The following is a 57,671-nucleotide window of genomic DNA, read 5'->3' on the forward strand; positions in this document are numbered from 1 at the left end:
ATAGATAAAATCGATGCCAGCGCCAAGGGCGGTAATATCACCTTCGCTCAAGACGCGCCCATCGATCCCATGTTCTTGGTCGGCCTCTTGCAAAGCCAACCGCGCATCTACAAAATGGAAGGGCCAACCAAGCTCAGCTTCGCTATCCCCAGCCACGACGCGCAAGCGCGTTTAGCGCTGATCAATGACTTGTTAACCGAGCTCGGCAAACACCAAGTCTCGTGAAGAGTGAAGGGGAAAGAGTAAAGAAAACGACGACATAAAAAATATTTGCCACGGAATACACGGACGAATAACAATAAAAATAAAGTGATCAGAGCATTTATCTTGTTAAGATTTTTCTAATAAAATGTGTTTGCCTGGGTCTTACTTTCCGTGTTCTTCCGTGTATTCCGTGGCAAGAGAGTCTTTAGGATCTTGTTCTGGATTAGATTTACCCCCTCACCCATTACACTTCACCCTTCACACCGTTTAGAGAATAAATGAATACACACCCTTGTCATGCCGCCATACAACGCCCCCTTACCGTCGGTATTTTAGGGGGCGGCGTGGCCGGTGCTACGGTCGCGCTGCGCTTGGCCGATCTCGGCATTAACACGCGGCTGTTTGAAGCCAGCAATGGCCTACTCAATGGCCCACCGATTTGTCACCTGCATGCGGGCGGCAACCTGTATCGCGAGATCAGCGATAGCCAGTGCCTCACCCTGCTGCGCCAATCCATTGATTCGGTGCGTGCCTATCCGCACAGCATTAATCGCCGCCCCACCGTGATTGCCATTCCGACTTCAGATAATGGCGACGCCAATGCATTGCTGCCCAGACTCAAGCAAGTGGCCAAAGAATATCAGCGCTTAGTGGCCTTGGACTCGGCCAACAAGGTATTGGGTGAGCCAGATGATTATTACCGCTGCTACACCCGCGAGCAGTTTGTGGCGCTGGCAGCCCTGCCATTACCGAAAAAAGCAAAAAGCCACGACGACTGGTTGATCCCATTGGCCCACAGTCTTGATCCTGACGCCTTAAAGTTCCCGCTGATCTTGGTGCAAGAATACGGCTGGAGCCTGTTTCGCATGGCGGCCACCGCCACCTTGGCGCTGCAAAACTCGCCCCATTGCCAGTTATTGCTTAATACCCGCGCCACCCATCTTGAGCAATTGCCCGATGGCTGGCTAATTGAAACCAGCACCGCCGGCTTGGTAGAAAGCCACAAGGTAGATTTCTTAGTCAACGCCTGCGGTTTTCGCACCGGTTTGGTAGATGACATGGCGGGCTATCGTCGCCAACGCTTGGTGGAATACAAGGCCGCCTATGTTGCCCATTGGCAAACCGAGGGCATTTGGCCAGAGGTGATCTTTCATGGGCCACGCGGCACGCCCAAAGGCATGGCGCAATTAACACCCTACCCCAATGGCGTGTTTCAGCTGCACGGCATGACTGATAGCATCACGCTGTTTAAAAACGGCTTAGTAGCCAGCAGCGCTTTGAGTGCCCAGCCGCAATTGCCGCTGTCGTATCAAAACCAAATTGATCAAGGTTGGCAGAGCAAGGATGTGACCGCGCGCACCCAAGGTGCTATCGACCATATGGCACGCATCTTACCGACATTTGCTAGCGCCACCGTCGGCGGCAAGCCGTTATTCGGTGCCCAGCAAATTCCCGGCTCAGATCCCTCTTTACGCGCCGCCGATGTGTCTTTTGAAGGTAGCCATTATGCGCGCGTCGAGATAGTCAAAGCCTCATCGGCGCTGACTGCCGCCGATCGCATAGTGGCGCAATTAGCCGGCTTAGGTTGGTTAGAGCAGAGCTGGTTAAAGTGGGACTGCCTAGAGCAAAGTGTTGAAGGTTTAGTGATGAATGATAAGTTACAAAATCCACGCCTATCGCCGCAGTTAGCGATTACCGCTCAACACAGCGCCGAACAAGTAGAAGCACTGGCCATCAAGCTGGCCTGTGAACGCGGCTATCCAGAAGCCTTGGCGTTAAACATGGATTAGTTGGAGAGTAAGCGACAACTGGGCAACCTACGCCGACACGCTCGGGGACTTGCCACTCACAGCTTTAGCCTGCTGCGAACATTCACTGGATGTTCGGTCAGGCTAAAACGGTTCGTCACGGCGAGGTAAACTCGCCCCCTCTACGCTCAGCATATTACGTCCTACCGCCGATGTATGGCGGAGGTGTCAGCATTGCAGGAGCCTTTGCTGAGCCTGTAATATGATGGTCGGCTACGGTTATCCCAGTTGCCTCTTTCATGGCTCCGTGTGGCGGCCAAGAATAAGAAAAGGCCTGCATCGCAGGCCTTTTTACTTTCGTTCATTTCTGCATGGCTAAGCCGTGCTTACGAATAAATTTTATTTGCCCAGCGCGTTAAACCCGCGGTTACACTGCCGAAGTGGTCACCGATCACGATGGGCGTATTTTGAAATTGCTGTTGTAAAAACGCATTCAATACCGGCGATTTAGCGGTGCCGCCGGTGACAAACACTACGTCTGGCTCGCAGCCTGCTTGGGCAATGGCATCTGTCATCAATGCGGTAATGGCGCTGAGTTCGCGGTTACAAGCCTTGGCAAAGCCGTCTCTATCTAAGGTCACGCTTAAGCCCGAATCGATATCGGATAAGTTAACAAGCTGCTCGGTAAAATCTGTTAAGCCGATTTTGCTTTGCTCGGCGGCATTCACCACCCGATAGCTAAGTTTGTTCTTCTGTACTTTTAATAAACGACTGAGTAACTCAGGCTGTTCGGCATCGCGGATCAGCTGCTCTAAAAAGCGCGCGTTGGCGGCGGTGTAAAATTCGGTTTGGTTATGAATGTTGTTAATCGACACCGCCTGCCAAAAGCTGTTGGCAGGCACCGGCTTGCCGATTTTCAGCATGCTGTCTAGGCCGAAGCTCGGCATTATGCCTTTTAGGGCAAAGGCGATATCAAAGTCATTACCGCCCACTCGCTCACCGCTGTGGCTTAACAAGTCCGCCGTTCTATCGCTGGCAGCCGCCTGTTTGGGGCCCATTAACAACATGGAGCAGTCGGTGGTGCCGCCGCCAATATCGACCACTAACACTTTGGTCTCTTGAGTCAGGCTGGCTTCATACTCAAAGCCGGCAGCGACTGGCTCAAATTGAAACTCTACGTCTTTAAAGCCCACGCGCTTGGCAGCCTTGGTTAATATTTCGATAGCTTGGCGATTACTTTCTTCGCCGCGCAAACCTTGAAAGTTAATTGGCCGACCAATCACGGTTTGGCTAACACTTCTACCCAAACGCGCCTCGGTGAGCGTTTTAATATTGATCATCATGGCCGCTACTATGTCTTCAAACAGTTCTGCTTGTTGTGGCAGCAAACCGGTGGCACCCAAAAACGATTTAGGGGATTTGATGTAATAGCCTTCGTCTGGCTCTTGCAGGTAATCCTTTAGCGCTTGTTGGCCAAACGACAATTCTGTGGGGTAGCCATCTAATACCAGCTCGCGCAATGCGCCTTGCCCTTTTTGCAGCTGGCGCGCACGTTGGCTTTGAAACACCGGCTGTTCTGCCGCACTGAGGTTTTTGTGCAGCCAGTTAACAATCACGTCTCGACTCGGTGCATACAAGGTGGACGAGATGTAACGGCCATGCTCGCCCAACGCCAACAGCTGCGGTGCGCCGTTTTCCATCACGCCCACCGCGCAGTTTGAAGTACCGTAGTCAAATCCGATCATGTTGAAATCTCACTTAAAATCTAATGCTGAAGCTCAAAAAATACTGAGCAAGCCAATAGCTCAGGCCGCTGTTTGGTCGAAAACGACGAAGCTGCTTTTGGCTAGGCTAAAAAAATGAAGCGGCATTATAGCGGAAAACGAAGTTCATTGATGGATGAAAATGGGAAAGAAAATCATACATGTAGCTGTGGAGAATAGAGGTCGCTGGGTAACCTGCACCAACTCACTGCAAACTTTTGACAGTTATCAAATAAGAGTTACTGAATGGCTGGCAAAAAGGTAAGACAAAGGGCCTACTCCTCCGACTCGCCGTGAATACTTCCATGTAGGCTCAACCGCGCCATCCTTGGCGCAGATGGTCGGCTGAGCAGCTCCCTTTGCCCCCTAGTCAATTTCGGCGTCGTCTGTAGAAATAACTCTCAATCCGAGAAATTGCCTATAAAACAAACACCAAAGCGTTTGGCACCTTACCTTTACGTTTTTGCAATTGCCTTCACCCATTTTAGCCGTCAGAATAGACGCGTTTGGAAACTTTAGTTCAAATTGAGCGACTCGAGCTGCTCGGCGGTAGCCTAGATGACTCCCACCAAGGGATTATAAAAAGCCCTCCAGACGTCCTTTTTTATACAGTCTATTAAGAGCCAGCTGTAAGCGTGCGCAATATCAACACTAGCGATGCGTATTACCACTGCTCTACTGAAAAATCAGCTTGTCATTAATGTTGTTATAATTTTCACGATGTATACCACGGAATATATATAAGCAGACGCATTTTGCTACTGCAGGACTATCTTACAAGATACTTAGCTAATTTATAAAAATCGAAATTATCTACTTTCAAACAAATTTGTGTATGAATGTAGATACGCATGAGAAGTATTATAATGTTAAAAAATCCAAACAAGGAGTATCAGTGAAAAGAAGAGACTTTATTGCAAATCATTTTATGCGTAAGGATTTTATCGAGGATGTAATGAAGTCCGTAGCTTGGACAACTCTATGTAGCGCAGTCTTTACCATGTCAATGGCGGCTTTAAAGTCCGGTGAATATTTTCAAGGTGTCGTAGTTTTTATCGTCTTTCTTTGGCTGTCGACAATTTCATTTATGTACGTGGCTGTACATGTGGTTATTCCTCTGGATTCAGCAATGTATCCGGCAGATCCTTATTGGGACGAAAAAGCAAATAGTCTAACTGGCTTAGACCGTTTTTTTGAAATTTGTAAGGTTTTTCTGGTTAGAAAGCGTATTTTCTACCTGTCCTCGATCATGGGATATGTTTTGTACGCAAATGAAGTCACGGAATACTTAGCAGAGAAGTTGTAACAGGCTAACAAAATGTCGTTGTCGGACTGGTTTTCCGCTACGCTCCAAACCTGCCGCAAAGTACGGCGTTATGTTCCACATGCTATCTAATAAATTTATAAATAAAATTTAATTAAGGTTATTAAATTATGGATTGGAAGATTGCACTAAAAATAGCTGGACCATCAGCGATTGCCTCCTGGGTTTTTTTGGAACTGATTGGATATTATTTATCTAACTCTGAAATTTTTAAAACCAGCTTTTATTTAAACCTCACACTCCTTATTTTCATATTCTCTTTTTGTTTAATTATGGGGTGGTTATGGACTCGTAGTAGCAATGAAAATAACAAGACAGAACCAACTGATAATAAAGTTGAAAAGAATGATATTTTTGAAAATGAAGTAGGTGTTGACTTATCAGTTGGTAGTATGGATACGAGTATTGTCGATAATAAAATTTCAAAAAACAAAGTAAAAGGCTCTTTAAATATTGGTAGTAAATAATGAATACTCAAGAACAAGATAGATCATTAATTCCAAATTCTTCTAAATATATCTCTGGAAATGAAATAAAAGACAATGATATTGGTGGAGACTTAAACATTGGAAGTACGGTGATCAAATTGCCATCATATAATATTTCAGTAGGGGCTGAATCTCTTAAAGCATTAATACATGAACATGAAAAATTAAAAGAAGAAAACCCCATTTATCTTTATGTTATTGAAGAGCTTCAAAGTAAAATTACAGATAGCAAGTCTAGGAAGGTGATTGGGTTAGAAAAAAAATTAATAAAAGCAAATAAAGAAATTTTTCTTGATGAAGCCCTTATATCTAGTCAGAAAGCCTCAAAAATGATATTAAGATTTCAGAACATAAAGTCATATCAAATTATTTTCAATCATGTTTTAAGTCTTATTGTAACAAGGTTTCGAGCACATGTAGTTCCTTTAATTAAAAAGGGTGTAGACGACTTAGCTATTAAAACAGTTATTAATACAGTTATTGTTGAGCCCTTAAATCAGGAAGTAAGCTTAGCTGGGGGCTATATCACTAGTGATTTGATTGAAGGGATGTTGTATTTTCTTACAGAAAAATGCCATGTGGAGTGGGTATAATGATTATTTACCATCCAGCTAATGATGTAAATCATTGTTCTTATCGCATATTAAATATATTACACTCAGTCAATAACAACAAAATAAATTGTGACATGATAAAAATTATTAGTTTTTATTATGTATACCCTCACTTATTAAAGAGAATGAAAAGCTTTCCAAGACCGTTAAACTATCAAGCAAAAAAAATTAAGAACATAAGTGATTCATTTGAATTAACACCAAACCCAAGAAGCCTGTTTTTTGAAATGAACCACACACACGAAGCCGCTATTTTGTCTTTGCATCAGAGATCACTAATAAACATTAATCAAAATATTGTCAGTCTAGAAAAACAAAACCTCCCAAATAAACTAATTCAAGAATTTAAAGCAGATAAACTGACAAAAAGTGCACTTTTTAAAATCCTTGTTGAGTGTTTGCCGAACGTTAAATTAGATGGAGATAATGGCCTCAAAGCTAAAAGTGGATTAATGGAGTACAAATATGATTAGCTCAAGATTTTTTGTAGAGCGCCTAGTAATTATAAAATCAGGACGTAGCGTTTATGATGAAAAATTTCACAAAGGAATAAATGTAATTAGGGGCGATCATTCCGTTGGAAAAACAACAATATTAGAGATTTTATTTTATGTTTTAGGCGGAGAAATCAAAGATAATCAATGGCTATATCCTGCAGATCATTGTGATGAAATATATTGTCAGGTTAATATTAATGGAGCTTCATTTACAATAAAAAGAGATATTGAAAAGGGTAAGATTCCCCCAATACGAATACAAGGTGGTTCTTATGATGATACAAGCTTAGATAATCTAGGCTGGAAAAAATTTGGTCCTAGAAGAAGTGAATCTGGTGAAAGAGTTTCGTTTTCGCAACAATTTTTTGATTTATTAGGCTGGGATAATCATAAGTCTGATGATTATGCGAATTTGACAATGCACCAAGTGCTTAGATTTTTATATGTAGATCAAGAAACTGGGTCAACAAAAATTTTTCGCGCAGAAGATAATCCTCGTGGTGATAGTGAAGTTATACGAACAGCAATTGCCGATTTTTTATTGGGCTTAGATAATCTTGATACGCACAGATTGAGACAACAACTTATTTTGGCAGAAAGAGAATTTGATAAAGTGGCTGCTGATTTAAATGCCATGTATAAAGTGTTGGGAAGTGATTCTGGTTTAACTCTTGACGTTTTAAATACTCAAGTGATAAATATTTCTGATGAGATTGTATCTTTACAGAATAAAGACGTTGAGTTAAAAACAACTACTGAGTTTGAAGTCGAGTCTGCATATATTTACAAGGAATTAGAAAAGAAAGTAGAAGTATTTAGTCGGCAACTTCAGTCTTTAAATATTGAAATACAAGAAACGAATGGTGAAATAGTTGATTGTGAACTATTTGGTTCCTCACTTGATTTTAGAAAAAAATCATTACTAGAATCCAAGTCGGCTTTTGATTGTATTGGTGCGATTAAATATACACATTGCCCTTGTTGCTTGGAAGAGATTAATCATTATAACGAAGACACTTGCCACTTATGTAATACTAAAAATAAAGAGTTTCATCATTCAAATAATTATATGCAAATTTTGACAGAGCTTGACTTTCAGATTAAAAGCAATGCAAAAGTTTTAGATGATTATAAAGGCCATTTAGAAGGTCTTAAGTTTGCGCAAGTAATTTCAGAGGCACAGCTAAAAACTTCTCAAAGCGAGCTACAGTCGATTTCAAAAACTGTAGATGTAGAAACTCAGGATTTGATTAAAAGATCGAAGAAGATAGGGTATTTAGAGTCGGAAATTAAAAATATTGAAAAGCAGGTTAAAATAATAACCGACTTAGATAATTATAAATCTAGAAAATCCGTTCTAAATAATACAATTACAGAGCTCCGTGAAAAGATTACTGCCGCTGCCGTATCTAGCAAAAAAAGAAGAGAGAAAGTTAACCTTGGAATCTGTGAAAATATGTTACCTATTCTACACTCCGATTTACGTGATAATGGAAAACCTTATGAAGAAGTTTTTGCGGCTGCGAAGAGTAGCGATATTGAAATTGATTTTTCAAAAGATAGAACACTAATAGATGGAAGAGTTAAATTTTCAGGAAGCTCTAATTATATAAAAAAGAACGCTTTTTATCTTGCTGCTTTGCTCGAGTCATTGTCAGACCCGCTTTATAGATTACCAAGATTTTTAATGCTGGATGCCATAGAGAATGGTGGCATGAAACCTTTTAGAAGCCATAACTTTCAACGTTCCATAATTGAAATGTTTAAAGATAAAAAAGACTTTCAAATAATATTCTGCACTTCAATGGCATTAGATGATTTAAATAATGAGGAATATGGTGTTGGCCCCTATTATGTTGGGAATGTAATCAACATTAAAACCGGAAAATAACAAGGCTCTTAAAATTAAAATAAACAGTGAGTTACGCTTCGCTGCACATTATAACCCTCTATTCTAGTATTCTTAGTGCGACGTTAAATGTATTGAGCATGTATCTATTCTTAATCAGGCTCTAATTAGACGCCCATGTTAATTACTTCTGCTGTGATGATAGATAAATCATCCGGCTAATTTCCGAATCTTGCCCTGCTTTTTGGTCACTAAATTGCAGGTTAGTCACCTACAGGTAACTCCGTAGCATGAGGCGGATGAAGGGATCTGCTCCGCCGACCATCACATAACAGGGATGTTATGTGTTTGAGCGTTACATGGAGGTACTTGAAGCGTGTCGGCGGAGTAGACCTTCATTCGCCATTGATAGGAAGCTAACAAACCACTCCTGCTAGAAACAAACAAAAAAGAAACGCTAACAATACACCCATGTTAATTACTTCTGCTGTGATAATAGATAAATCATCCGGCTCATTTCCGAATATTGCCCTGATTTTTGGTCACTAAATTGCAAGTTAATCACCTATAGGCAGCTCCGCAGCATAGGGGGGATGAAGAGAGCTGCTCCGCCGACCGGCACATAACATGGATGTTATGTGCTGAGCGTTACATGGAGGTACTTGAAGCGTGTCGGCGGAGTAGACCTTCATCCGCCATTGAGATAAAGCTATCGCGCACCTAAGCGTTGAAAGAATGAAGCGCTCTAGGCTCTTCATAACCGAGACAATTTAGTACTAAAACTGTACAGTGCGGAAGTTTCTATTGGATCTGTTAACAAAAAAGGAAATTTTATGAGATTACTGCTAGCGATATTTTTACCTTGGCTGCAATTTTTCACCATAGGTCGCCCGATTGCGGGCATTATTTGTCTTATCTTGCAGATCACGCTCATTGGCTGGATCCCTGCTGCTCTGTGGTCTGTATACGCGTTAAGCCAATATAAAACCGACCAAAAAATTGCTCGCACTAGATCTTAATACGCACAGAAAATAGCCGGAACAAACAAAAGGGTGCCCAATCGAGGCACCCTTTTTCGTGAGCTCTGCAGTGAAAATACTTAACAAGCCACCCATGTTAATTATTTTTGTATGAATACCAACCAGTTAAACCTTGCAAAAGGTGTGAGATCTCGCCCTGTTAAAAGTAGCGGCAGATCGAGGTGGCAAATTAGTATCCCTTGAGTATCAAGTTAGACCCACTGGACTTTCACTTGGAAAGTATTTGGAATGTTTTGTAGTAAATTCACTAGACAAATAAGCCTAACAAGGCCAATCACAAACGCCAGCAAGCTGGCTGAACTCGCTGACGATCGCCTGTATTGGCGGCGTTAAATGGCAAAAGGAGTTATGTCGAAAGTGACGATGCTGTGATAAAATTCAGACCTCATTTCACCCTGAAATGTCATTAATTAAAAATAACCAAACACTTAAAAAGGATAAAGAACCATGCGCCTTAACTATAAAAATTTTTTATCAAACTGCGCTATTCTATCATTTACTGCAGCGACCAGTTCTGTAGCTTTAGCGGCGGACTTAGATGCAAGCTGGGGCGGATTATATGGTGGCATAACCATTGGTGCACTTAATGGTGAAGCGGATCCAGATACCACCACAACAGACGGATCCTACTTCAGAACACAAAACATCAATAAACTAAATAACACCTTTCAAAAAGATGTATCTGGCTCTACTGCTACAGCGTCGGCCCTGGTAGGTTATTTAAAGCAAAATAATAACTTCCTCTATGGTATTGAAGCCGATTTAACGGTTATGGGTTTTAATGAAAAAACAAGCACGACAACTGGCTATGCAAATGGTGCCGGAGAAAATAACACTGAGACTTCGATAAAAAGTAATTTCTCTTTGGCAATTAGACCGACTATAGGCTATAGCTTTGGTGACACAATGGTGCAATTTGGGGCTGGACCTGTCATTAGTCAATTTGATTACAAGTTCAATTTTTCTGACTTCAGTGATATAAGCACAAGCACAGATATGGATAAAACAACTATCGGAGTATCTGCCGACATAGGTATTAAACATAGGTTTGACAATGATTTAATCATACAGCTCGATTATATTTACTCTCACTATTCAAATATTGTCGACAGTAATAGCTTGCTTACGAACGCATCTGGCAGCAGCACCAATACTGATGTATTTTCTCATGGATCTGAGTTTGAATCTAATAACATTCGCATTGGCCTTATAAAATACTTCTAAGGTGTTGCCAGGGTAGATCGCCACATTAACCCTCAATTCAGAAATGAGTCGGGGGTTTTTAGAGAAGTGTTACTTATTTATATTAATCAGGCTTAATACCTGTGTGATGTGAGATATTTTTATTGGTGAAGGCACAACTATAATAACCCCTATTAGCGATCACAATAGATTATTTATAAGGCTATGGAAACTTACACTAAGTAAAGATTTAGCCTTTAAAATATCCTCATCTGATGCTGGTAGAGAGTGGAAGACTGGACATTTATTAACGAGTTAGTTTTCAAGTTTTAGAGTGCTACAGTTAAATAAAAGAGAGCTTACTGACTAAATTTTATTGCATCATGCTAACACCAAAATTCATGCATTTTTAATAAAAACTACGAAGGGAAGGATGATAAAAAGTCAGAAATCTAAAAAGCCACTCATGCTAAAAAACAAAAAAGAACCCATTCGGAGCTCTTATTGCGTTAAATTTTTAGCTTGCGTCCAGCGCGTTATCGGTAGCACTAGCAGCCCCCACATATTAGCAGTTGCTTAAAGCGCTAAATATAAAGTGGCAAACAAGGCCTGCATGGGTAATGTGAGACCTGCCCTGTCATCCTTTCTACTAAGAACTCAAGAGCTGGCCATTTCTTCTGCTAAGGACTAAATAACCGGCCCTTCCTTTTAATGAGAGCTCATGACCCAGTCTGGCCTGCCGATAACCACATACTCTAGTTGATTGGAATTTCATGATGTTTAATCGCCGCCTCAAAAAAGAACTTGCAGATCAGCTTGAAGAATTAACGATGCTCCGCCAGCTGGCGGCCCAGCTGGATTTGGGCATGCTGTCCATTAGGCTAAATGCCGATTTCTGTATTTCTGCCGTCAACCAAGGCTTTGCCGATACCCTCAATTTTCGGCGAGAGCAACTGCTGGGGCGGCCATTGTCGGAAATGGTACCGTCTTACGTGTCGAAACTGCCCTGTTTTCGAAACTTCAATAAAGCCATGGCCGAGTTCGCCCCGGTCAGCGACAACTACCGCTACTTGCGGGCCGATGGCTCCCTAGCTTGGCTGAATGTGCAATGGCTTCCGGTACGAGGTGCTGACGGCAAACTCTTGTATGTACAGGGTTATGGCCGCGACATAACCAAAAAAGTAGAGGACGCAAAAGAAAGTGAGTCTTTCATTGATGCGTTGATCCGCTCCACCGCCGTTATTCAGTTCAATCTTGATGGCACTGTTATCACCGCCAACAAGCAATTTCAGCAGGCGATGGGCTACCGATTAGAACAACTCGTCGGTAAGCACCACAGTACCTTCTGTACTCAAGAGGAGGCGGCCTCGCCTGAATACACAGCCTTATGGAAAAAGCTAAACAGCGGCGAGTACGTGGCGGACCGCTTCAAACGGATCGATAGCAATGGCTCAGCTGTGTGGCTGGAAGCCACGTATAACCCGGTCTACGACGCCGAGAATAACCTCCATAGGATCGTTAAGTTCGCCAACGTGGTCACTGACCAAGTGGCACGCGAAGCACAAGTGCGTGAAGGCGCAGGCATTGCCTACGACGTTTCACAACAAACGGACGTCAGCGCCAAAAAGGGAGCTATTGTGGTCCAACAGACGGTCGAAACCATGCAGCAGATAGCCGAGCAAATGCAGGCGGCGACCGAAAGTATTGAAGCGCTAGGCAAACAGTCTTTGCAAATCAACACCATAGTACAAACCATAGGCGGCATCGCAGCGCAAACCAACCTACTGGCGCTCAACGCCGCTATTGAGGCCGCTAGGGCCGGTGAACAGGGCCGCGGATTTGCTGTGGTAGCCGACGAGGTGCGAAAGTTGGCGGCCCGCACCAGTTCAGCCACCGAGGAGATTGTGAACGTAGTCGGAAAAAACCAGGTACTCTCGGATGACGTCATGCGTCAGATGCTCAGCTCCCGAGAAAAAGCCGAGCAAGGCTTAGAACTGGCAAGCCAGTCGGGCATAGTGATTGTAGAGATTCAGGATGGGGCCAAACAGGTGGTCGACGCTGTAGGGCGCTTTGCCAACGAATTGCAGTAGCACAAGAAAGTGAACAAGCCACTCATATTAAAACAAAAAAGGGTGCCCCTCTCGGGCACCCTTTCCGCTTTAGTCTTGCAGCTTGGCGTCTAGCGTGATCTTGGCATTAAGTAATTTGGATATCGGGCAGCCGAGTTTGGCTTTGCCGGCTATTTCGTCGAACTTGGCTTGGCTGATATTGGGAATGCGCGCCGTCATTGCTAGATGCACGGCGGTAACCGCAAAACCGTCGCTTTGTTCTTCTAGCGTTACCCTGGCTTGGGTGTCTATGCTGTCTGGGGTGAATTTTTCTTGGCCCAACAGCATAGAAAATGCCATTGAAAAGCAACCGGCGTGGGCGGCTCCAATCAATTCTTCTGGATTGGTACCGGGCTTGTCTTCAAAGCGGGTATTGAAACCGTAAGGATTTTCTTTGAGCGCGCCGCTCTGGGTTGAGATGGTGCCCTTGCCTGTTTTTAAGTCGCCTTGCCAGTGGGCTGATGCCGTTTTTTTTATGCTCATGATCTGTTCCTTCTTATGTTTAATAAACAGGAGTCTTCTCAATAACAGCCAACCTGATGGCCAGCTTCGCAGACTTGTTGGACAACACAACAACGCAGTAGGTTCAGCGGAATACGCTAACCTGATGTTTATGCTGCGATAAACGCGGAACACTCGGAGAGAGCAAAGGCCAAAATGACAAAACCATTCTATTTATAAGGTGTTAACCGCTAGGCCCTTTTCGCTGTTATCACTATTTTTCCGTGTTCTTCCGTGGATTCCGTGGCCAAGAAGCCTTGCGTCTCTAAGTGGCAGACTGGCCACAAAATCTACATTAGTGATGAAATGTTACTTGGTTTCGTAATCGACGCTGTATTCGATAACGCCGTTATCTTCTAACTCGATATCGACTTCAACACTCTCTGTCCCCTTAACGAACAGCAGCTCGATGTCGTCGTCATCGGCTTGCTCTTGACTCAGTGCAAAGCCTTGGTCAGTGTAAAAGGCTTTCGCCTGTTCGCTGATACCAAGCAGCGTGCTGCCAGATAGGTTGGCGTCAAGTTCAAAGCCGCCAAACCATTTGTTTTCGGCTTCCACCACTTGGGCGTTATCGGGTACAAAAATAATCTCAGGTACGGGATCTTGAGCGGCATAAGCCGTGAGTGTAAAAGCGGCAGTGGTCAGCGCTAACATAATTTGAGTTTTCATCATTACTCCGGTTTGTGGTTTGTGGTTTGTGGTTTGTGGTTTGTGGTTTGTGGTTTGAGCATTGGATCATGAAGCAGGAAAAGCCCACCTGTTTATATTAGGTCACTCTACTACCTTGTAGTGAGAGAAGAATGAGAGGCTTATCGCGCTCACGTTCACGTTCACGAGCAAAAAAACCTTAACTAAAGGATAAACACCATGAACAATGAAAAAATTATACTGATCACCGGTGCCTCTAGCGGCATAGGGGCGGCTACCGTAGATAAGGTGATAGCAGCTGGGCACAAGGCCGTTATTACGGCGAGAAGTACCGATAAGCTCAAGGCAATCGTTAAGCGTTGGGGTGAAGATAAGGTGTTGGCGGTAACGGCAGACATATCAAAATTGGATCAAATTCAGCATGTGGTTGAAAAGGCGAAAGAAAAATTTGGCAGAATCGATGTGGTGTTCGCTAATGCGGGCACGGGTGTTAACACGCCGGGCATAGAACTGGGTGAGCCAGATGAATGGAAAACCATGCTGGATGTAAATATCAATGCGTTATTGTTTACTGCTAAAGCCAGTTTGCCCTCGTTAAAAGCCACACAAGGCCACTTTATTATTACCAGCTCTATTGCCGGCAAGAAAACCCTGAAAGGCTCCGTATATGGGGCCTCAAAATGGTTTGCTTATGGATTTGGCCAAAATCTAGCGGCGGAAATGGCACAGTGGAATGGCCGTTGCACGACTATCTGCCCGGGCATGGTCAACACCCCGTTTTTTGATGAAGCCAAACCGGATAAGTTAGACCCAAACGATGTCGCTGATGCGGTTATGTATGCCATTTCTGCCAATCCAAGGTGCGATATACGCGAAATTACGCTTATGCCCACTCAGTAGCGAATCAATAGAGCAGAGGTTTCAAGCTGTACACGCCTTGGGTAAGGCTGATAAATCGCCACGCAACGCCACTCCCAATATAAATAAAAGTACAAGTTGCCACTGGCTGGGCTGTGAGTAAAACCAACACTCACAAGACAGCCAGCTTATCTTGCTGCCAGTTATCGCGCTTTAGCATGGCGGGCTAAATATGCGTCACTAAATACCTTTCCTCAAACTGCCCCTCACCAAACATTTCGTATGTTCCAGATGGCTTACCTTATTCTATAAAGTTATTAGAAAAATCATTGCTATAGCTATTTTATAAAAGAATAATCGTTGGCTTACACCGCCTTTTTCTTGGTTCGGCTACTGCCCTCACCCTTATCTGGAGTCTAAATGTCCGCCACTCGTCAGATCCTACTTGCCCTTGTGCTAGGCATAGTTATCGGTCTCGCCCTAAATACTGGCACGGGCTCGCTGCCTGCAGGCTCTATTGCTTGGCTGGATGCCAATGTACTTACCCCGCTGGGTAGCATTTTTCTGCGACTGCTGCAGTTTGTGGTGGTGCCTATGGTGTTCAGTGCCTTGATTTTGAGCCTGACCAGCCGTGAAGGCGGGCCCGAGGTAGGCCGCCGTGCCGGTCGCTTGCTGGTTGGTTATGTATTGACCAGTGCTATCGCACTGGCGCTGGGCATGCTGGTGGCTCATTGGTTAAGTCCGGGTAGCGGTGCCGCAGGTTTGGTTAGCCAAACTACGACCGGCCGTAATGCAGATAGCCTAAGCCAATGGCTGGTAGGGCTGGTGCCCGACAACCCCTTTAGCGCACTGGGCGGTGGCAGCCTGTTGCAGGTTATTCTTGCTGCAGCCTTGATTGGCACTGCCATGCGCGCCTTGCCAGATGAGAGTGATCCGCTGCGCCGCATTATTGAAAGTGGCTATAAGGTCACACTCAAGGTGCTGGAGTTAGTGCTCAAATTAGCACCGCTTGGCGTGTTTGCCTTAATCACTTCAGTGATTGCGACTCAAGGGCTAGATTTACTGCTGCGTCTTGGCATGTATGTTATCGGCCTCACACTGGCGCTCGGCTTAATGGCGTTATTTTATCTCGCGTTGCTGGCGGTTACCGGTGCTCGCCCGTTAAGTTTTGTTAAAAACTTTGGCCAGAGCTTAGGCTTTGCCTTAGGCACCGCCAGCTCAGGCGCCACTCTGCCACTGGCGCTGGGCAATGCGCGCAGCTACGGCATGAATGAATCGCTAGCCAATTTTGCCCTGCCGTTTGGTACTGCCCTCAAGCGTGATGGTGCCGCCGTACTGCAAGGCTTTAATGCGCTGTTTGTCGCTCAATTGTTCAACGTCGACATTAGCACCTCGCTGGTGATCACCGTATTTACCACAGGTTTATTAGTCAGCTTTTCTACCGCAGGCGTGCCGGGAGCCGGACTGGTGGCCATGACCACAGTACTGGGTGCCGCCGGCTTGCCGCTTGAAGGCGTGGCCGTGGTTGCGGGTGTGGATCGCTTCACCGATGGTTTGCGTACCGCACTCAATGTAATGGGCAATTGTGCCAATGCAGCCCTGTTGGATCGTCTCGATAATCATAGCTCACCGTCATTTTCACCCGCAGAAGTAGCTGCCAATGGGGCTATGCCAGAGCAGAAAACGGACAAGGCTGCGCCTTGCATTTTATAAGATGGTGAGTAGCGAGCACCCAAGCACTTAGAGCAGTCGCAACTCAAAGCTGTAGATTATGGGCCCGGCATTAAGATAGCGCTAACACGAAAAACCCCTCCTGCGCCTGCGCGAAAGGGGTTTTTTAATCGCTATTTTATTAACTTGTGCCGCGACTTTATCCAGCGTCTTCCGTTAACGGTATTACTACCTCTACACCGGGCAGCAGCGCTTGCAGCTTGGCTTGCAAGGCCAGCTTGGCGTCGGTTTCGCCGTGCACTAGGCGGATCTCTTTAAGTCGTGAGTCGAGCGCCATGGCAAAGTTGATCAAGTCAGTTTGGTCGCCATGGGCTGAGTAGCCGGTTAACTTGTGGATTTGGGCGTTAATTTCATAACGCTCGCCGTCTAATTCGACCCAAGCGTACTCATCCTGTTCATCTTGCTCGTCTTCACCAAAACGTGGCCCACTTTCCACGATCACCCGCCCGGGCGTATCTTCGGCCTGAAAACCGACGAAGATAATGTGGGAATGGGGATCGGGTAATAATTCTTTTAAGTAATTGACTACGCGCCCACCGGCGCACATGCCGGAGCCGGCGATAACGACCGCGGGCTTGCCTGAGGTAAGCAGGCTGTCGAGGCAGATCAAGTGATCTTCGTGGCTGTCGATCATGGTTAACTGATCAAAGGATAAGGGATGTCGACCTTGTTTGAGCAAGTCGCGGGCTTCTTGATTCCAGTAGGGTTTTAAATTGCGGTACAGCTCGGTAATTTTCTCCGCCAACGGCGAGTCGACGATCACTTCCAACTTATTCCACGGCACGTTAGGCGCCGCCAAGTCTTGGCCAAAGTCATGAATAATACTTTCTAGCTCATACAGTAAGTCTTGAGTACGGCCCAAACTAAAGGCGGGTATTAAGACCAGACCACCGTCGACAAAAGACTGCTCAACGGCGGACTTTAACCGCAAACGCCGATCGATACGACTTTCATGATTCCTGTCGCCATAGGTGCTTTCTAGCACCAACAGATCGCACTGTGTGGGCGGCGTGACTTCAACTATTAATGGCGAGTTTGGCGCGCCTAGGTCACCGCTAAAAATAATCTTCTGCCCTGCCGCCTCACATTCCACATAGGCGGCCCCTAAAATATGCCCCGCCAACTGAAATCTAAATTTAATGTCGGTGCCAAGCAGCGATTGCCACTTATCAACAGGCAGCGGCCGAAGTTGGCGCTCAATTTGCTTTAATACTTGCTTGCTCGCCTGCTTGGTGTGCTGTGAGCCAAACTTGAGTGCGTCTTCTAACATGGCGGGCAGCAGCACGGCCGAGGGTTCGGTACAAAAAATCGGGCCTTTAAAACCGGCCATCAGTAAATAAGGAATACGCCCTATGTGATCCGCGTGCACGTGAGTGACCACCAGTGCGCGAATGTGCTCAATTTCAAAGTCTATGTCTAAGTCTTCGCGAAAATCCGTGCCTTGAAACAAGCCGCAATCGATCAGTATGCCCGAGTCCCCTACTCGTACTTCATGGCAAGAGCCGGTGACACCGAGCACGGCACCATGGTGTTTAATATCAACATGAGTGGTCATAATTGCATCCTCGCACTAGGGAAACATTTAGCTGCAACAAGCTTAGCAAGCTTAAAGCCAGATTAAGTGCGCCGAGATCACTAATCCTGAGGCAGCGGTACGCTTTAAGCCGCACGCGGTACGTAAAAAGACCACGTTGGACTTTCACTTACCGCGTAAGGCGTATAGCAGCCCGCAGGGCCCGTTTTAAAGCACAGGCCCTATGGTGGCGATCACATTGTTCCAAATGCGGGTGTGATAGGGCCAAGCTAACACGCTCGCCAGTTCAACGATTTCGGAGCTGGCAAGGTAGCTAAGCTGACGCTCGCGGATCGCCTGAGTGGTGGCCACGTCTTGCAGCAAAATGTTGTTTTCATAGTTCAAGTCAAAGCTTCGTAAGTCCAAATTTGACGAGCCAATTAAGCTTACGCGGCCATCCATGGTCAGGGTTTTGGCGTGCAACAGGCCACCTTTAAATTCATGGATAACGCAGCCGGCATCCAGCAATTGATGGTAATAGCTGCGACTGGCCGCAGACACAATCCAGCTGTCGTTCACCTTAGGGTAAATAAGGGTGACCGCCACGCCACGATGGGCGGCGGCACACAAGGCTTCTAACAAGGCGGTGTTGGGCACAAAATAAGGCGTAGAAATAATCAGCTCGGTTTCGGCACTGGCAATAAGATTGGCGAATAATTGCGGCGTGGCGCCGCGCCGCTCGGTGGGACCAACGCCCATCACCTGCGCCGGAAACCCTTTGTCGATAAGCTCGGTTTGCGGCTCAAGTGTGAGCTTAAATCTGTCCAACGACTGGCCGGTGGCTTGCATCCAGTCGCTGGCAAACAGCAGTTGGTTTTGTGCCACCACAGGCCCTGCAAAGCGCAGCATAATATCCACCCAAGGTGCGTATTTCGCTTTCGGTAAAAACTCGGCATCCGCCGAGTTTTGGCTACCACAATAGGTGATGCGAGCATCGATAACGGTGATTTTACGGTGGTTACGCAGGTCAAAACGGCTGAGCAAAATAGTCTTCAGTAGATTTTTAAACGACAGCGCCACCGCCAGTTCAACACCGGCCGCTTGCATCTCTTGCCAGAGTGCAGATTTAATTAAAGACCGTGAACCCAGCCCGTCGGCCATGGCACGGCAGGTAACGCCTCGTTGAGCGGCACGGATCAAGGCGCGGGCTAGGTCTTCGCCTGTGTCGTCTTCCAGCCAGATGTAATACAGCACATGCACGTGGCAGGTGGCTGCGTCTATGTCTGCCACTAATCGCGCACGCGTGGCATCGCCATCGGCCAGCAATTCGGCGCTATTGCCGTCTACGGTATGAAAGCCGTTGATGGAGGCCGCATAACGAAATGCCGGGCGATAAATCGCATCAATCAAGTGGTCAACATTGGCCTTGTCGCCCATAAAGTCTGCGGCGTTATTGCGTATTTCATCAAAAATTTGATCGTGGCGTTTAACGGCGCGTTTACCAATATCAATCTCACCGAACAAAAAATAAACGGCAATACCAAAATAAGGCAACACGTTGAGCACGATAAACCAGGCCAAACGGCCAGGAGGCGATAGATCATCACGCAGTAAGATGCGCCCGGTAAAGGTCAGCACCAACAAAAAGTGCAGCGTTACAACAAAGCTCATTTATGTGTTATCCATCTTCATTAAAGGTCTACCTGCAAAACATGCCATACGGCTCAAGTTGCACGGTTTGCTGCGCCTCATTTGGGCACCCAGCACGTTCCACTATACAGCGCTAATAAGGCAGCAAGGGTAGTTGATTGTGGTGTGAGGATAAAAAAGAAAACTCATTTTGCTATTAGTGGGGGCTTGCCTGTTGTTAATGATGACCACGGCGCTTAACCATGCCTGCAAAAACCACAAAAGACAGTAAGGTCACCCTGCCCATTTTTTGTGGTTTATTGGCTTAAAGCCGCCGCCTAGTGGAAATGCAGATGTAGAATATTACTTAAGCTGCTTGTCTTTGGTGATGGCTAAGACGCTAATGCACACCGCAGCCACGGCGATAAAGCCGCCTAAGATAATGACAGGTATGGTGGCGTAACCCAAGATATGCCAGATCACATATTCTAATGTGCTCATTTGTTTCTCCTCTTAATCCCGTTCAGGTGCCTATTGCCAACCAACTACGTCTCTCATGTCTGGCAGTTTGTGGGCTATGCCTTTGTGGCAATCGACACAGGTTTTATCGCCTGCGGCCAGTGCGGTGGAATGCTGGCGTACCGCGCGCGGGCCTTGCTCGGAAAAGTCCATGTAGTCGAACTGGTGACAGTTACGGCATTCTTGTGAATTGTTTTCTTTCATCCGTTGCCACTCACGATGGGCCAAGTGACCGCGGCGAGCCTTAAACTTTTCATCCGTGTCTATGGTGCCCAAAAAGTGAAAGGCTAACTCTTTGGAGGCCTGTACCTTGCGCACAATTTTATCGGTCCAGTCATGGGGCACGTGGCAGTCCGAGCAAATAGCTCGCACGCCGGAGCGGTTAGCGTAGTGAATAGTTTCCCGTATCTCTTTAACGATGGGCTCGTGGCAGCTAGAGCAAAAGGCTTCGGTATTGGTGGCTTCCATGCCGGTGTTAAAGGCACCCCAAAACAGTAAGCCGCCAATAAAACCCATCAGCAATACAGTGCCGGCGGCGGCCTTGCTGGGCGTGGATAAACGCCGCCAAAAGTTTCTTAATAGTTTCATTATGCTCACCCTGTCGTGCATTTATTTTTGTAATGAATCCACACTCAAAAAGGTGTTTTCAACTAAAGGTTTGGCGTCCGCTTGCGGCACGTGGCACTGCAAACAAAAGTAACGGCGCGGCGATACGTCCGACAACACCTGCTCTTGGCGATTCACGTAATGGGTGACGCTGATTTTGGTGGCGCCCATGTCTTTGGCGTTTTTCCAGCTGTGGCACGACAAACACTTGTTAACGTTTAACGACACTTCATAGTTGCGAATGGTGTGTGGCACCAAGGGCGGTTGATACACATAGCTCGCCTCTACGTAGTGATCTTTGGGATAGCGCTTAAAGGCGTCGGACGCACGCGTGGTTTCTATCTCGGTTACCCCCCGTAATGAGGCCACCCCACCCACGCCACCTGGATTACTGTAGCTTGGCATATTAGGGGTTTCTTCTGCTTGCACTGTTGGGATTACACCCAGTGGTAGCGTGCCAAACAGCAGTAAACTGGCGACTGCCCATGCCATGAATCTTTTTTTCATCATCTGCTCCCGTTCTGTGTCGGCCAGCCTGTCACTTATTAAGGCTGGCTGACCGTTACGCTCACTATCCATTAAATCCACTGAGCCGAGTAAGTTCACTGGGCCCTTATATACTGGCCACTTTGGTGATCTTGACCGGGCATTTTTTGTAGTCGGTCTGCTTAGAAAGCGGATCTGTGGCATCCAAAATCAGCTTATTGACTAAGATGCGCGCATCAAAGAAAGGCACAAACACCAAACCTTTTGGCGGTCGGTTACGGCCGCGGGTTTCTACCCGAGCGCGCACTTCACCACGCGGCGACTGAATTAACACTTCATCACCACGGCGCAAATCACGGGATTCGGCATCATCTGGGTGAATAAAGCAGTGCGCATCGGGCACCGCTTTATACAGCTCAGGCACACGGCGGGTCATGGTGCCGGTGTGCCAGTGCTCGAGTACGCGCCCGGTGCACAGCCAAAGATCGTATTCCTCACCCGGCACTTCGGGTGGTGCTTCATAGGGGGCCGAAATAATCAGCGCCTTGCCATCCGCATGGCCATAAAAATCTCTGCCTTCACGCTTGGCGTAAGGGTCATATTCGGGATTAAAGCGCCATAAGGTTTCTTTGCCATCCACCACAGGCCAACGTAAACCGCGCACTTGGTGATACACATCATAAGGCGCTAAATCGTGACCATGACCGCGGCCAAATTCGGCGTATTCTTCAAACAAGCCTTTTTGTACATAGTTGCCAAACGCTTGGGCATCATCATTGAGCTCCTGTGCTTCAGACAACGGGAATTTATCCACTTTGCCGTTGGCAAATAACACCTCATACATGGTTTTGCCACGCAGCTCGGGTACTTGAGCAAGCAACTCTTCATCCCACACTTCTTCAATGTTAAAGCGCTTGGCAAATTCCATGATCTGCCACAAATCAGACTTAGCCCCTTCTACCGGCGACACCTGCTGATACCAAACTTGGGTGCGGCGCTCGGCATTGCCGTACGCGCCCTCTTTTTCGACCCACATGGCGGTGGGTAAAATCAGATCTGATGCTTGTGCGGTCACGGTGGGATACGGGTCGGAGCAAACGATAAAGTTGTCTGGATTACGATAACCGGGCAGGCGCTCGTTATTAATATTGGGGCCCGCTTGCATGTTGTTATTACACATCACCCAGTAGGCATTCAGCTTGCCGTCGTTAAGCATGCGGTCTTGCTCAACCGCATGAAAGCCCGGCTTGGCGGGAATGGTACCGGCCGGCAGTTGCCAAATACGCTCGGCAATCTTGCGGTGCTCAGGATTGGCCACCAGCAAATCGGCGGGCAAACGGTGGGAAAAAGTACCCACTTCTCGGGCCGTGCCGCAGGCAGAAGGCTGGCCGGTCAGTGAAAACGGGCTGTTACCGGGCTCAGAGATTTTGCCGGTTAGTAGATGCAGGTTATACACCAAGCTTTGCATCCACACGCCTCGGGTATGTTGGTTCATGCCCATGGTCCACAGCGACATCACCTTAGTGTTGGGATCCGCATATTGCTTGGCCAAGGCGATCAAATCTTCAGGCAGTACGCCGGACATCTCAGCCGCTTTTTCTAGCGTGTAAGGCGCGACTGAGGCTTTATATTCTTCAAAGGTGATGTCTGACATATCGCCAGAGTTAGGATTTTTAGCGCTCACTTGCAGCGGATCGTCATCACGCAGGCCGTAGCCAATGTCAGTGGTAGCTTGCTTAAAATGCGTGTGCTTAGTGACGAAGTCCCAATTCACTGCCTCGTTTTCGATGATGTAATTGGCAATAAAGTTGGCAATCGCTAAATCTGACTGCGGGTGAAAAATCATACCCCGATCGGCCAGCTCAAAGCTGCGATGGTAATAGGTAGAAAGCACGTTCACTTTTACATGATCGAAACTCAAGCGGCGGTCGGTAATGCGCGTCCAGAGAACTGGGTGCATTTCGGCCATATTCGAGCCCCACAGCACGAAGGCGTCGGCGTGTTCAAAATCGTCATAGCAACCCATGGGCTCATCTATGCCGAAGGTGCGCATAAAGCCCACCACGGCGGAGGCCATGCAGTGGCGTGCGTTGGGATCAATATTATTGGAGCGAAAGCCCGCCTTCATTAATTTAGAGGCGGCGTAGCCTTCCATCACAGTCCACTGGCCAGAGCCAAACATACCCACACTGGTGGGGCCTTTTTCTTTGAGGGCTTTTTTAAATTTCTCGGCCATCACATCAAAGGCCTGATCCCAAGACACGGGGGCAAAGTCGCCGTCTTTATGGTACTGGCCATTTTTCATGCGCAGCAAAGGCGTGGTTAAGCGGTCTTTGCCATACATTATTTTCGAAAGAAAATAGCCTTTAATGCAGTTTAAGCCTTTGTTTACCGGCGCCTCTGGATCGCCTTGCGTGGCGACCACGCGGCCTTTTTGAGTACCCACTAATACCGAGCAGCCGGTGCCACAAAAGCGACAAGGAGCCTTGTCCCACTTAATGGCGGTTTCATCTGAACTAACGATTAAATTAGTCGCTGATATTGGCAAACTGATCCCGGCCACAGCCGCAGCAGAAGCGGCGGCGTTTGCTTTTACAAACTCGCGTCTTGTCATTTTCATATGCATCACCCTTCAAGCTTCAAATTCAGAGTTATTCTTGGGTTACTTAGCCGGCTTACTTACTCGCTGCGGCTGTATCGTGCAGCGTAATTTCAGTATCCAGTTCATCGAGATCTGTCTCAATTTGATGAAACACTAACGCGGTATTTAATACGTATTCGAGCTGATTAATGGCATCGATAGTGTCTGTGATATAGCCCTGATTTTGGGTTTCTATTACCACGATTAACTTGCCGGCGGCACTTTCACCGTAAATTTCTGCCCCCGGAAAAGACTCAATCTGGCGTTTAATAACCGCCAAATGTTCGGGCTCGGCGTGCACAATTAAACTTGAGATATGAACTTCATGCAGTGACATGCTCGCTCCCTAAATGACGCTTGTTAATGGTGATGGCAGAGGTGGGGCAAATAGACACGCAAGCGCCGCAGCCAGTGCAACTACTAATGTCTATTTGCGGCTCGGCCACTCGGCCTACCGCCAACTTAAAACGAATGGCGAACGGCTCACAACTGTCTCCGCAACTGCGACAATCCACGTTTTGCTCGGCCAAGCACGTCGCATCAATCACAGCCTTCGCTTGCCAAGCGGGTTCGGTTTTAGGCAGGAATAGCGGCTCAGGGCAAACCTCGGCACACTGGTAACAAAAGGTGCATTCGCCCTGTTGAAAATCCACCCTAGGAAAGCCGCCATCTGCTGGGCGAATAATCTGGGTCGGGCAATGCTTGACGCATTCACCGCACTGGGTACATAAATCGGTAAATTGCGCTTCTTTTAGCCAAGGCAGCGCCGGCCAGTCTGGGATTTCTCGACGTGTAAAGAGTTGTCGCCTTGAAAGATTAACGGAAGTTTGTGACATACCGGCTTACCTTGTAGAAAAGTACCGAGTGAAGCGAACGCCTACCATTATTAAAAATCTTTAATAATTTATTAACGTAATTACCATTGTATATTTAATAGCCAAAGCAAAATACTCACAAAACAATGTTTAAGAGGCAACCTTGATCTAGATCAAACTATCTACTCCTTAACGCACAGGGACAGAATATTCAGCCAAGCGAAACGCCCGATTGAGCAAACAAGGTTGAGCGAAAAACTGGATGTAACTGCCCTTTCACATTGAGGCCGGCTTTGCCTGCAGATCAATTATGCTAACCTAGAGCTTGCCCTAGCGCCTACCATAGAAAGCTGTCGCATAAACAAGGAATAAATTGAAAATGGAACATAAAGAATACGCCGGATTTTGGATACGCTTTGGCGCTACCCTCATTGATACGCTGATACTGCTTATTATTAGTGTGGTGCCATTGAGCTTTATCTATGGCGAGGCATTATTTATCGAAGATAAATACATTCATGGATTTTGGGATCTGCTGTTAGGCTATATCTTGCCTATCGGCGGTACTATTTGGCTTTGGATAAAATACCGTGGCACGCCCGGAAAAATGGCCACCAAACTCGAAATTGTCGACGCCCTAACCGGTAATAATATGAGTAAAGGACAAGCCATAGGCCGATATTTTGCGTACATCCTCTCCGCCATCCCATTAGGCCTTGGCTTTATTTGGGTGGGCATAGATAAGCGCAAACAAGGTTGGCACGATAAACTGGCAGGCACGGTAGTAGTACGCAATTTGCATAAAGAAGCGGTGCGGTTTGAACCCTAGACTCGATAAATAAAAGGCAGGCAAGATGAAAGTCTATTTTTCGCACGGCAAAGAGAGTGGCCCTTGGGGCAGCAAAATAACCCGGCTAGCCGCACTTGCCAAGGCACAAGGCTGTGCTGTGGAAAGTATTGATTATCGCGGCATAGACGATCCCGATCAACGGGCGGCACTATTAATAGACATCTTAAAAAATGAGCACGGCAAGGTGCTATTAGTCGGCTCCAGCATGGGCGGCTATGCGGCACTTGTTGCAGGCCAGCTGCTTGCGGAACAAAAGATTGCGCAAGCAAAAGCAACGAGTGAACCTCTGGAGATAGCGGGAATATTTATACTCGCGCCCGCCTTATACATGCCTGGCTACCAAGTGCAGGAATATACCATTCACAATACCCCCATAGCCGTGGTGCATGGCTGGGCAGATGAGATTATTCCTGCCGCACAGGCTATCCGTTTTGCCCAAGACCAGAATTGCAGCCTGCATTTAATTCCCGGCGACCACAGGCTGAATTCCTCCATGCATATTGTGGAACCTCTTTTTAGCCAGTTTATGCGCTCACTCATACACACAGGGCGTTAGCAGCCCAAGTGCTGCCGCCTTCGGCACTAATGCACAATGCACAACGTACACCGTTAATGTGGTGACTGCAGAAGACGAAAATCAGACGCCTTCTTAGCCTAGACTTCACCTCCTCTCGCTTAGGATTTGGGCAACAGAAAAACGAATGGCAGACCTGGTTGAAGAATGCTCAACCGCGTATTATCAAGCGTCGACGATTAGGTTGTTCGCGCGCATTTATTGTTTTTTGCCCACGGTTTTTGTTCTAAATTTCCTATGCTATGGTTAAATCTCCACCATCCGTTGGAGAGTTTTTGATGTATTACTTAGACTTGCCCAGTGTCGAAGAAGTCGGCAACCTTAATCTCGTTCGCTCAGATGCGAGTATTTCTATCTACTTAGCCACTACCCCCATTAGCCGTGAAACCGATCAAACACGGGTCACGCTTGCTAACTTGATCAAGAAAGCCATCAAGAAACTGGAGGCTCAAGGCGTTGAGAAGTCACGCATCCTGCTGTTGCAGCAACGATTTGACGACTTATTAGCCGATAAAGAATTTTGGGATTACCAAGCAAACAGTCTGGCTATTCTCGCCACGCCCGAATCACTGCGCACCTATCGATTGGCAAATCGATTGCAAAATACGGTCGAGGTTTCTGACCGCTTTCATCTTAAACCGCTACTGCGTGCGGTCACTTTTTCCCATTCGGCTTACATTTTAGCCTTGTCAGAAAATGCGGTGCGCCTGATCCAAGTTTCTCCTGACTTACCTGCCAAAGAAATCACTGTGCCTAACCTGCCTGACGATGCGGCTGATGCTACCAATAAGGTGATCTTAAAAGACTCCAGTGGCAAAGACCAAAGGCCGGCCGCTCACGCCTATAATGCCTACTTGGCCAACTATGTACGCAAGATCAATGCCGCCTTAAGACCGCTGCACTTGCATGCTCAGAGCCCTATTATATTGGCGGCTACCCAACCCTTAGATGGCATATTTCGCTCACTTACCCGCTTAAACTTACTGCCCACCAGCATTGTAGGTAACCCAGATCGTTTAAGTGCCGCCGACTTAGCCATAGCGGCACGGCCGGTGCTAGATGCGCACTACCAGAGCATAATTGACGACTTTCATCAGTTATTTATTCAGCGAACCGGTCAAAAGCGTACCACCACAGATATTTCTGATGCGGCTCGGCTTGCAACCTTCGGTGGCATAGAGCGTTTACTGGTGGATATAGAGGGTGTTGTGACGGGGGTCGTGGATGAAGAAACAGGTGCGGTCAGTTTTGTCGGAGAAAGCGATGCCATCTGTTATGGCATAGTGGATGAGATTAGCTGTCGGGCACTGCGCACCGGCGCTAAGGTAATGGCCGTTCGCAAGGCTGATATTCCAGGTGGCCATGACTTAGCCGCGCTTACCCGCTATCCCATCTAAGTCGTCAATTTAATATTGTGTTAGTAAGTAAACTCGTGAGCCCTAGGCCACGAGTTTTTTATCGCTTTAATTTATTTTTTATTATTTTGATTAACACAGTGAGACAAGTGGCAAAAAACGCTCAGCCAACACCTATCTCTAATCATTTTCATTATAATGAATTTAACTCGCCTCATTAACACTCACCACAGCCATTAAATTGAAAACTTAGACATTCAGGAGCACTCATGAGAAAAATAATAGTTACCACATTATTAACTTACGTCATATCAGTCAGTGTTTATGCCGCCGATACTGTTTCAAATGAAAAAATAAAACTCATCGACACCTTGCTAGAGCAAACGGGTCAAACCGCGGTTAAGATGGGCGACAAGTTTTCAAACTCTTTTGCACTGCAAATGAACCACATGCTGCAACAACATCAGCCAGATATTAACCCCAAAGCCTTTGTCATTATAGAAGAAGAAAGCAAAGCACTCATTACGGAAGAGTTGGTTGTAAAAGGCGGCTACAACAAGATGATGTATCCCATCTACCACAAGAACTTTACCGAGGGTGAGCTGCAGCAAATGATTAATCTTAATAATACCGAGCTCGGCAGAAAAATGCTTAAAGTGCTGCCGGTTATCTCAGAAGAATCCCTACAAGCGGGACAGCAGTTTGGCGTAGGAATAGCGCCCAAAATCCAAGAGCGGATCATGGCTCGCTTTCGAGAAGAGGGCATTTTTAAGGCTTAATCTATGACGACAAACACCTCAACGCCCATTATGTACACCATGGTTATTCGGCAAATAACTTGGCCAGAAACCATACCGGTGCGCCATTCGGTGCTTTGGCCCGAAAGACCGCCAGCTTTTTCTCAAGTAGATAATGACCCACAAGGCCGACATTTTGGTGCTTTTATTGAGGATAAGCTGGTGTGCGTAGCCTCAGTATTTTTTGATGGCGAGCAAGCACGATTAAGAAAGTACGCGACCTTAGCCGAATATCAGGGTCAAGGCGTGGGTACGGCGGTATTGCAGGCCATTTTTACTGATCTAAAGCAGGAAGAAGTTGGGTATTTTTGGTGTGATGCCCGAGAGTCGGCCATCGGTTTTTATCGGCGCTTTGGCATGCAGGCAGAAGGCGATCGTTTTTATAAAAGCGATGTCGCTTACGTGAGAATGGCCATAGCGCTTGGCGTTGAGTCGTAAACAACGCATCGTCTTTATTGCAGTGTCAGGCATGCTTATCTTAGGGGGCTGCCAATCGTAAGTTTAATTAATGCATTTAACATGCATATCTTTATAGCTTCAAGATATTAGGCACCTTATGCTGATTAAACTGTTATGGCACTGGCTTATTGAGGAGCAAAAATGACCGATAAAAAAGTGATCAGACTGCTAAAAATACTGATGGTCATAGGTTTTTCGCTGATTTTAATAGGCGCTTACTTACACCAGAGTGATTATACCAAGGCCATGGGCGTGAAAGGCATCTTGTTGAGCGCCGGCTTCATTGCCGTTGGCATGGTCATGTCATTGCCGACTAAGATGTACCTGACGTTTGTGTTTATGAATCGCGAGAATGACAAGCACAGCGCCGAGCTAAAAGAAAAGACGAAAACGAAAACGAGATCCTGACGTTCGTCAGGAAGACGGCCTAAGGACAAGATCCTGCCTAGCGCTAAGAGTGCTGCTCAAAGCTACAAAGAACACAAAAAATAAACCCCGAACCATCAGGTTCGGGGTTTTTATTTAGCTTGGCGCCGGGCGCTAGGCACTTAGCACTATCTGTTAGTGCAACTTCAGCTTAGGACGCAGTAAGCGGTTTATCCGCCCTACTAGCATCATCAGACCGGTACGAATATAGCCGTGTAATGCCACTTGATGCATACGGTACAAAGATACATACACGGTGCGCGCGATAAGGCCTTCCACCATCATGCTGCCCCGCATTAAGTTACCCATTAAGGAGCCCACTGTGGTGTAGCGGCTAAGATTAACCAAGGATCCATAGTCTTTATAAACGTAAGATTTTAGCGGTTTATTATTCAACTGGGCGCGTATATTGCGGTACACCATGCTTGCCATCTGGTGGGCTGACTGGGCGCGCGGCGGTACAGGTTTGCCGTTTTCCTGCATGCAGTTAGCACAATCACCAATCACGAAAATGCTGTCGTCTCGGGTCGTTTGCAGCGTGGGGTTCACGGTTAGCTGATTAATGCGATTAGTTTCTAGGCCAGCAATGTCTTTCAAGAAATTGGGGGCCTTAATGCCGGCCGCCCACACCATAAGCGTGGCGGGGAGCAGCTCGCCGTCTTTCGTTACTAGCCCCTCTTCGGTAGCTTCCACCACCATGGTATTAATGCGCACATCTACGCCCAGCTCGCGCAGCTCTTTGTGAGCCATGGCGGCAATGCGGTCTGGCAAGGCAGGCAAAATACGCGAGCCTGCTTCAACTAAGGTTAAGCGCAGGCAATCTGGGCTTAAATTTTCAAAGCCGTAGGCGCTTAAATGCTCCACCGCATTATACAATTCTGCCGACAGCTCAACACCGGTAGCACCACCGCCAACGATGGCGATATTAACCTTATCGCTGCCCAGCTCGCCTTCTGAGTGCTGCATAAAGCGATTCATTAATTCATCGTGGAAATGCTCGGCCTGCTGGGGGCGGTCAAGAAAGATACAGTGCTCGCTCACGCCTTTGGTGCCAAAGTCGTTAGACACAGAGCCAATGGCCAACACTAAGATATCGTATTCTAAGGTACGCTCGGTGAGCATGGGTTTGTCGTGCTCATCACGCATGGCGGCTAAGGTGATGGTTTTATTATCGCGGTCTATGTTGCTCAAGGAGCCAAGGTGAAAACTAAAACCGTGGTTGTGAGCGTGGGAGCGATAACTAAGCCCATCTATGCCTGCGTCCATGGCGCCGGCGGCAACTTCGTGCAGTAGAGGTTTCCATAAGTGGGTACGGTTTCTATCTACTAATACCACCTCGGCTTTACCTTTGCGCCCTAGCTTCTGACCTAATTTGGTCACTAGCTCTAGTCCACCGGCACCGCCGCCCACTACGATAATCTTTGTCATTTATCTGTTCCTTAAAACAAGATAGTAAAACCTAGGGCTATCTGCATGCTAAGGCGCCACTCGTTGCGATAATGGTCGATAAGGTTGCGGATATGATGATAGCTCTAGATTCTGGGGTTAAGCTTACGCTAATAAAGAAGGAGAAAAGTTGTGATCCAGATCACAACTTTATCTTTGCATAAAATGAGGTTCGGATCATTAATTTTTCGTGTTTAACGGCGGATTTTTGCACTGACAATCCGCGTTTAACCTGTACTTAACGTCTGGTTAACTTTCAATAAAATCTTGCATGCGCGCGCAGGTTTCGCGCCAAACGGTGCTCTGCTTTAACTGGCTACCTAGGGTAACGCGCTTCGTCTGATCTTGAGCCAAATGGCCGCCTACCCCATGGGCACGTAGCGCAGAAAAATCACAGTTCAGGTTATGAGGCAGAGCCTCAATAATTTCAATGGCGCCAGGTCTGTGGTTACAGGCCAGCAATAAGTCACAGCCCGCTTGTAGCGCACTGCGGGCGCGCTCGGCATAACCGCCCACCACGGCCGCGCCTTCCATGGTCAAGTCGTCACTGAAGATCAATCCCTTAAAGCCCAGCTGCTGGCGTAACACTTGCTTAAGCCAGAATTCGGAAAAGCCCGCCGGATTGGCATCTACCGCTTCATAAATCACATGCGCCGGCATCATGCCCTGCACCAAACCTTCGCTGATTAAGTGCTTAAACGGCGCCATATCAAGCCTTGCTATGGTATCAAAGTCGCGCTTATCTACTGGGCTTTCTTTGTGCGAGTCGGCGCGTACGCTGCCGTGCCCGGGAAAGTGCTTGGCCACGGCGGCCATGCCGGCACTGTGCAAACCCTGAATATAAGCTCGGGTATGGGCAATCACCTGTTCGGGATCCTGACCAAAACTGCGATCACCAATGACCTCTGAGCCACGCTCTAAATCCAATACAGGCGCAAAACTTAAGTCAATATCCAGCGCCAATAATTCTGCCGCCATTAACCAGCCTGCATCTTGGAGCAAGGAGAGTTTATTTTTGCCTGCGTACTCAGCGAGCCGGCCAGATGCGGGCAAAGGAAAAAATTCATTGCGAAAACGCTGCACGCGGCCGCCTTCATGATCGACCGTCAGCAATAACTCTGGCTTCACCGCGCGAATCGATTTCACCAAGGCGCGCAGTTGCGCCTTGTCGTGGTAGTTGCGACTAAAAAAGATGACGCCACCAACCGCCGGATGAGCCAAGAGCTCGCGCTCTTCACCATCAAGCTCAAAGGTGTGTAAATCAAGAATAAAGGGGCCCATCGTGACTCCGCTAAAAATAGGTTTGCTAAACGTACGTAAATAAAAGGCGATTAAATAGCCCACAGGCGCTCAAAGTATGCCGGCTAACGGCAAGCAATTGCAGCCAACAACTCATCCAAATGGCACATTGCTTGTTGTTGCAATAGCCGATAGTCCGGCTGCTGGGTGTGTTGATATTGCAAGGCCGCCCACAGCACCGTTAGCCATTGCACCCAAGGGCGACGCGCCTGAAAACGGCGCATACACACGTCTCCTCCGGCACCATTATAATCCACCAGTAATTGCCGCGTCCCCTGCTCGCTTAACTTAAAACTATCGGCAATCACGGCCAGCTCAAAGGCAGCATCGCCATATGCCGCATACTCCCAGTCAATTAACCAAGGTCGCGCGCCCAGCACATTAGTGGCATTCAGATCATGATGACAAAACACTGGGGCATAATCGAGATTAAGACGCTCTTGCTCAAACCTTTGTACATAAGGCAGCAAGTCTGGGCTAACGGGTGTTAATTGCGCTAAATAGTGCTCGGCTTGCTCCCTTAGGCACAATGCCGTTAGCGCCGGTGTTAACTGGTGCAACCGAGCGACTTTGGTCATTAACAATGACAGCTTTGCGGTTTGCTCTTTGACTAATCGCTGCCAATCAGGCTCCGCCAGCCAGTCTAGCAACAAGACGCCAAGCGCCGGCTCAGCATAATGAATAGGGGGCGCCAAGCCCGCCGCTGCCGCTGCTTGATGGGCCAATAATTCTTGGGAGCGATTAATACCCAAACTTTCGCTGTGCGCGTTGCCTACGCGCAGCCAATAAGATTGTTGGCCAGTATCTAGGCGCCAGCAGTGATTGGTTAGCCCGCCCACTAACGGCGTTAGCTGCCCCTGAAACTGGGAGGGCAGCCAATCAGCTAACGAATTAGCGTCCACTCACGCTGTCAGACCAGAGTAACTCGCCGCTGGCCAGCTCCATCAGCTGTCCTTTTAGCGTCAGATTGGCACCATTGCGCGTTAAGGTAGTAGACAGTAAATAATCGGCGCCACTTTGTTTTCCTAACCGCACTAGTGCGGCAATATCGGCACGACCACCTTGGTAAGCCAATTGTTCACGCAGGCTACTGACCTTAGCGCCATCGGCAAAATTAAACTTGCCACGCAGGTTGCTCTGCAAGCGTGCTGTTAAGCCATTGGTATCAATAGGGCCACCGGCTTGATTGCTGATATTGTCGAGCAAAACCGGACCTTGCACTTCGTTAATGGCGGAGCTGGCTTTTAACTTATTAGCCAAACCGTCGACTAAATAAGCTAAATTTTCACTGCGCACTTCTTCGATGGGGGTGGGCGGTGTTGATGGCATCTCTATCACCGGCGGTTTTACCACAGGCGGGGGCAGCTGTGGGCTTGGCTTGCTGGGTGCAGGACCGCTCGGTTTAACCGGTGCCGGCTGCGAAGAGTAAGGATTGGGCAAGGTACAGGCAGCCAGTATTAACGAGCTGGCCAGCAGTAGTGTTAAACGAAACGGGTTCATAAGCATCCTTGATTGACTCACAGAGAGAGAATTGAGTTGGCAAATTTACTTTGCAAGCAGCGGCCCCAAACAGCGGCCACCCAGCAGGTGCATATGAATATGGTAAACCTCTTGGCCGCTGTCACGGTTGCAGTTCATGATCAAGCGATAGCCGCTTTCATCTATGCCTGCCTCACTCGCTAATTTACGGGCCACGGTAAATAAGCGGCCTAAGGCTTGCTCATGCTCGGCGGTAACGTCGTTAACGGTCGGGATCAATACATTGGGAATAATCAGCACATGGGTGGGTGCCTGAGGCGCTATATCTGTAAAGGCCGTCACTAAGTCGTCTTGATACAAAATGTCTGCAGGAATTTCTTTGCGGATAATTTTACTGAAAATGGTTTCTTCTGCCATGGACAAATCTCCTTGAAATAGGTGCCAAACCGAGCTCTCTCATCAGCCAAAATGAAGTACATAAGTTAAGCGCATAAATGAGCGTTAAAATTAAAACCTAAGCTGCGGCCAGACTGGCCATTATAGCCTTGTTGCCAAACAAAGAAATGACCGTCTACTAATAAGTCGTTGATAATTAAATCAAGCGTACACAACGTCATTAAACGCATAAAACTGTAGGTAAGCACACATTTTAGGAGCGCTAACACTAAGGCTTAACGCCATGCTGTCATAAAACTCATAATAGAGATCCCATCAGAGACGCAATTGCGTACACTGATCTGCATCTATCTCGCCCAGCGCTCCCTAACCGAGAGCATCTAAAAAGGAATCAAGATGAGTAATATTAAAAATAAGTCCATCGCCCTGTTACTCGCAGGCTTACTGACCTCACAATTAGCTGGCTGCGGCACCGTATTTTATCCTGAGCGTAAAGGTCAGCAAAGCGGCAGCATAGATCCCGTGGTGGCCATCGCCAATGGCGTAGGCTTGTTGTTCTTTATTTTGCCCGGTGTTATCGCCTTTGCCGTCGACTTTAATAATGGCGCTATTTACCTGCCCGGGGGTAAGCGTGCCGAGTTAACACCCGACCTCACGCCCGAGCGCCTCAATGAGCAGCTTTACGCTAATACAGGCCAGCGCATCAACTGGCAACAAGACGCAATAGCAGTTGAAGCGCTTAGCTCTTTATCATTGGCTCAGCAGCGCCTACTGCAACTGGACAAGCAGGGTTAAAGGAGTAAAAGGTTAAAGGCATACCTGATTACGTATGAACCTCAGCCATAATGCACCCTGTTTCGGTTTGTTCTTTGTAGCTGCCCAATTTATTCGGCAGGCCAGCTCTGCTGGCTGTTACTGAGGTTTAGATTTAAACCAAAACACCAAACCGGGCCGAATAAATTGGCCCCTACAAGGTCAAAATACCAAACTGAGCCTCATATTCTTTACCGAAGAGGCGGAACCTACCTGTAACATATTGAATTCATTGGTGCTTAGTTCACTGAAACATGGCTGAGCTTTGTGGGTAATCAGGAAGGCATAACAGGTAAAAATGCTCCCCTTAGCCAAGCGTGACCACACTGGGTGTAGGTAACGCTTGGCCAAATGCTAATAAGCACCGCCAATGGCCGGCCTAAGATCACCATATAAGGGAATAGTGTCATTGAGCTGGGCTGATGTCATATTCGGCTCTATGGCGCTTAAATGCTCTCGCGCCCGTAAAATACTGGCCGTGCGCAACAATTGTACGTTGGGGTATAAACGCCGCGCCTCTCCCAACCACAGCTGAGCTTCATCTTCCAGCCCAGCCGCACCTAGCGCCAAATACGCATTGTAGTAAACACCGGCACGAGGAGTGTGTAGTACAAAGTGACGTGCCCAAGCGGCATAATCTAATAACTGGGTTTTATCTTTATTTAGTAAGGCTTGGGTGAGCTGCCAGTGATGGCGATAAAAATCGGTTCTGTCATACCACACCAGTGGATTAAGCACCTGCTTTAACTGCCTTTCAGAATGCTGGTCGTCATTCGCATAACGGGTGAGCTGCTGGCTCGCCACTAAGCCCGTGGCCATAAACAGCATCAAGCCAATACCCCAAGCGCGAATCGGCCAACGACTCCAGGCAGGCGGCGGCGCTACTATGCGCCGCTGACCGTACTGGGCATCGATAACGTAAATAATGACTAACACCATCAGCCAGTGGGGTTGCGAATGATAAAACGGAAACTCAGTTTGGCTGTGAATAAAAATAGGCGTGAGCACCCCCACCCAAGCCGCACTTTGAGCCAAGGGCAAGCGATACAGTAATTGCAGCACCAGCGCCGTCATTAGCACTAAGCCCATTAAGGGCACAATGCCGCCCTCTATCGCCCATAATAAAAACTCGTTATGGGGGTGGCCCATCTCAGTAAATAACGGCTCTGCGCCGGGCGTAAGCTCACGCCAGGTGGCATAGGTGCTATAAAATGCCGACTCAAAACTACCATAGCCAAAGCCAAACCAGGGTTTTTCCAACCACATGCGCAGCCCATGAGCATAAATATCGAAACGCCCATCCGCATCGGTATAAATGCTGAAGCTGCGTTTACTCATCTCAAAGGCATCGAGGCCAAAGATGCCAAGCCCGACGCCAAGGGGGATCAACAACAGGCTGAGCAGTAAGCGCTTAGAACCTGTTTTAATTAAGGTTTGCCATAACAAGGGTTGCAGTAATAATATCCCCAGCAATAGCCCCAGCTGGCCGGCTCGGGATTGTAATAACACGATCAGCACGCTGCCAGCACCCAACACGGCGGCAAACCACAGTGATTTAAGCACAAAGCCACGCCATGGGGATTTAGCTTCGTGCAACCACAAATATACGGCCAAAATCATGCCGGTGGCCACGAAGCTGGCCATCACATTACGATGCTGAAAAATACCATAGGGCGAGCGCACTTCAGTGTTGTAGCCAAACCAATTATCCGGCTGCAACACAAAAAACTGCACTAGCCCCAGTAGAATTTCGACACTGACTGCCGCCAGCAAACAATAGAGTAAGTAGCGCCGCCCCTTTTCGCTAAAACGGCACTGCTGCAAGCTTAAATAAAATAATAAGCCGCCACACAGCGCCAACATGCGCGGTAAGGCATGGCCGGCGACGGTATTGTTTTGCCAATAAAAGAAGGGGATAAACAGCAGGGTACTGGCCGCCAACATGCCCAGCCAAAAACGGCTGGTGAGCAAGCGACGTCTGTGCCAATGCCAAAGACCTAGGGTGGTCATCACGCCCACGCATAACCAGCCCATCAGATTAAAAGGCAATTGCAAGCCTATGCCAAACAGGTGTGGCAGATACAGATGCATCGCAAACAGGGAAAAAAACGCCATGCACACCAGCATGGTGCGGGCGAGCCGTTCCTGTTGCAATAAAGGCGAAGACATCATATTCGGGCGCGTACTCGGCATGGAGCTAATTAACAGTGCGTTACTTTACCCAAGCTGGCGGCAAAAAGCATGAGCCATGTGTGCCTCAAGAGCCAGAATCTGCCACAGCAAACTGGTTATGTGTAAATATGTGTAAAGAGTGAAGAGTGAAGGGGTAGGCAAACTCCATAGCGTGAACAGGCCTACACACCGGATCTCAGCACAGATTATTATGTTTAGTCTTTGCTCAGACCGTCCTCTTCACCCTTTCCTCTTCACACTGCACCCATTCAGTTAAAATTCAAAACGATAAAATAAGTCGATAGCTTGGTTTAAGCCGCTGGCCGCTTGCAAGTATAAACGTGGCAACAGCTCATAACGCAGTCTAACTTCACCTATCGAGGAGAACACCCCCACGCCATAGCCAATTTGCAAGCCGGGCAACAGATAGGCGCTGATGTTGACCTCGGTACTGTCGCCACTGCCGTCCGTATCTACGGTCACGTCTCTTAAACCTAATGATTCACCTATGTCGGTTACCACACCGCCCACTTTACCCACACCGGCGCCCAGCAGCATAGCTTGCACCAAGGCGTTGCCATCTGTGTCACCGCCGCCGTCTAAGCCGCGACCGCGTAGCAGATACGATAATTGCTCAGCTTGGGGCATGCTCGGCTCAGAGAACACCAATAACTCGGGCTGTTGTGCTGTGCCGGTAACGCGAACCCCCACGGTAATACTGCTGTCAGACATGGTTGAGGGGTTACGAATAGCCACCACTTTTAGGTTGGGCGCATCGAGCGGACCGCTGAATAAGATGCTGCCTTCGCGGATTAATAGATTCTGACCGTAGGCTTTAAACTTACCGTCAACCAAGCGGATTTCACCGTTGGCGCGCATCGCTTTATTGGGTTTTTGTACTATGTTGAGCTGGCCCCCAAGTCGGGTTTTTAGACCAAAGGCGGCTAAGCGCACATCGTCCAACAACTCCACCTTAATACGAATATCAATCGGCAAGCTGGGTGCCGTCTCGGGGATGATACCAGAAGGCTTTACTACAACGACGTCTCGCGATAAAGACACCGCATTTTCAGGCAGCTCTTTTACTTCGATGCGCGCCCAAGGGATCTGTATGGTCCCGCGCACTTTAGCGGTTTCACCTAGGCTAATGGTCAAATCCGGATTCACCCGCAGTCGACCCATGCTCGGATAACCCGCCTCTAAGTTGCGCCCCGTGAGGCGAATTTCACCCGTCATCGGTAATTGGCGCCAATCGAGTTCACCCGTGATATATAAGGGCCCGCCACCCACCTTCATTTGGCCGTTAATGCTGGCCTCTGTGCCTCTAATATCGAGACGCGTGGTTAAGTCGCGCACCTGTACCATGTCGGAATAAGTGTCGACTTCGCCACCCGTTAAGCTGATGTTGCCAAACAACAAGGGTGCTGCCAGTGTGCCTTCAAAACGCCCTTGACCAGCCAATACACCTTGTAAGCGCGCCACTTCTGGTAATAAGGGCGCTAACCAATCCAACTTCAACTGTTCAATCTTTACGTTACCGCTTAAGGCGCGTTTGCCTTTTAAGTCGGCCACATTGGCCTGCAGACCCATCTTGCCCAGCTGTGTGGAGCGAAAGTCCAAACTGGTGCGTAGGCGATTCTCCGCCATATCGCTCACCAGCGACAGTGTTTGATAATTAAGCCGGGTGCCATTGCTGACGAAGGTGCCGGGTGTGGTGCTGATATTGGCGTTCAACTTAGGCATACTGCCATTCCATTGCAGCGCGACTGTGCCACCCAGTACCGCCTCCCATGAAAAATCATTAGGGAAGAACGGCTTTAAACGGGCCAGATCTAAGTCGCGAATGCGTAAGCCCGCTTGGCCTTTTTTGGCACTGGCACTAATGGCATCAAAGCACACCGACGCCTTACCCGAACGCCAGCAATGGGGCTGTGCCTTAAAGGTGTCGCCTTGGTAAGCCAGTACCGCTTGTTGCTGCAGGCTCCACTTTTCCAGTGGCGTATCCAGCTCGCCTTTGGTTAAGCGCCCGTGCCAGCCGTCTTTGCCTAGGCTGCCGGTTAGCGCCAGTTCGGCCGCCAACGGCTTGCCATTGAAGTTAAGAGAAAGCCTGTGCGCCGCTTCGTTACCAGAGCCAAGCAACTGCAGTTGGTTAATCTGCATTTCGCCGGCGCGAATAGTGTCTATGGTAAGACGCAAATCGCCCTTCATGGGTTGGCCTTTGGCTTTATCACCTAGACTGGCATTGGCCTGCAATTGAATATTTTTGGCTTCATTGTCCTTAAAGCCTGCTTTCTTGCCGAAGAGCTTGGCCTGCAGATCTGGGGATTTGAGCGCGCCGCGCACCTTAATGTCACCGGCGAGATCACCAAATAAACCCGGCGCGTACACGGCCAAATTGGGTGCCGATAACACGCCATCTAACTGCCACTCATCGGTTATTTTGCCGTTAACGGTGAGTTTGTTATCGGCATTGGTCAGTTGCAATTGCTTAATGGTGCCTTGCAGTGCTTGGTTGAGGCTAACTTGGCCTTTGAGCGACAGCGGATATTCACGTAAGAGGCCATGAATATCGGGTTCGGCATTCAGGGTCCACTTTTCCCCTTTTAATGCAAAGCGCGTGTCGAGCTGGCCATTAATTTTACCGTCCATGCCTTCTATAAAGACGCCAGGATCTATGTCTGTTAGGGCTAGGATGCCTTGCCAGTTAATGTCCTCGCTCCAGCTAAGCTTGCCGTTCACCTTGGCTTCGCCCTTAGGTAAGGTGAGCGTTAAGGGCTTAAGCTCGGCGCCCTTGAGGTTGCCTTTGGCGCTGAGCTTAATACCCACGGTCGGTAAATCTGGGCCCTGAGCCTCACTGCTGAGGGTTAATTTATAATCTTCTAGTCGCCCTTTTACACGCAGCTTGCCCTGCTCTAGCCGCCATTCGGGATCCTTAATGGGCCAGCCTAATTGCTGCCAGTTTAGGGCCAGATCGAAGGGTAATTGTGGATCCAGTGGCTCGACCGTTACATTAGCTTGTGCCTTGAGTACGCCGCCTAATACTAGCTTGCCAGTTAGCTTAGCTAGGCTGTTAGTTAAGTTAACGGCTATGGTTTGACCGGCTAGTTGCCCCTCTAGTAAAGGCTTTTTCAGGGTAGAGGTGAGCGCTAAATCCAGCGGATAATCACCGGTAAGCGTCATCTTGCCCTGCAATTCTAGACTCGCCAGCTCATGATCTAGGCTTGCGGTCACAATGTTAATGTCACTGCCTTGCCCTTCCAGCTCCAGCTGTAAGGCATGTAGGGCTTGAGCTTGTCCGTTTTGGATAACCTGACTGTTGGTTAAGCTAAACTCTTGTAATTTAATGGGAAACGGCAGCACAATTTCTGGTAACACCAACAAAGGATCGGCAGCCGGCGCCTTACCCGCCGCCTTGGCTTGCTTGTTAGCCTGTGCTTTCTTTGTCGCCTCAGGCTGCTCGTCCAAGCTGGTGCCGGCTTGCTTAGCCGTCTCGTCCAGCGTAATTATCAGCCCCTGCATATTGGGCCCCGTGACCACCATGCCTTGTTTGTCCCAGTGCACGGCCACTTCGAGACTTTGCCAAGCAATGGTTTGCCCTGACAGATTAATGGTTACGCGATCGGCGCGTACTTTGTCCAAGTCGATGCGCAGCGGGGGTGTAATTTCCGCCAAGGGTGCCTTGGGTTCATCAGGCTGTTCGGGGAAATATTTAATGGTGACTTCAATGTCTTCAACCGCTAATTCTTGTAACCACAAGCGGCGGTCGAGCAGTTTGCCCAGTTGCCAGCCAAAGCTCACATCCCGCGCCGTAAAGGCGAGCGAGTCTTGCTCGTAGCTCAACTCGGCAAAACGCCAGCCTTGGCCTAGCTGACCAGAAACCAAGGTGCCACTGAGACCCTCCACATTTTGTTTGGCCAAGCCCCACAGCCACTGATTACCTACCTGAGTAAAAAGTAAGCTAAACAGCACCATTAATAGCAAGCAAATACCGACCACTAAGCTGCTGAGCAGACGCGCAAAGATCATAAGTCAGGCCCTAAGGTAAAGTGGATTCGCATGGGCACTTCCTCTTCGGATACGCCAAACGCTAAATCAAGGCGCACCGGCCCCACTGGCGTTTGCCAACGCACACCAACGCCCGTGCCGACTTTCCAGTCTTCACTGTAATCATTGGTGGCGGTACCGGTATCGACAAAGGTGGCTAAGCGCCACTTTTCGGCCACTTTATAGTCATACTCCAAGCTCAAGGCAGTGGCGTATTTAGCGCCAAGGCTGTCGCCGTTTTCATCGACGGGGGTAATAGATTGGTAACTAAACCCTCGCACCGTCAAGTCACCACCGGTAAAAAAGCGCAGCGACGGCGGCAAGTCATACACTTCATCCACCCAAACCGCACCTTGCTCGGCTCTGGCTATCAGCCGTTGGTCTTCTGCCACTGTGCGTAACCACTTAGTACGCGCAAATAAACGCACAAAACGGGTATCTGAGCCCCACCAAGGCTCTGAGAATTCTAAGGTCGCCGTTTGCGCATCCCCCCACTCGGCATCTAGGCCACCCCGCACCCGGGTGCGGCTATAGGTAAAGCCGGGGATCAGCAGGAAGCTTTCGTCTTCTTGTTTACCTTGGGTATAGATCTCATATTCGGAGCGGAAAAAAACATCTCGCGTCCAGTCATCTGTATCTTTATCTAATCTGTGTATTGAGGCGACCAAACGCTCACTTTGGGTAACATCTTGATTGAGCAGCTGATAGCCGCCCTGCACTGTGTAGTAGTGATTGAGGGGGTTACCGCGCGGTATCTTATAAATCACGGTAATGTCTTGTTTCGGCTCTGAGACTTTTAAGTTGGTTTGCAAGCTGTGGCCTAGGCTGTTAATCCAAGGTTTATCCCAACTGGTGGAAAATCGCGGGCCTTCGTCGGTAGAAAAGCCCACCCCCACTTCCACTTCGTTATCGGATTTGGCACGCAAGGTCACATACAAAGGGATCTGCTGGGCTTCATCGGCCTCGCTCACTTTAGGCTGCACTTCAACGCGGCGAAAATAACCTGTGGTGGATAAAGAGCGGCTGAGACTGGAGATTTTGCTGGCTAAATACGGTTCACCGGGTTCAATCTCGACTAAGGGATCCAAAATACGATGCACGGGTCTATCTGAATCCAAAACCAGCTCGCCGAAACGATAGCGGGGGCCTGAGTCAAACAGTAAGTTAACGTCGGCGGCATTGTCTTCCGGATGAACCAGCACCTGATGCAGCTTATATTCCGCATCAAAATAGCCACGCGCTAACCCCAAGCTTAATAAGCTGGCCTTGGTTTTCTCATAAACGTCATGTTGAAATACTTGATTTTCTTGTAGCGCCAGCTGGCTAAGCAGCTGCGCATATTGCGGGTCTGTGGTGGCGTCACCATTGAGCACGATATTGAGCTGGCGAATACGCACCGGCTCACCAGGCTTAACGGTCACTGTGACACGGCTGGGCCTTTTCTCACTGGTGGTAATTTCAATATCGGGTTCGTAATAGCCCAGCGCTTGTAAGCTGGTGATAACGGCTTGCTGAATGTCTTTGCGAAAACGTGGCAGCTGCTCAGCTTCCATGGGGGGGAGCTGATCCAAATAAATGCGGGTGTTATCTTTTAGACCCTTTTTCAGACCTTTGAGGCGAAAGCTCACTTCCTCTGCGCTCACACTCAAGCTGACTAAAAGCACCGCCAACAGCACCCACACACTATTATTCATCCACGTCCCTGTTATTTTAGTTTAGGTACAGTCACCGCACTTAATGATGCCGATAATGGCGCTGGCAACCATGGATCATGACACTCGCCATTACGCTCTCTAACGTGTCACACTAATCAACAAATGCAACCGTCTCAGGCTATTTTTTGTGAATATGTCTCACTCTTCTTATGGATTGTTAGGTTTTGCAGGCTTTAGCGGCAGCGGCAAAACCACGCTACTCAAACAACTCGTGTCCTTGCTCAGCCAGCAAGGGCTAACTATTGGCCTAATCAAACACACCCATCACGATGTGGAGCAAGACACACCGGGCAAAGACAGCTTTGAATTACGTCATGCCGGCGCCGTGCAATCTGTGTTAGCCGGCCCTAAGCGCACTATTGTCACCTTTGAGCACCCTCAGTCACAAGAAGCTGATTTATATGAGTCTATTTCGCGACTCGACTTAGCCCAGCTCGATTTAGTCTTGGTTGAAGGCTTTCGCCATGCCGACATTAATAAACTAGAAGTACACAGGCCCATTTGCCAAAAACCGCTGCTCTGCCTGCACGATCACTCTATTTTAGCGGTCGCCACAGACGACTCTCGCCTTAGCGCTACCGTACCATTGCTCGACTTAAACGACGCCGCCGCTATTACCGCGCAAATAGTGCTGTGGTTACAAACGGGGCGCTTGCACGTTCCGGTACTGCCAGCTTCTCACCCGCCGGATACCCACATTGGCGCCGATAGTTGCCATATAACCAAGGATGCTGACGATAATAGTGTTGATGGTGGGCCTTTGCCCGCATAAAGTTACCCACGGGTAAAATTCGCACCGCCAGTTTACGCTCTAGCATCAAGGCTTGGGTGGCACGACTTTGCTGCGCCCAGCGCTGCTGCAATGGCGTTTGCACATAAAGTGCGGGACTAAACTCGTCACCTCGGTCGCAATATTGGCCCTCGTTATCTAGCGCATCGACAGCCGCCCAATAAAGAGTAAGTAAGTCACCATAACTAATCTGCTGGGTATTATATGTCACTCGCACCACTTGGCGTCGCCTGTGCTGGTGACTGGTTTGAGCCCAGCCCACCTCGACATGCGTAATACCGGGGCGCTCAGCAAACAAGGCTTCCATCACCCAAAAGCTACCACCGGCGAAAATCGCCTTGCCTGTGTCTTTAGCCAGAGTGTCTTTAACCAGAGTGGCTTTAACCAGAGTGTCGTCAAGCACAGCTTTTGCCCTAACGTCATCTTCATCTTTCGCCACTGGGGCAACCGCCACTTTATCTTGCGCCACCGCCACGCAGTTAATGAACAGCAGGCTCGCCAACAGTAAATCTTTTACCACTTGCGCTCCTTCTTTTGCCCGCATATTCAGGCGTGAATGGCTTTTGCTCGCTTATTTTTAGCGGCAAGCACAAAAGCGAGTGAAGCAACACGTGCAGCTTAGCTGGTCATTTTGCCAAAGAACTATACTTTTACGTTAGAAGCGCATTTTTACGTTAGAACCGCATTTTTACGAAAGCACTATGCTAACTGAATGAAATGAGATGAAAACTCTTTTTTAGTACATTAGCCGTGTTTTCGCACCCAGTCCTTAGCCTTGAGACTCTTGAGGTTGGGCGCATTAGCGCTTAGCGACAAGGCGTAACGCACTGAACATTTTGCTTTATTTTTGCATACTAAAATGCGCTAAATCCGGTTAAAAAAACGCTCTATCACGCTTTTATGACAGGGGCATGATAATGCCCACATTGTAATGCTTTATTCCCAACTCGGTAGTAAACTGCCCACGATCAAACTCAGGTCAAAAAAATACAATTAATTCTTCGTTATCAGTACTTAAGTCGAGCATCAAGCTAAGCTTTTACTATAAGAAGTCCTATATCTGATAGCGTTATGAGGTCGTTGATGGGAACTATACCCAGTGTGGAACAAAGCATACGGCCAAAAACCGACCCCGCACCTAAAATACGGCGGCGGTGGACTGTGTGGCGCATCTCTTTTTGGCTGTTAGTGCTGCTCTTACTCATTGCGGCAGCGGCACTCTTGGCCTATGAAATGCGCACCTCTTGGTTACAGTCTCGTGAAATCCCACGCTATGCGAATAGCTTAACTTATTCCTTGGAGCCAGGCCCCAGTGAAGCCATCCAGTTTCCCGTGCACGGGCCTTTCGATCAACGCTTAGGTTACGCTCGGCTAACTGATTTATTAACGCGCCTCAAAAAACAACAATTTATGGTCACTCAACAGGTGCAGTTTTCTCCGGCGCTGCAGCAATATACCGAGCATGGCCTGTATCCTCCGTATCTCGAAAAAACACAGGCCGGCCTGTTTATTGGCGATTGCCGCCGAGAGCCCATCTATGACTATGCTTACCCACAGCGTCATTACACAGACTTTGCCAGTATCGCGCCTTTAGTGGTGAATACATTGCTGTTTATTGAAAACCGCGACTTGTTAAGCTCTGATTTTCCTGCTATTAACCCCGCGGTAGACTGGCCTCGCTTTACCAAGGCGGCGTTGTCACAGCTAGGTCGTGCACTGGATTTGCAAGATGACTCCGCCGGCGGCAGTACCTTGGCCACGCAAATAGAAAAATTTCGCCACTCCCCCGGCGGGCGCACGCCTTCTGCCAGCGAAAAACTACGCCAAATGATTTCCGCCAGCGTGCGCGCCTATCAAAACGGCCCCGAAACCTTAGCCGCTCGCCAAAATATCGCACTCGCCTATTTAAATTCTGTGCCCTTGGCCGCGGCCCCCGGCCACGGTGAAATTAACGGCATAGGCGATGGTTTATGGTTGTGGTTTGGTGCCGAGCTTAATGAAGTTAACCGCCTTTTAGACCCAAGCGCGCGGCCTGAAGAAGAACTCGCCGCTCGCGGTCTTGCGCTACGCCAAGTGATCGCCTTAATGATCTCTCAACGTCGGCCCTCCTATTATTTGCATGCCGGGCGAGATGATCTGCATGAATTAACCGACAGCTATCTAAGGTTGCAAGCCCAAGCCGACATGATAAGCCCTGCCTTGCGCGACGCCGCCCTAGCTCAAACACTCACCTTTCGTAATTTTCGTGAGCAGCCGGTCACTCAATATGTGGAAAACAGTAAAACCTTATTGGTGACCCGCGGTCGCTTGGCCAATTTACTGGGCATGTCATTTTATGAATTAGACCGCTTAGACTTATCGGCCAACACCACGCTCAACGCCGATCTGCAACAACAAGTCACCACTTATTTGCAGCAATTAGCGGATCCTGAGGTAGCGCGCGCCATTGGCTTATACGGTGAGCGGTTGCTTTCACCTGAAAAAACCGCTGATGTGCGCTACAGCTTTACGCTATTTGAGCGTGGCGAGCAGGGATTTTACGTGCGGGTGCAAACCGACAACACCTTGCAACCTTTTGATATTAACGAGGGCAGTAAACTGGAGCTGGGCTCCACCGCCAAGCTCAGGGTGATGGCGACCTATCTGGAAATTATTGCGGAATTGCATCAGCGATATGCAGAGCTTCCTGCCCCAAAATTGCGGGAGTTGAAACCCGCGCCCCAAGATTACCTAAGCCAGTGGGCGATTCAGTATTTGCTGCGTACCCCAGACCATGCCTTACCGGCCATGTTGGACGCGGCACTGGCCCGACGTTATTCCGCCAGCACAGGTGAGCGGTTTTTTACAGGTGGTGGCATGCACACCTTTAATAACTTTCGTCGCCAAGACAATAGCCGCAACCCAACCCTCATTGAGTCATTGCGTGAGTCCATCAATCTGCCCTTTATTCGGGTGATGCGCGACATAGTGCGCTACAGCATCTACCAAAATGAAAATCGTGCTCAGCTGTTGAGTGATGATAAAGACCCTCGACGCCAAGAATATTTAAGCCGCTTTGCAGACCGAGAAGGCCGGGTGTTTTTACTGCGTTTTTGGCGTAAATACCAAGATAAAGCCACGGATGAGCGCTTAGACCACTTTTTTAATGGCCTGCGCCCTACCGCAACCCGCTTGGCGGCGGTACACAGATATTTATTGCCCAACGCCAGTCGACAAGAGTTTGAGGCCTTTATCAGTCAGCGTTTACCCACTACCAGACTCAATGAAAAACGGCTGCAACAGTTATATGACAACTATGGTCCAGGCGCCTATAACCTAGCGGATCAAGGCTACATAGCCCGAGTACACCCATTAGAGCTGTGGTTATTAAGCTACCTGCAACAGCACCCAGAGGCACGCTTTACTGACGCGGCGCACGCCAGTATTGAACAGCGCCAAGAAGTGTACGCTTGGCTGTTTAAGACTCGCCATCGCAGTGCCCGCGACTCACGGATTCGCACCATGCTGGAAATAGAAGCCTTTAGTGATATTCATCAACGCTGGGAACAAGTCGGCTTTCCGTTTGACAGCTTAGTGCCCTCCTTGGCGACGGCCATTGGTAGCTCAGGCGACAAACCGGTGGCGCTGGCCGAATTGGTGGGCATCATTTTAAACGGCGGTGTTCGCCTGCCTACTGTGCGTATGGATCAATTGCACTTTGCCGCCAACACGCCTTATGAAACCCAACTGGCCCCGCAATTACAACAAGCCAAGCGGGTGATGCATAAAGATGTGGCGGCGGTATTAAAAAATGCGCTGTCGCAAGTGGTGGAAGGCGGCACGGCGCGGCGCTTACAAGGCGGCTTTAGCGCCAGCGACGGCACAGTGCTAACCATGGGCGGTAAAACTGGCACCGGTGATAACCGCATTCAAACTGTGAGTCGCTATGGCCAAGTGCTGACCTCGCAAGCTCGCAACCGCACCGCCACTTTTGTATTTTATTTAGGCGAGCACCACTTTGGCACCTTAACCGCCTACGTGCCGGGCTCAGAATCCGATAAGTTTACCTTTACCTCGGCGCTACCGGTGCAGGTGTTAAAAGGCATGGAGCCCATTTTGCGCCCCTACCTCAATCCCGGTGGTCACAGCGGCTGCAGTGCGCCAGAAATTACCGGCTCGGGCGTGACCGACCATCAACAGCTGGAGTTAAAGGCGCTGGAGTTTAAAAGTGCAGCGCCCAATAACTTAGCCCAGAACGCCCTTAACCACTGAACCAACTGTCACACCTGTCATAATAGCGACCTGCACTGAGTCGGCGTTATCCATAACATCCAAGAGGCGCACAGCGCCTCTTTTTATTTCCGCCATTTTTTATTACCGAATAAGCGAGTTAGCTGCCGCCGTCGCTATTAACAAAAGCGAGGGGCCAGCCTGTTACTTGGCGCGCGCGCTTTTGTTAACATAAGCAACTTTTTGCCGTTAACGGAAACATGTTATGACTGTGCCCGGCCCTTTAACTTTGCCCAGCATTGCCTCGCTCAATAATGTCTCTCTGCAGGCTCAGCTCACCGCTCTCATCAACAATAAAACCAAACCGCTGGGCGCTTTGGGCCAATTAGAAAGCGTGGCGCTGCAATTAGGTATGATACAAAACAGCGTCCAACCTAGCTTAAGCGAGCCACAAATTTGCGTGTTTGCCGCCGATCATGGCCTAACGCGCCATGGCACTTCAGCCTATCCCAGCGCGGTCACGGCGCAAATGGTGCACAATATTTTAGCGGGCGGGGCGGCCATTAGCGTGTTTGCGCGCCAGCATCAGATAGCGTTGCAGGTAGTCGATGCGGGGGTAGCGACAAACTTACCCAAGCACCCGCAGTTACTGAACCATAAAATACGCCTCGGCAGCCGTGACGCGCTGAGCGAGCCGGCCATGAGTGATGACGAATGCAAGGCGGCGCTCACCACCGGCATGGCCATCGTCAGCCAGCTGCCCGGCAATGTATTAATGGTCGGGGAAATGGGCATAGGGAATACCTCAGCTGCCAGCCTTTTATTAGCTCGCTTAGGCAAGCTGCCCATTCAGGAATGTGTGGGTCGAGGCACAGGCCTCGACGATGCAGGCTTACGCCATAAAGAGCATATTCTCACTCAAGTCTTGGCACGTCACACTCAGGCCCAGTCGCCATTTTCAGCTTTAGCCGCCTTAGGTGGCTTAGAAATGGCCATGATGGTCGGCGCACTGATCCAAGCGGCCAGCCAAAGGCGCGTGCTATTAATGGATGGTTTTATTGCCGGCGTGGCTCTGTTGGTCGCCGAGCAATTAGCGCCCGGCGTGCGCCAGTATGCGGTGTTTGCTCATCAGTCCGCCGAGCCCGGCCATCAACACCTATTGCGCTTATTAGCCGCCGAGCCACTGCTGCAACTGCAACTGCGACTCGGAGAAGGCAGCGGTGCCGCCTTGGCCTACCCTTTGTTGCAATCCGCTTGTCTATTTTTAAGTGAAATGGCCAGCTTTGCGACCGCCGGCATCAGCGAGCAAGCAGCGCCATGATGCGCCCTACACGGGATCAACGGCTGACCAGTCAACTCATACACGAAGGCCGCTTATTATTGGTGGCCATACAGTTTTTAACCCGATTGCCGGTGCCGGCTTTCAAGGAATATCAGCCACACTGGCTGCACCAAAGCAGCCGGCATTTTCCTGCGGTTGGCTTATTAGTCGGGCTGATTTGCGCCAGTGCTTTTTGGTTTAGCTCACTGTTTTTTTCGCCGTTAGTGGCCGCCGTAATCAGCACCGCCTTGGGTATAAAAATCACAGGTGCTTTTCATGAAGACGGGCTCGCCGATACCTGTGATGGCTTAGGCGGTGGCCTTACCCGTGAGCGAGCGCTGACCATAATGAAAGACTCACGCCTAGGCACTTTTGGTACCTTAGGCTTAGTAATGGCGATGTTACTTAAAGTCAGCTTGCTGGCCAGCATGAGCCTGCCGGTGGCCTTAATCGCCTTAGTGATCGGCCACGGCGCGTCACGCTTATGCTGCATCAGCCTGATCGCCCTCTTGCCTTATGGTGGCGATGTAGAGCACGCTAAGGCTAAACCGATGGCGCAACAACTTAGCCTGCGGCAAGGGCTAATGAGTGCCGGTTGGCTAGTGTTAGCCTTGGTGTTGATGAGCGTGATTTGGCCTCAGGCCATGGCGCGCATCCAGCCCCACCAATGGCAATTGGCTGTGCTCTTAGCGTGTTTGGCCAGCGCTTATATGTATCGTTTATTAGCGCGACGTTTACAAGGCTATACGGGCGATGGCTTAGGTGCGACTCAGCAGCTCAGCGAGTTAGCTATTTATGCGGGTTTGGCTGTAGGCCTATGAGTAGTGCAGGCCGCGACATAACACCCAACCCCAAGCTATTTTTGCCACGGAATACACGGGAAAATAGAGATCCAATCGCAAAAATTATTAGTAAGCGCTAACACAGCGCTGCGCCCAGCGTACCGAGCTCTCGTAGCAAAAAGCCGTGACCGAGCAGCCTTAAACCTTAAAAGCCGAAAGCTGGAGTAGTCATGGAGTTGTATATTTGGCGGCACCCTAAGCCGCTGCATGCGGTGGGAGTATGTCTGGGGCAAACCGATATGAGAGTGGATAAACGTAAATTGCGCCGCTTGGCCAATCAGATCCAGCGCTTTGCCCGCCGTTATCATCTGCCCAGAGTGATCTGGGTTAGCCCCTTGCAGCGATCCCTTGACGTAGGGCGCATGTTAGCAAAGCGCGGTTTTCGGTGTGAGGTAACGCCCGCACTGGCCGAGCTTAATTTTGGTGACTGGGACGGCAAACCTTGGCAGCACATTGCCAAACAAGACATAGACACTTGGTGTAACGACTTTAGTTTTTATGCACCGGGCGGCGGAGAAAATCTACAGCAGTTGTTTGCCAGAGTCACATTATGGCTAACGCAGCAATATAGCGTATCACCCAACACGCCGCGGTTGGCGGTGGGTCATGCGGGATGGATTAATGCCGCCACTCTGCTGGCCAATAAACGGGGACTACCCAAAAGTGCCGCAGACTGGCCGCGCCCCGTGGCTTATCGCCAGCTCAGTCGGCTGACTATTTCAACTGCTCTATTCGAACCTGTGCCACTCCCGCACGGACCATATTAAGCTCGCGCGCCGCCTGCTCAGACAAATCAATCACCCGCCCCTTTGCATAAGGGCCACGGTCGTTGATGCGCACCACTATGGATTTTTGATTGTGCAGATTGGTCACTCTAACTTGAGTACCAAAGGGCAAGGTTTTGTGTGCCGCCGTTAAGGCATGCTTGTTAAACGACTCGCCGCTGGCGGTTTTACGACCATGATGGCGGCTGCCGTAGTAGGAAGCCTTGCCCTGCTCCACACTCACCACGGCAGGGCCGCTAACCGGCGGCGGTGCAGAAGGCGCACTGCCACAAGATTGCAACACCAATGGCAACAGCAGCCAGAATATCCAACGTAGATTAAACGTCATATCTTTGCCTCTAATCGGCCAGAACCTCGACCTATAGTTTGACTATTGCAGCTCCAGCCAGGCAACCAGTGCCATGGCATCGGCTAAGGTGCGTGTGACCAGCTTGGCTGTACAACACACACCTAGGCTAGCAGCATAGAGTTTTAGCTCAATATTAAGCTCAGCCAGCGATACTAACTCGAGTTGGCGTTGCCAGTATAGGGTGTCATCGTTTTGCTGCGACAAAATATGAGTCCCACCTTGGCTATCTATTAATCGATCACCCACCCATAAGCCTTGCTCGGCCAGCAGTTCTGGACCGTCTGCCCACGCGTAATACCCACCCTGCTCACACATAATAATCACCGGCCAGTGGATCATATTGGCACGCTCCGTTTAGAAAAATGGCCGTTCAGAAAAGTGGCTGATAAGCAAAATGGGGCCTAACTCTCGATATTCGAGCGTCAGGCCCCGCTTATTTTTAATACTCAGATAATTTTAATACTGAGATTTAATACTCAATGCCAGCCCCCATATTAGGTCAATTCCGCTAGCGGCTTGGGCTGAAAAATTGGCTATTAGTCTGTACTTGCAGCTGGTCATTACCGGCCACAAACGTAATCGCCTGTATGCTGTTCTGCAACTGATAAGGATCCGCCGCCAGACTAATAGACAGATTAACGATTTCACCGGCCGGCACCGTCACCGACTCTGGTCCCGTCCAGCGTAAGGCATCCATTCCGGTTACGCGTACCCGATAATCTTGTGGCTGCTGACTGCGATTCGACAACTTCAACAAATAGGTGTTTTCCACCCAACCTGCAGTGGTTTCTCGGAACAGCTGATTACGATCCCGTTGCACGTCGAGCCCCATCGGCACTCGGCTGGCGGCGGCATACACCAGTACCACCAACATCAGCAGCAACATAATGCCATAGCCGACCAACTTGGGCCGCAACAACCGAGTCTTGCCGCCCTCTAGCTGGCGCTCGCTGGCATAACGGATCAGCCCAGTGGCGCTGCCCATCTGAGTCATGGTCTGATCACAGGCGTCAGCGCAAGCTCCGCAGTTGATACATTCATACTGCAGGCCGTCTCGAATATCGATACCGGTGGGGCACACTTGTACACACAAATTGCAGTCTATACAGTCGCCGAGTCCCAGTGCTGCGGCATCTGTGTTACGCGCACGGGGACCACGACGCTCTCCGCGCTTGGCATCATAACTCACGCTATAAGTGTCTTTATCGAACATTGCCGACTGAAAGCGAGAATAAGGGCACATATGAGTACACATTATGGCCCGCATCCAACCCGCATTGAGATAGGTACAAAGCGCAAAAAACAGCACCCCAAAGCTCGACAGCAAGCCGGCAGAAAGCTGTACTAAATCGGTGGCCAACGCGGCGGCCGGTACAAAATAGGCGACGAAAGTAAAACCACTCAACAAGGAGATCAGTAGCCAGATCAGGTGTTTGCCGCCAGTACGCCACAGCTTATTCAAGCTCCAAGGCGCCTTGTGCAACTGACGGCGCTTATTAGCACTGCCCTCTAATTTCTCTTCTACCCAGATGAACCAGAACGTCCACACCGTCTGCGGGCAGAGATAACCGCACCACACCCGTCCCAGAAAGACGGTAATAAAAAATAGGCCGCAAGCCGCCACCATCAATACCAAGGCCAGCAAAGTCAGATCCTGAGGCCAGATGGTGATACCGAACAGGTGAAAGCGCTGCAGCTCTACATCCAACAACACTGCCTGCTGGCCGTTCCAGCGCAGCCAAGGTCCCAGCAGAAAACACAGCATCAGCATCCAACCGGCGAGTTTGCGCACCCGCTGCCAGCGACCGCGCTGTGCACGCACATAAACATGGCCCTGATCTATGGGTCTGGGCTCGGTACTGACGCTCACGTCAATGAGGGAAGAATATTTTTCCATAGGACTCACACTGTTTGTTATGGGAAAGGCAGGCAAGAACCAGCAGGAATAAGGCCTGGAGGGAAAAAGCTGCCACAACCCGCGCAGTAGAACATGCTCGGCCTAAACGCAACATAAACAGATGTAAGCAAACAGACTATAACAGTGTGATTAAGCGAAACAGCGCCTATAACAGCATGGCTCTCTGAGGGTTGAATCTAGCGTGCCAAAGCTTGCTCAGCGCTAATTAAGCTGTTCGTCAATCAGCACTGCCAGCTGCTTGATGGCGGTTTCACTACGGGTATTCCACGGTAATGAGGTATTGAGTCGAAAACAGTGCCGATATTGTTCACCGGCGGCAAACATGCGTCCAGGAGCGATAGTAATCCCCGTTTGCAGCGCTCGCCAATACAGCTGAGTCGCACAACAGTAGGCCGGCAGCTCCAACCACAGAAAATAGCTGCCTTCGGCATAATGCACCCGCACCTCAGCAGGAAATTCTCGTTTAATGGCCTGATAAAAAATATGTTTTCGCTGCTCTAAGGTGCGGCGCAGGGTATGCAAATGCTTGTCGTAACGATGCGAAGACAGATAATCAGCCAAGGCCAATTGCATGGGTGCGCTGGTAGATAAAGTACTCATTAATTGCAGACGTTGGATGGCCGGTGTTTGTTGCCCCGCCGCCACCCAACCGATACGAAAGCCGGTCGCCAGTGTTTTCGAGAACGAGCCACAGTGCAACACTTGACCTGCCCTATCCCAGGCTTTGATGGGCAACGGCGGCACTAAACCGGTATACAACTCACCATACACATCGTCTTCAATCAAGCTCACCTTATGTTCAGCCAGCAGCGCCAGCAAGCGCACTTTATGGTCCTGCGACATGCTGGCACCCAGCGGGTTCTGGCCATGACTCATCAGCCAACAGGCCTTGATGGGATATTGCTGTAATGCTTGAGCCAGCGCATCTAAGTCCATGCCATGCTGTGGATCCGTGGCCACCGCCACCGCTTTCAGATGATGACGCTCTATCGCCTGCAGCGCACCGTAAAAGGCCGGAGACTCTACCACCACCCAATCTCCAGGCTGGGTCAGCGCTTGCAGACTAAGATTGAGCGCCTCCAGTGCGCCCGAGGTAATCACTATTTCGTCGGGTGAAATATCCATGCCCTTAGCGGCATAACGCTGGGCAATACTGCGGCGCAAATCGGCACAGCCCGGCGGCAGACTGATGCCGGCATTTTCAGACGACAACTGGCGAGCCACTCGGATCAAGGAGCGAGCGAGCTGGTGTTGTGGAAACAACGACGAGTCAGGAAAAGCAGAACCTAAGGCCACACACTCTGGATTATTGCCAGCCTGCAGTACGTTGAAGATAAAAGCATTAATATCGACCGTTTCTGCCGGCTGTAACGGCTGTGGTGGTAATGAATACTCCGTCGCCGCCTCCCGATCGGGAACGACGAAGTAGCCTGACTGGGGGCGAGAGCGAATCCAGCCTTGACTTTCAAGCAATTGATAGGCGTTGAGCACCGTCATCAGACTCAGTCCAGAGCGGCGTACCGTTTCACGCAGCGAGGGTAACTTATCGCCCTCTTGCCAGACTCCGGTACGGATTTGTTCACCCAGCTGTTGTGCCAGCCGTTCATAACGGGTCATTAGGGCTTACGCCACATCTAGGGCTGGCAGACAGTTTTCACCTTGTAGCTCAATCATGGCTTGGGTAATATCGAGCGCTTCGCCGATATCGTCTATTTCTTGCTGATGCGCACGGCGCAGCTTTTTACGCAGCTTGCCCATCACAAAGCGGCGAATTTCTTCTTCGTCTTCTAATAGCAATCCCGCCACCTTAGTCGGCTTACGGGTTTCTTCGCTTAAGGCCACCATAGTGAAGTAAGAGGTATTGGTGTGCTTTACCGTTCCTTCACGGAAGTTCTCTGACTCCACCTTAATGCCTACTTCCATGGAGCTGGTGCCCACATAATTTACTGAGGCGTAAAGGGTCAATAAGTCGCCCACTTCTACCGGGTTCATAAAATCAACCGAGTCCACCGAGGCGGTCACGCAATAGCCTTTACAATGAGAAGCGGCACAGATATAGGCAATTTTATCCATCAGGCCTAAAATCACACCGCCGTGTACCTTGCCACCAAAGTTGGCATACGAGGGCACCATCAACTCTTTGAGGGTCACCTGTGACGATTTAACCGTTCTAAATCCCGTTTCGTTCATTACTTCACCTAATAATTAACATAAATTCAATAAGTTATGTTCACTAAAGCCCATGCGGCGCACACTAAAATACACAAATATGCCTGAGCATAAATGCGAGGCTCCTCTGCTTGCAACTGCGGCCATCCTAACCCAATTGACAGCAGAGAATACTGAATTTTTTGCAGTTTGCGGCACAGATCATTCGCTTTCGCGCAAGTGACGATGAGCCGTTAGCTGTGATTGATAGTGACACTCCAACGCTTAGTCTCAAGAAAAAAGATACTAGCAGCCGCTATGCCGATAGGTAAAAAATTAAAGAGTATAAGAAATCCTCAAAGACTGGGATTATAAAATGGCCTTTATCAAGGATGCAGACACCAAAGAAGTAGAGTGTGAAATAAGAGCTCGAAGTCAGCAATTACAGGCGCGAAAAACAAGATGACCAATGAGACTGCATAAAGCGCAGTATCTGTGATTGCCTTCAACTCGCCCTTAGCGTCCAATGGGCATAGTCACGGCTGATTAAGGCGTGAAAGTGGCGCAAGCATAATGACTTGTAAGCTGTCTTTATAAACAAACAAGGAGCTAATATGCATATCGACAAAGCTAAAAAACGCATCGCCAAACAGGTGAAGAAAGGCTTTAAGGGTTACCCGCAAATTACCTTGGAATATTTTGGCGCCAGCAAAGAGCTCGCCACCGAAGTGGCTATCCGCTTTACCACAGAACTCGGCGCCCCTGAGCAAGAACAACGCTTTACCAGCCAAGCTGATGTGCGTGAGGACGAAGTCATACAGTCCGCCTTAGTAAAAATTATCGAGCGCGCCGAGGCCAGTTCGGTATTAGAAATCGAAGGCGTCTCGACACTATAGTGCTGTTCTGTCTAACTGCGAGTGCGAATGCCCACTCACTCTCTGCGTCACAGAGGCTCGCCTAAGGGCTAAAAGATAGCGCACCAAGCGGTGTGCGGGAGTAAACTGATCTGCTGTTGTTACAGGAAGGATTCTAATGGCGAGCTCAAAAAACGCAGTGGCTAAACGTAAAAAAAACGCCACGCAGCTGCTTGATGCATTTAATGCGCACCATGCCTCACTCATTATCTTGGCGAGCTTGGCGGTCATCTTCTTTATTGACTGGGCACAAGCCGTGCTATTGCCCTTAATAGTGGCAGTGTTTATAAGCTATGCTCTGGATCCGCTGCTCTCTCCCTTTGATAAACTGAAGGTCCCGCGGCCTTTAAGCGCCGCCGTGATTGTCAGCCTGCTAGTGGCACTGGTCATAGGTGCTGGCATTCCACTGCAGCGTGAAGCCGTCGCTATGCTCGATAAAATTCCGGTGGCCATCAGCCAATTGCAACACAGCAAGGCTCGTGCACCGGCGAAAGAAGCGGGCATCATAGAAAAAGCGCAAAAAGCCGCTAAACAAATAGAAGACAGTACCAGTGATAAAAAAGTACGCACCCCAGGCGTAACCTCGGTACGCATCGTCGAACAACCCTTCAATGTGCAGTCTTTTATTATGGGGGGCGCCTCTACAGCTATGGTGATGGTTTCACAAGTGTTTTCCGCCCTGCTGCTGGTCTACTTTTTATTGGCAGTGGGCAAGTTATATAGGCGCAAGGTGATCCGCATCTCGGGCCCTTCGTTTGAACGCATGCGTAAAGCCGCCAACATCATGGCCGACTTCCATTATCAGGTGCGCCAGTTTTTATTTGTGATGCTATTAAGCTCGGTATTTGTCGGTGTCTTTACTTGGCTGACATTTTGGCTACTCGGCGTAGAGCAAGCAGGCCTCTGGGGCTTGATGGCTGGGCTGGCCAGCGGTATTCCGTATCTGGGTCCTTTACTCATTTTCATCGGCAGCGCCATGGCCGCCTTTTTGCAATTTGGTACCATAGACATGGCGCTCATTGTGGCCGGTACTTCGCTTGCGGTCACCAGCATCCAAGGCAATCTGCTGACGCCTTGGCTCACCAGCCGCATGTCGAGCTTAAATACGGTGGCCATCTTTGTCGGCTTATTATTTTGGGGCTGGATTTGGGGACCCGTCGGTTTGATTATTGCTACGCCCTTGCTAATGGTTATCAAATCTTTGTGTGACCATGTGGCTAACCTACGGGCATTTGGAGAATTACTGGGTAAGTAAGCCTGATGTTGCGCCCTCTAGGTGGCAGTGTGCTGATAGCAGAGCTTATAATAAAATTAGCTTCGCTATTAAGGAGCAGATCATGGCGGTCGGTTGGGCAAAAGATGGCGCCGTACAAGAACAAATTGATGCCAGCGTGGCAGACGCTGTGACTGAGGCGCGCAGCCAACTCAACTTATGTAAAAATATGGGCGACAGCTTAAGCCATTGCGAAGAATGTGAAGCTCTTATTCCAGAAGCACGCCGCTATGCCGTGCCCGGCGTTAGACTCTGCATTAACTGCCAAGCTGAGCAAGAGCGGTACGGCCAACGCGCTGGCATCATCAATCGCCGCGCCAGTAAAGATAGCCAATTGCGATAATTAGAAGTTGGAAGCCCGAAGCTAGAAGCTAGAAGCTAGAAGCTAGAAGCTAGAAGCTAGAAGTTAAAACCAAACCTATAAACAAGCCTACAAACCTAGTGTTTTTCTTCCAGCTCTCGGCTTCAAGCTTGCAGCTCGCTTACTCTTCCCACCCTCTTTTCAATACATATGGGTAAAACTCTTATACAAT

Annotated in this window: 50 protein-coding genes and 3 pseudogenes (1 of these 53 only partly in view); 28 read left to right on the top strand and 25 right to left on the bottom strand. The window is 48.9% G+C overall.

Annotated elements, in window-relative coordinates:
* Both mfd and ACEN2G_RS03545 read left to right on the top strand, forming a co-directional pair.
* A protein-coding gene (mfd, locus tag ACEN2G_RS03540) for a transcription-repair coupling factor (RefSeq protein ID WP_442020088.1) crosses the window boundary here: on the top strand, window positions 1–225 show its 3' end. Its footprint begins 3,252 nt before the window's first position; only the last 225 of its 3,477 coding nucleotides appear in the window; its start codon lies beyond the left edge, outside the window; it ends in the stop codon at window positions 223–225.
* 257 nt (window positions 226–482) lie between these two features.
* The gene (locus ACEN2G_RS03545; protein ID WP_442020089.1) at window positions 483–1,994 is read left to right on the top strand and encodes an FAD-dependent oxidoreductase; all 1,512 of its coding nucleotides are present in this window, start codon (window positions 483–485) and stop codon (window positions 1,992–1,994) included.
* Window positions 1,995–2,338: 344 nt separating this feature from the next.
* Here ACEN2G_RS03545 and yegD read toward each other — a convergent pair whose 3' ends face one another.
* Complete coding sequence (yegD, locus tag ACEN2G_RS03550) at window positions 2,339–3,697, bottom strand: molecular chaperone (RefSeq protein ID WP_442020090.1); 1,359 nt, start codon at window positions 3,695–3,697, stop codon at window positions 2,339–2,341.
* Window positions 3,698–4,610: 913 nt separating this feature from the next.
* On the opposite strand from yegD, the gene ACEN2G_RS03555 reads away from it, so the two are divergent.
* The 9 genes and pseudogenes from ACEN2G_RS03555 to ACEN2G_RS03595 all read left to right on the top strand — a co-directional run.
* On the top strand, window positions 4,611–5,021 hold the full coding sequence (locus tag ACEN2G_RS03555) for a hypothetical protein (RefSeq protein WP_442020091.1): 411 nt from the start codon (window positions 4,611–4,613) through the stop codon (window positions 5,019–5,021).
* A 128-nt stretch (window positions 5,022–5,149) separates the two neighbouring features.
* Window positions 5,150–5,506, top strand: a complete 357-nt coding sequence (locus ACEN2G_RS03560) for a hypothetical protein (protein WP_442020092.1) — start codon at window positions 5,150–5,152, stop codon at window positions 5,504–5,506.
* Window positions 5,506–6,120: an ABC-three component system protein gene (locus ACEN2G_RS03565; RefSeq protein WP_442020093.1), complete on the top strand. Its 615-nt coding sequence runs from the start codon at window positions 5,506–5,508 to the stop codon at window positions 6,118–6,120. The genes ACEN2G_RS03560 and ACEN2G_RS03565 overlap by 1 nt, the downstream gene beginning before the upstream one ends.
* Window positions 6,120–6,614 carry an ABC-three component system middle component 5 gene (locus tag ACEN2G_RS03570; RefSeq protein WP_442020094.1) on the top strand — a complete coding sequence of 165 codons (495 nt, stop codon included), beginning with the start codon at window positions 6,120–6,122 and terminating at the stop codon, window positions 6,612–6,614. The genes ACEN2G_RS03565 and ACEN2G_RS03570 overlap by 1 nt, the downstream gene beginning before the upstream one ends.
* Entirely contained in the window at window positions 6,607–8,529 is a 1,923-nt protein-coding gene (locus ACEN2G_RS03575) for a hypothetical protein (protein ID WP_442020095.1), read from the top strand. The genes ACEN2G_RS03570 and ACEN2G_RS03575 overlap by 8 nt, the downstream gene beginning before the upstream one ends.
* Window positions 8,530–9,320: 791 nt before the next feature.
* Window positions 9,321–9,506, top strand: a complete 186-nt coding sequence (locus ACEN2G_RS03580; protein ID WP_442020096.1) for a YqaE/Pmp3 family membrane protein — start codon at window positions 9,321–9,323, stop codon at window positions 9,504–9,506.
* Between the two features lie 468 nt (window positions 9,507–9,974).
* On the top strand, window positions 9,975–10,751 hold the full coding sequence (locus ACEN2G_RS03585; protein ID WP_442020097.1) for an outer membrane protein: 777 nt from the start codon (window positions 9,975–9,977) through the stop codon (window positions 10,749–10,751).
* Window positions 10,752–11,539: 788 nt separating this feature from the next.
* A pseudogene (locus ACEN2G_RS03590) lies at window positions 11,540–12,256 on the top strand (PAS domain-containing protein); the annotation flags it as partial.
* A gap of 105 nt (window positions 12,257–12,361) precedes the next feature.
* Window positions 12,362–12,799, top strand: a pseudogene (locus ACEN2G_RS03595) (methyl-accepting chemotaxis protein); the annotation flags it as partial.
* A 69-nt stretch (window positions 12,800–12,868) separates the two neighbouring features.
* Here the strand turns inward: ACEN2G_RS03595 and ACEN2G_RS03600 are convergent.
* Entirely contained in the window at window positions 12,869–13,300 is a 432-nt protein-coding gene (locus ACEN2G_RS03600; protein WP_442020098.1) for an OsmC family protein, read from the bottom strand.
* 327 nt (window positions 13,301–13,627) lie between these two features.
* Window positions 13,628–13,987, bottom strand: a complete 360-nt coding sequence (locus tag ACEN2G_RS03605) for a hypothetical protein (protein WP_442020099.1) — start codon at window positions 13,985–13,987, stop codon at window positions 13,628–13,630.
* A gap of 198 nt (window positions 13,988–14,185) precedes the next feature.
* Between ACEN2G_RS03605 and ACEN2G_RS03610 the strand changes: the two genes are divergently transcribed.
* Both ACEN2G_RS03610 and ACEN2G_RS03615 read left to right on the top strand, forming a co-directional pair.
* Complete coding sequence (locus ACEN2G_RS03610) at window positions 14,186–14,866, top strand: SDR family oxidoreductase (protein ID WP_442020100.1); 681 nt, start codon at window positions 14,186–14,188, stop codon at window positions 14,864–14,866.
* A 378-nt stretch (window positions 14,867–15,244) separates the two neighbouring features.
* The gene (locus ACEN2G_RS03615; protein WP_442020101.1) at window positions 15,245–16,537 is read left to right on the top strand and encodes a dicarboxylate/amino acid:cation symporter; all 1,293 of its coding nucleotides are present in this window, start codon (window positions 15,245–15,247) and stop codon (window positions 16,535–16,537) included.
* A 157-nt stretch (window positions 16,538–16,694) separates the two neighbouring features.
* Here ACEN2G_RS03615 and ACEN2G_RS03620 read toward each other — a convergent pair whose 3' ends face one another.
* The 8 genes from ACEN2G_RS03620 to napF all read right to left on the bottom strand — a co-directional run bounded on the left by ACEN2G_RS03620 (window position 16,695) and on the right by napF (window position 24,785).
* Window positions 16,695–18,110 carry an MBL fold metallo-hydrolase gene (locus ACEN2G_RS03620; RefSeq protein WP_442020102.1) on the bottom strand — a complete coding sequence of 472 codons (1,416 nt, stop codon included), beginning with the start codon at window positions 18,108–18,110 and terminating at the stop codon, window positions 16,695–16,697.
* Window positions 18,111–18,296: 186 nt separating this feature from the next.
* Complete coding sequence (gene cls, locus ACEN2G_RS03625) at window positions 18,297–19,739, bottom strand: cardiolipin synthase (protein WP_442020103.1); 1,443 nt, start codon at window positions 19,737–19,739, stop codon at window positions 18,297–18,299.
* A 321-nt stretch (window positions 19,740–20,060) separates the two neighbouring features.
* Window positions 20,061–20,198 (bottom strand): TIGR02808 family protein, encoded by a 138-nt coding sequence (locus ACEN2G_RS03630; protein ID WP_442020104.1) that lies wholly within the window; start codon window positions 20,196–20,198, stop codon window positions 20,061–20,063.
* Window positions 20,199–20,228: 30 nt separating this feature from the next.
* Window positions 20,229–20,804 (bottom strand): NapC/NirT family cytochrome c, encoded by a 576-nt coding sequence (locus tag ACEN2G_RS03635; protein ID WP_442020105.1) that lies wholly within the window; start codon window positions 20,802–20,804, stop codon window positions 20,229–20,231.
* A 21-nt stretch (window positions 20,805–20,825) separates the two neighbouring features.
* Window positions 20,826–21,227 (bottom strand): nitrate reductase cytochrome c-type subunit, encoded by a 402-nt coding sequence (locus ACEN2G_RS03640; protein ID WP_442020188.1) that lies wholly within the window; start codon window positions 21,225–21,227, stop codon window positions 20,826–20,828.
* A gap of 208 nt (window positions 21,228–21,435) precedes the next feature.
* Window positions 21,436–23,928 carry a periplasmic nitrate reductase subunit alpha gene (napA, locus tag ACEN2G_RS03645; RefSeq protein ID WP_442020106.1) on the bottom strand — a complete coding sequence of 831 codons (2,493 nt, stop codon included), beginning with the start codon at window positions 23,926–23,928 and terminating at the stop codon, window positions 21,436–21,438.
* Window positions 23,929–23,983: 55 nt separating this feature from the next.
* Window positions 23,984–24,286 carry a chaperone NapD gene (locus ACEN2G_RS03650; protein WP_442020107.1) on the bottom strand — a complete coding sequence of 101 codons (303 nt, stop codon included), beginning with the start codon at window positions 24,284–24,286 and terminating at the stop codon, window positions 23,984–23,986.
* Window positions 24,273–24,785 (bottom strand): ferredoxin-type protein NapF, encoded by a 513-nt coding sequence (gene napF, locus ACEN2G_RS03655; protein WP_442020108.1) that lies wholly within the window; start codon window positions 24,783–24,785, stop codon window positions 24,273–24,275. Before napF ends, ACEN2G_RS03650 begins: the two co-directional genes overlap by 14 nt.
* Before the next feature lie 358 nt (window positions 24,786–25,143).
* Between napF and ACEN2G_RS03660 the strand changes: the two genes are divergently transcribed.
* The 6 genes from ACEN2G_RS03660 to ACEN2G_RS03685 all read left to right on the top strand — a co-directional run bounded on the left by ACEN2G_RS03660 (window position 25,144) and on the right by ACEN2G_RS03685 (window position 29,207).
* On the top strand, window positions 25,144–25,593 hold the full coding sequence (locus ACEN2G_RS03660) for an RDD family protein (RefSeq protein ID WP_442020109.1): 450 nt from the start codon (window positions 25,144–25,146) through the stop codon (window positions 25,591–25,593).
* A 25-nt stretch (window positions 25,594–25,618) separates the two neighbouring features.
* Window positions 25,619–26,170 (top strand): alpha/beta hydrolase, encoded by a 552-nt coding sequence (locus ACEN2G_RS03665; RefSeq protein ID WP_442020110.1) that lies wholly within the window; start codon window positions 25,619–25,621, stop codon window positions 26,168–26,170.
* A 296-nt stretch (window positions 26,171–26,466) separates the two neighbouring features.
* Window positions 26,467–27,585: a baeRF11 domain-containing protein gene (locus ACEN2G_RS03670; RefSeq protein ID WP_442020111.1), complete on the top strand. Its 1,119-nt coding sequence runs from the start codon at window positions 26,467–26,469 to the stop codon at window positions 27,583–27,585.
* Window positions 27,586–27,812: 227 nt separating this feature from the next.
* Window positions 27,813–28,322: a DUF2059 domain-containing protein gene (locus ACEN2G_RS03675; protein ID WP_442020112.1), complete on the top strand. Its 510-nt coding sequence runs from the start codon at window positions 27,813–27,815 to the stop codon at window positions 28,320–28,322.
* A gap of 3 nt (window positions 28,323–28,325) precedes the next feature.
* Window positions 28,326–28,778: a GNAT family N-acetyltransferase gene (locus tag ACEN2G_RS03680; protein WP_442020113.1), complete on the top strand. Its 453-nt coding sequence runs from the start codon at window positions 28,326–28,328 to the stop codon at window positions 28,776–28,778.
* Window positions 28,779–28,940: 162 nt separating this feature from the next.
* Window positions 28,941–29,207, top strand: coding sequence for a hypothetical protein (locus ACEN2G_RS03685; protein ID WP_442020114.1), 267 nt, complete (start codon window positions 28,941–28,943; stop codon window positions 29,205–29,207).
* A gap of 153 nt (window positions 29,208–29,360) precedes the next feature.
* Here ACEN2G_RS03685 and ACEN2G_RS03690 read toward each other — a convergent pair whose 3' ends face one another.
* The 5 genes from ACEN2G_RS03690 to hinT form a co-directional block, all read right to left on the bottom strand.
* Window positions 29,361–30,653 (bottom strand): NAD(P)/FAD-dependent oxidoreductase, encoded by a 1,293-nt coding sequence (locus ACEN2G_RS03690; protein WP_442020115.1) that lies wholly within the window; start codon window positions 30,651–30,653, stop codon window positions 29,361–29,363.
* Window positions 30,654–30,920: 267 nt separating this feature from the next.
* On the bottom strand, window positions 30,921–31,952 hold the full coding sequence (gene nagZ / locus ACEN2G_RS03695) for a beta-N-acetylhexosaminidase (protein ID WP_442020116.1): 1,032 nt from the start codon (window positions 31,950–31,952) through the stop codon (window positions 30,921–30,923).
* A gap of 83 nt (window positions 31,953–32,035) precedes the next feature.
* Complete coding sequence (locus tag ACEN2G_RS03700; protein ID WP_442020117.1) at window positions 32,036–32,872, bottom strand: choline kinase family protein; 837 nt, start codon at window positions 32,870–32,872, stop codon at window positions 32,036–32,038.
* Window positions 32,862–33,470: a penicillin-binding protein activator LpoB gene (locus ACEN2G_RS03705; RefSeq protein ID WP_442020118.1), complete on the bottom strand. Its 609-nt coding sequence runs from the start codon at window positions 33,468–33,470 to the stop codon at window positions 32,862–32,864. The genes ACEN2G_RS03700 and ACEN2G_RS03705 overlap by 11 nt, the downstream gene beginning before the upstream one ends.
* Window positions 33,471–33,515: 45 nt before the next feature.
* Window positions 33,516–33,866, bottom strand: coding sequence for a purine nucleoside phosphoramidase (hinT, locus tag ACEN2G_RS03710; RefSeq protein WP_442020119.1), 351 nt, complete (start codon window positions 33,864–33,866; stop codon window positions 33,516–33,518).
* A 375-nt stretch (window positions 33,867–34,241) separates the two neighbouring features.
* Between hinT and ACEN2G_RS03715 the strand changes: the two genes are divergently transcribed.
* Window positions 34,242–34,640 carry a hypothetical protein gene (locus ACEN2G_RS03715; protein WP_442020120.1) on the top strand — a complete coding sequence of 133 codons (399 nt, stop codon included), beginning with the start codon at window positions 34,242–34,244 and terminating at the stop codon, window positions 34,638–34,640.
* Between the two features lie 372 nt (window positions 34,641–35,012).
* On the opposite strand, the gene ACEN2G_RS03720 is transcribed toward ACEN2G_RS03715, so the two are convergent.
* From ACEN2G_RS03720 to tamA, 3 genes are all read right to left on the bottom strand, one after another.
* Entirely contained in the window at window positions 35,013–36,830 is a 1,818-nt protein-coding gene (locus tag ACEN2G_RS03720) for a Wzy polymerase domain-containing protein (protein WP_442020121.1), read from the bottom strand.
* Window positions 36,831–37,103: 273 nt separating this feature from the next.
* Window positions 37,104–40,856: an autotransporter assembly complex protein TamB gene (gene tamB, locus ACEN2G_RS03725; protein WP_442020122.1), complete on the bottom strand. Its 3,753-nt coding sequence runs from the start codon at window positions 40,854–40,856 to the stop codon at window positions 37,104–37,106.
* Window positions 40,853–42,568 carry an autotransporter assembly complex protein TamA gene (tamA, locus tag ACEN2G_RS03730; protein ID WP_442020123.1) on the bottom strand — a complete coding sequence of 572 codons (1,716 nt, stop codon included), beginning with the start codon at window positions 42,566–42,568 and terminating at the stop codon, window positions 40,853–40,855. Before tamA ends, tamB begins: the two co-directional genes overlap by 4 nt.
* Window positions 42,569–42,722: 154 nt before the next feature.
* On the opposite strand from tamA, the pseudogene mobB reads away from it, so the two are divergent.
* A pseudogene (gene mobB / locus ACEN2G_RS03735) lies at window positions 42,723–43,157 on the top strand (molybdopterin-guanine dinucleotide biosynthesis protein B); the annotation flags it as partial.
* A 46-nt stretch (window positions 43,158–43,203) separates the two neighbouring features.
* Here the strand turns inward: mobB and ACEN2G_RS03740 are convergent.
* Window positions 43,204–43,899 (bottom strand): peptide-methionine (S)-S-oxide reductase MsrA, encoded by a 696-nt coding sequence (locus ACEN2G_RS03740; RefSeq protein ID WP_442020124.1) that lies wholly within the window; start codon window positions 43,897–43,899, stop codon window positions 43,204–43,206.
* A gap of 563 nt (window positions 43,900–44,462) precedes the next feature.
* On the opposite strand from ACEN2G_RS03740, the gene ACEN2G_RS03745 reads away from it, so the two are divergent.
* From ACEN2G_RS03745 to ACEN2G_RS03760, 4 genes are all read left to right on the top strand, one after another.
* Window positions 44,463–47,630 (top strand): transglycosylase domain-containing protein, encoded by a 3,168-nt coding sequence (locus ACEN2G_RS03745; protein WP_442020125.1) that lies wholly within the window; start codon window positions 44,463–44,465, stop codon window positions 47,628–47,630.
* Window positions 47,631–47,853: 223 nt separating this feature from the next.
* Entirely contained in the window at window positions 47,854–48,909 is a 1,056-nt protein-coding gene (gene cobT / locus ACEN2G_RS03750) for a nicotinate-nucleotide--dimethylbenzimidazole phosphoribosyltransferase (protein ID WP_442020126.1), read from the top strand.
* Complete coding sequence (cobS, locus tag ACEN2G_RS03755; RefSeq protein WP_442020127.1) at window positions 48,906–49,730, top strand: adenosylcobinamide-GDP ribazoletransferase; 825 nt, start codon at window positions 48,906–48,908, stop codon at window positions 49,728–49,730. The genes cobT and cobS overlap by 4 nt, the downstream gene beginning before the upstream one ends.
* A gap of 191 nt (window positions 49,731–49,921) precedes the next feature.
* Entirely contained in the window at window positions 49,922–50,518 is a 597-nt protein-coding gene (locus tag ACEN2G_RS03760) for a histidine phosphatase family protein (RefSeq protein ID WP_442020128.1), read from the top strand.
* Here the strand turns inward: ACEN2G_RS03760 and ACEN2G_RS03765 are convergent.
* From ACEN2G_RS03765 to ACEN2G_RS03785, 5 genes are all read right to left on the bottom strand, one after another.
* Window positions 50,466–50,864 carry a septal ring lytic transglycosylase RlpA family protein gene (locus tag ACEN2G_RS03765; RefSeq protein WP_442020129.1) on the bottom strand — a complete coding sequence of 133 codons (399 nt, stop codon included), beginning with the start codon at window positions 50,862–50,864 and terminating at the stop codon, window positions 50,466–50,468. The two genes, ACEN2G_RS03760 and ACEN2G_RS03765, sit on opposite strands and share 53 nt — an antisense overlap.
* A 42-nt stretch (window positions 50,865–50,906) precedes the next feature.
* Window positions 50,907–51,224 (bottom strand): DUF4144 family protein, encoded by a 318-nt coding sequence (locus tag ACEN2G_RS03770; protein ID WP_442020130.1) that lies wholly within the window; start codon window positions 51,222–51,224, stop codon window positions 50,907–50,909.
* Window positions 51,225–51,393: 169 nt separating this feature from the next.
* On the bottom strand, window positions 51,394–52,782 hold the full coding sequence (gene ccoG / locus ACEN2G_RS03775) for a cytochrome c oxidase accessory protein CcoG (RefSeq protein WP_442020131.1): 1,389 nt from the start codon (window positions 52,780–52,782) through the stop codon (window positions 51,394–51,396).
* A 222-nt stretch (window positions 52,783–53,004) separates the two neighbouring features.
* Window positions 53,005–54,420 carry an aminotransferase-like domain-containing protein gene (locus ACEN2G_RS03780; RefSeq protein WP_442020132.1) on the bottom strand — a complete coding sequence of 472 codons (1,416 nt, stop codon included), beginning with the start codon at window positions 54,418–54,420 and terminating at the stop codon, window positions 53,005–53,007.
* A 6-nt stretch (window positions 54,421–54,426) separates the two neighbouring features.
* Window positions 54,427–54,993, bottom strand: coding sequence for an acyl-CoA thioesterase (locus ACEN2G_RS03785; RefSeq protein WP_442020133.1), 567 nt, complete (start codon window positions 54,991–54,993; stop codon window positions 54,427–54,429).
* A gap of 572 nt (window positions 54,994–55,565) precedes the next feature.
* Between ACEN2G_RS03785 and ACEN2G_RS03790 the strand changes: the two genes are divergently transcribed.
* The 3 genes from ACEN2G_RS03790 (at window position 55,566) to ACEN2G_RS03800 (ending at window position 57,481) form a co-directional block, all read left to right on the top strand.
* Window positions 55,566–55,847: a hypothetical protein gene (locus ACEN2G_RS03790; protein ID WP_442020134.1), complete on the top strand. Its 282-nt coding sequence runs from the start codon at window positions 55,566–55,568 to the stop codon at window positions 55,845–55,847.
* A 136-nt stretch (window positions 55,848–55,983) separates the two neighbouring features.
* Entirely contained in the window at window positions 55,984–57,120 is a 1,137-nt protein-coding gene (locus ACEN2G_RS03795) for an AI-2E family transporter (protein ID WP_442020135.1), read from the top strand.
* An 82-nt stretch (window positions 57,121–57,202) separates the two neighbouring features.
* Entirely contained in the window at window positions 57,203–57,481 is a 279-nt protein-coding gene (locus ACEN2G_RS03800; RefSeq protein ID WP_442020136.1) for a DksA/TraR family C4-type zinc finger protein, read from the top strand.
* Window positions 57,482–57,671 lie beyond the last annotated feature (190 nt).

Origin of the sequence: Oceanisphaera sp. W20_SRM_FM3 (assembly GCF_052119705.1) — a bacterium.
Lineage (GTDB): Bacteria > Pseudomonadota > Gammaproteobacteria > Enterobacterales > Aeromonadaceae > Oceanimonas.

Excerpts from the sequence above, each read along its gene's own strand:
- ACEN2G_RS03690 (WP_442020115.1), bottom strand. The coding sequence starts at position 30,653 with ATGACAAAGATTATCGTAGTGGGCGGCGGTGCCGGTGGACTAGAGCTA.
- ACEN2G_RS03605 (WP_442020099.1), bottom strand. The coding sequence starts at position 13,987 with ATGAAAACTCAAATTATGTTAGCGCTGACCACTGCCGCTTTTACACTC.
- ACEN2G_RS03635 (WP_442020105.1), bottom strand. The coding sequence starts at position 20,804 with ATGAAACTATTAAGAAACTTTTGGCGGCGTTTATCCACGCCCAGCAAG.
- ACEN2G_RS03715 (WP_442020120.1), top strand. The coding sequence starts at position 34,242 with ATGAGTAATATTAAAAATAAGTCCATCGCCCTGTTACTCGCAGGCTTA.
- ACEN2G_RS03545 (WP_442020089.1), top strand. The coding sequence starts at position 483 with ATGAATACACACCCTTGTCATGCCGCCATACAACGCCCCCTTACCGTC.
- ACEN2G_RS03665 (WP_442020110.1), top strand. The coding sequence starts at position 25,619 with ATGAAAGTCTATTTTTCGCACGGCAAAGAGAGTGGCCCTTGGGGCAGC.
- ACEN2G_RS03685 (WP_442020114.1), top strand. The coding sequence starts at position 28,941 with ATGACCGATAAAAAAGTGATCAGACTGCTAAAAATACTGATGGTCATA.
- cobT (WP_442020126.1), top strand. The coding sequence starts at position 47,854 with ATGACTGTGCCCGGCCCTTTAACTTTGCCCAGCATTGCCTCGCTCAAT.
- ACEN2G_RS03670 (WP_442020111.1), top strand. The coding sequence starts at position 26,467 with ATGTATTACTTAGACTTGCCCAGTGTCGAAGAAGTCGGCAACCTTAAT.
- ACEN2G_RS03600 (WP_442020098.1), bottom strand. The coding sequence starts at position 13,300 with ATGAGCATAAAAAAAACGGCATCAGCCCACTGGCAAGGCGACTTAAAA.
- ACEN2G_RS03760 (WP_442020128.1), top strand. The coding sequence starts at position 49,922 with ATGGAGTTGTATATTTGGCGGCACCCTAAGCCGCTGCATGCGGTGGGA.
- ACEN2G_RS03615 (WP_442020101.1), top strand. The coding sequence starts at position 15,245 with ATGTCCGCCACTCGTCAGATCCTACTTGCCCTTGTGCTAGGCATAGTT.
- napF (WP_442020108.1), bottom strand. The coding sequence starts at position 24,785 with ATGTCACAAACTTCCGTTAATCTTTCAAGGCGACAACTCTTTACACGT.
- ACEN2G_RS03705 (WP_442020118.1), bottom strand. The coding sequence starts at position 33,470 with ATGAACCCGTTTCGTTTAACACTACTGCTGGCCAGCTCGTTAATACTG.
- ACEN2G_RS03650 (WP_442020107.1), bottom strand. The coding sequence starts at position 24,286 with ATGTCACTGCATGAAGTTCATATCTCAAGTTTAATTGTGCACGCCGAG.
- ACEN2G_RS03610 (WP_442020100.1), top strand. The coding sequence starts at position 14,186 with ATGAACAATGAAAAAATTATACTGATCACCGGTGCCTCTAGCGGCATA.
- ACEN2G_RS03640 (WP_442020188.1), bottom strand. The coding sequence starts at position 21,227 with ATGCCAAGCTACAGTAATCCAGGTGGCGTGGGTGGGGTGGCCTCATTA.
- nagZ (WP_442020116.1), bottom strand. The coding sequence starts at position 31,952 with ATGGGCCCCTTTATTCTTGATTTACACACCTTTGAGCTTGATGGTGAA.
- ACEN2G_RS03630 (WP_442020104.1), bottom strand. The coding sequence starts at position 20,198 with ATGAGCACATTAGAATATGTGATCTGGCATATCTTGGGTTACGCCACC.
- ACEN2G_RS03660 (WP_442020109.1), top strand. The coding sequence starts at position 25,144 with ATGGAACATAAAGAATACGCCGGATTTTGGATACGCTTTGGCGCTACC.
- ACEN2G_RS03560 (WP_442020092.1), top strand. The coding sequence starts at position 5,150 with ATGGATTGGAAGATTGCACTAAAAATAGCTGGACCATCAGCGATTGCC.
- ACEN2G_RS03620 (WP_442020102.1), bottom strand. The coding sequence starts at position 18,110 with ATGACCACTCATGTTGATATTAAACACCATGGTGCCGTGCTCGGTGTC.
- ACEN2G_RS03795 (WP_442020135.1), top strand. The coding sequence starts at position 55,984 with ATGGCGAGCTCAAAAAACGCAGTGGCTAAACGTAAAAAAAACGCCACG.
- ACEN2G_RS03765 (WP_442020129.1), bottom strand. The coding sequence starts at position 50,864 with ATGACGTTTAATCTACGTTGGATATTCTGGCTGCTGTTGCCATTGGTG.
- tamA (WP_442020123.1), bottom strand. The coding sequence starts at position 42,568 with ATGAATAATAGTGTGTGGGTGCTGTTGGCGGTGCTTTTAGTCAGCTTG.
- ACEN2G_RS03675 (WP_442020112.1), top strand. The coding sequence starts at position 27,813 with ATGAGAAAAATAATAGTTACCACATTATTAACTTACGTCATATCAGTC.
- ccoG (WP_442020131.1), bottom strand. The coding sequence starts at position 52,782 with ATGGAAAAATATTCTTCCCTCATTGACGTGAGCGTCAGTACCGAGCCC.
- ACEN2G_RS03785 (WP_442020133.1), bottom strand. The coding sequence starts at position 54,993 with ATGAACGAAACGGGATTTAGAACGGTTAAATCGTCACAGGTGACCCTC.
- ACEN2G_RS03770 (WP_442020130.1), bottom strand. The coding sequence starts at position 51,224 with ATGATCCACTGGCCGGTGATTATTATGTGTGAGCAGGGTGGGTATTAC.
- ACEN2G_RS03585 (WP_442020097.1), top strand. The coding sequence starts at position 9,975 with ATGCGCCTTAACTATAAAAATTTTTTATCAAACTGCGCTATTCTATCA.
- ACEN2G_RS03720 (WP_442020121.1), bottom strand. The coding sequence starts at position 36,830 with ATGATGTCTTCGCCTTTATTGCAACAGGAACGGCTCGCCCGCACCATG.
- napA (WP_442020106.1), bottom strand. The coding sequence starts at position 23,928 with ATGAAAATGACAAGACGCGAGTTTGTAAAAGCAAACGCCGCCGCTTCT.
- hinT (WP_442020119.1), bottom strand. The coding sequence starts at position 33,866 with ATGGCAGAAGAAACCATTTTCAGTAAAATTATCCGCAAAGAAATTCCT.
- cls (WP_442020103.1), bottom strand. The coding sequence starts at position 19,739 with ATGAGCTTTGTTGTAACGCTGCACTTTTTGTTGGTGCTGACCTTTACC.
- tamB (WP_442020122.1), bottom strand. The coding sequence starts at position 40,856 with ATGATCTTTGCGCGTCTGCTCAGCAGCTTAGTGGTCGGTATTTGCTTG.
- ACEN2G_RS03800 (WP_442020136.1), top strand. The coding sequence starts at position 57,203 with ATGGCGGTCGGTTGGGCAAAAGATGGCGCCGTACAAGAACAAATTGAT.
- ACEN2G_RS03780 (WP_442020132.1), bottom strand. The coding sequence starts at position 54,420 with ATGACCCGTTATGAACGGCTGGCACAACAGCTGGGTGAACAAATCCGT.
- ACEN2G_RS03570 (WP_442020094.1), top strand. The coding sequence starts at position 6,120 with ATGATTATTTACCATCCAGCTAATGATGTAAATCATTGTTCTTATCGC.
- yegD (WP_442020090.1), bottom strand. The coding sequence starts at position 3,697 with ATGATCGGATTTGACTACGGTACTTCAAACTGCGCGGTGGGCGTGATG.
- ACEN2G_RS03575 (WP_442020095.1), top strand. The coding sequence starts at position 6,607 with ATGATTAGCTCAAGATTTTTTGTAGAGCGCCTAGTAATTATAAAATCA.
- ACEN2G_RS03680 (WP_442020113.1), top strand. The coding sequence starts at position 28,326 with ATGACGACAAACACCTCAACGCCCATTATGTACACCATGGTTATTCGG.
- ACEN2G_RS03790 (WP_442020134.1), top strand. The coding sequence starts at position 55,566 with ATGCATATCGACAAAGCTAAAAAACGCATCGCCAAACAGGTGAAGAAA.
- ACEN2G_RS03745 (WP_442020125.1), top strand. The coding sequence starts at position 44,463 with ATGGGAACTATACCCAGTGTGGAACAAAGCATACGGCCAAAAACCGAC.
- ACEN2G_RS03580 (WP_442020096.1), top strand. The coding sequence starts at position 9,321 with ATGAGATTACTGCTAGCGATATTTTTACCTTGGCTGCAATTTTTCACC.
- cobS (WP_442020127.1), top strand. The coding sequence starts at position 48,906 with ATGATGCGCCCTACACGGGATCAACGGCTGACCAGTCAACTCATACAC.
- ACEN2G_RS03565 (WP_442020093.1), top strand. The coding sequence starts at position 5,506 with ATGAATACTCAAGAACAAGATAGATCATTAATTCCAAATTCTTCTAAA.